The sequence below is a fragment of the Flavobacterium sp. UBA4197 genome (assembly GCF_002379575.1).
Taxonomy (GTDB): Bacteria; Bacteroidota; Bacteroidia; order Flavobacteriales; family Flavobacteriaceae; genus Flavobacterium; species Flavobacterium inviolabile.
This window is the reverse complement of sequence record NZ_DFUB01000023.1, coordinates 1-57,671: the sequence shown is the minus strand read 5'-3', so window position 1 is coordinate 57,671 and position 57,671 is coordinate 1. Positions and strand designations below refer to the sequence as shown.

Sequence of the window (57,671 nt, the reverse complement as noted above, 5' to 3'; positions counted from 1 at the left end):
GTTGTTCAAAATGGTAATGGTTTCCTCTACGGTAGTAGGCTCCACAATTACTTTTTGAAAACGTCTTTCCAAAGCACCGTCTTTCTCGATATACTGACGGTATTCGTCAAGCGTTGTAGCACCAATACATTGGATTTCGCCACGTGCCAGAGCAGGTTTGAACATGTTTGAAGCGTCCAGCGAACCGGTAGCGCCACCGGCACCTACGATTGTGTGAATCTCGTCGATAAAAAGGATGATATCATCATTTTTTTCCAGTTCGTTCATCACGGCTTTCATACGCTCTTCAAACTGTCCTCTGTATTTTGTTCCGGCAACCAGACTGGCCAGATCAAGCGTTACAACACGTTTGTTAAACAGGATTCTGGAAACTTTTTTCTGGATGATACGCAACGCCAGTCCTTCGGCTATAGCCGATTTACCAACGCCCGGTTCTCCGATTAAAAGCGGGTTATTTTTTTTACGGCGACTCAGGATTTGCGAAACGCGTTCAATTTCTTTTTCACGTCCCACAACCGGGTCTAATTTTCCTTCTTCTGCCAATTCGGTCAGATCACGACCAAAGTTATCTAAAACAGGCGTTTTTGATTTTTTATTTGCTTTGCCGGTGCCAGGATTATTAAAACCTGTGTCACGCATACTGTCATCTTGTCCGGAATCGTCATTAAATGACTCCGCTTTAGGCAGGTTATCTAGGTAATCTTCTTCGTTTGATGTCATAGCAATAAATTGTTCTTTAACTATTTCGTAGTCAATTTTTAATTTGTTTAAAAGCTTCGTTGTCGGGTCATTCTCGTTTCGGAGAATACACAACAGTAAATGAGCGGTACTGATTGAAGTACTCTGGAAAACTTTAGCTTCTAAAAAAGTGGTACGTAAAGCACGTTCCGCCTGACGCGTTAAATGCAGGTTTTTTTTCTCATTACTACGATCGGTACTGGGATTTGCAGGGCTTAATACTTCTACTTTTCTGCGTAAATGCTCTAAATCTACGGAGAGATTATTCAGTATATTGATTGCGGTTCCGTTACCGTCTCTTAAAATTCCTAACATTAAGTGTTCAGTGCCGATAAAGTCATGCCCTAATCGTAAAGCTTCTTCTTTACTATAGCTTATTACATCCTTAACTCTTGGTGAAAAATTATCGTCCATTACTTAAAATCTTTATCATGTAAATTTACTAATTCTGGTGAGTAAAAGCAAAAACCATACCTTACATTTCAGAGAATAGCTGTAAGGCTAATTGACAAAAAAAAAACGACATATAAAAGTTAAAAAGTGTGAATTTTTAAGCATTCTACGGGTTTTTAGTGTTGATAAATTGCTGAAATTTATGTGCGAAAAAGTAAAACATTACTGTAAAAATACGTATATTGGCACGTTTTGAATTAAATATAATTTTTTAATATAACTACTTATGTCTGAAGGAGAAAAGTTAATTCCTATTAACATTGAGGACGAAATGAAATCAGCTTACATCGATTATTCGATGTCAGTAATTGTATCAAGAGCGCTTCCTGATGTTAGAGATGGCTTGAAACCGGTTCACCGAAGAGTATTATTCGGAATGTATGAATTAGGAGTATTATCGAATAGAGCGCATAAAAAATCTGCAAGAATTGTCGGTGAGGTATTGGGTAAATATCACCCGCATGGCGATAGCTCCGTTTATGATGCGATGGTTCGTATGGCTCAAGAGTGGAGTTTACGTTATCTTTTAGTTGACGGTCAGGGTAACTTCGGTTCGATTGACGGTGACAGCCCGGCGGCAATGCGTTATACGGAAGCCAGAATGAAAAAACTTTCGGAAGAGATTCTTGCCGATATAGATAAAGAAACAGTTGATTTTCAATTAAACTTTGATGATACTTTAGAAGAACCTAAAGTAATGCCGACAAAAATACCGAATCTGTTAATTAACGGTGCTTCGGGTATTGCGGTAGGTATGGCAACCAATATGGCGCCGCACAACCTTACTGAGGTAATTGACGGTACGCTGGCTTACATTGAAAATAATGATATCGAGATTGATGAGTTAATGCATCATATCAAAGCACCGGATTTCCCTACAGGCGGTGTTATTTATGGTTATGAAGGTGTTCGTGAAGCCTTTAAAACGGGTAGAGGACGTGTTGTAATGCGTGCCAAAGCTAATTTTGAAGAAGTGGACGGGCGGGAATCGATCATTGTTACCGAAATTCCGTATCAGGTTAATAAAGCAGAAATGATCAAAAAAACTGCTGATCTGGTAAATGAGAAAAAAATTGAAGGTATTTCGACTATCCGTGACGAATCGGATAGAAACGGTATGCGAATCGTATATGTGTTAAAGCGTGAAGCGGTTCCGAATATTGTACTGAATACCTTATATAAGTACACGCAATTGCAGTCTTCTTTCAGTGTTAATAATATTGCATTGGTTAAAGGACGTCCGCAATTGTTGAATCTAAAAGAGCTGATCCACTATTTTGTGGAACACCGACATGAAGTGGTAACGCGTAGAGCGGAGTTCGATTTGCGCAAAGCAGAGGAGCGCGCCCATATCCTGGAAGGTTTAATTATTGCATCGGATAATATTGATGAAGTAATTGCGCTGATCCGTGCCTCTAAAAATGCGGACGAAGCAAAAGAAAAATTAGTAGAGCGCTTTAATTTATCAGACATTCAGTCCCGTGCCATTGTTGAAATGCGTTTGCGTCAGCTAACCGGACTGGAGCAGGATAAACTAAGAGCGGAGTATGATGAAATCATGAAATTGATTGCTTATTTGAGAGAATTATTAGCAAGCAAAGAAATGAGAATGGGTGTTATTAAGGATGAGTTAACAGAAATCAGAGATAAATACGGCGATGCCCGTCGTTCTGTAATTGAATATGCCGGAGGTGATGTGAGTATCGAAGATCTAATTGCCGATGAGAATGTGGTTATTACCATTTCTCATGCCGGTTATATTAAACGTACACCGCTTTCCGAATATAAAACGCAAAACAGAGGTGGAGTAGGACAAAAAGGAGTGGCAACCAGAGATCAGGACTTCCTGGAGCATTTGTTTGTAGCTACGAATCACCAGTATATGTTGTTCTTTACCCAAAAAGGAAAATGTTTCTGGATGCGTGTTTATGAAATTCCGGAAGGAAGCAAAACCAGTAAAGGTAGAGCGATTCAGAATCTGGTGAATATTGAGAACGACGATAAAGTAAAAGCTTTTATCTGTACTCAGGATTTAAAAGACGAAGAATACATCAACAGTCATTATGTAATTATGGCGACCAAACAAGGACAGGTGAAGAAAACGCCTTTAGAGCAATATTCCCGTCCGCGTCAAAACGGTATCAACGCGATTACAATTAAAGAAGACGATGAATTACTGGAAGCAAAATTAACAAATGGTGAAAGCCAGATCTTAATTGCCGTTAAATCCGGTAAATTAGTTCGTTTTGAAGAAGGAAAAACACGTCCGATGGGAAGAAGTGCTTCCGGGGTTAGAGGAATTACTTTGGCAGATGAAAAAGATGAAGTAATCGGAATGGTTTCGGTTAACGATATGGAAAGCGAGATCCTGGTTGTTTCAGAAAACGGATACGGTAAACGTTCTTCTTTAGAAGATTACCGAATCACGAATCGTGGTGGTAAAGGTGTGAAAACGCTGAACATTACCGATAAAACCGGAAAACTGGTATCGATTAACAGTGTTACGGATGCCGATGACCTGATGATCATCAACAAATCCGGATTAACGATCCGTATGGAAGTTTCCGATTTAAGAGTTATGGGACGTGCCACACAAGGGGTGCGTTTGATTAACATTAAAGGAAACGACTCTATTGCGGCGGTAACCAAAGTAATGCGTGAGGAAAACGAAGGAATTGATATCGAAGGAGCAGAAGGTTTGGAAGACAACAATGATGCTGCTATTGAAACCAACGATACCCAGGAATAACTACTAAAAACTATTATATGAAAATTAAATATGTATTATTGGCATCGTCCATGATGCTTTCGGCAGCTTCCTTTGCACAGAAGGATGAACTGAAGACGCTTAAAAAATTATATGCTAAAGAAAAACTGTCTGTTGCTGATATTTCAGAATATAAATCTGCTGTAAACAAAGTAAGCGGCATGTCTGGTCTGGCAGAACCGGATCAGGTATATACGAACTTCTATAAAGGAATGACTCCTTTATTGGAGCTTGACGGCATTAGCGGAAACAGCCCTGCTGATTTACAGTTAATGGCAAAAAGTTTAACTCCGGCTAAGATTAATGAATTGGCAAAAGGATTAAACGGTGTTTTGGAATACGAGAAAAAAACCGGTAAAAAGGTATATACGGACGATGTGAATGAAACAATTATGTCGTTCAAGCCAATGATGGTTAATTATGGAATCGTTTTAAACCAGGCTTCAAAATTTAAAGAAGCGGCTCAGATCTTTGAAGCGATCTACAATCTGGATCCAAGCGATGCGTCAAATTTATATAACGCTTCTATTTTAGCAATGCAGGCACAGGATTTTGACGGAGCGTTGAAGTATTTATACGAATTAAAAAAGATCAACTATTCCGGAGAAGGAACAAATTATTACGCTGTTAATAAAGCAAGCGGGGCAGAAGAAACATTTGCTACGGATGCCGACAGAAAACAATCAATAAAATTAGGGCTTCACGAAAAACCACGTGATGAAAAAGTTCCTTCTAAAAGAGGCGAAATCTATAAAAACATTGCTTCAATTTTAGTACACCAGGGGAAAGTAGAAGAAGCGAAAGCAGCAATTAACGATGCGAAACAGGCTAATCCGGGTGATACAAGCTTGCTTTTGGCAGAAGCGAATATCTACTTGGATGCTAAAGATTATGTAGGTTACAAAAGAGTAATCACAGAAGTATTGGCAAAAGATCCTAACGATGCAGATTTATTGTTCAACTTAGGAGTGATCAGTACAACATCCGGTGATCTTGAAGAAGCTAAAAAATATTACAAAAAAGCTATTGAAGTGAATCCGAATTATTTCAATGCCTATAATAATTTAGGAGCTTTGATGTTACAGGGTGAGGATAAAATGGTAAAAGAAATGAATTCGTTGGGAACTACTCCAAAAGACAATAAAAGATTTGAAGAGTTAAAAACGAAAAGAAATAAAATGTACAGTGATGCTTTGCCATATTTTGAAAAAGCATTGCAAATTGATCCGAAAGAACCGAATATTAAAGCAATTTTGCTAAATGCATACCAGGTTTTGGATATGGATGTAAAATACAAAGCTTTAAAAGCTCAGAAATAATTGAGAGCTTTATATAAAAAAACCGAAACGTGAGTTTCGGTTTTTTTATACTATCTTTTTAATGACACGGAGTTTGTGTGTGTGCCGTCCGGTGTCGATATTGTAAATTCCAAGATGATCCAGGCGGTCAATGCGTACTTTGCCATGGGCATGGATAATATAATTATCTTCCATGATCATACCCACGTGAACGATTTTCCCTTCTTCATTATCAAAAAAGGCCAGATCTCCGGGTTCACTTTCTTCTATAAAGCTAAGTGCTTCTCCTTGTCCTGCCTGTTGTGAAGCGTCTCTCAAAATGGAATAGCCGTTTAATTTGTAGACCATCTGGGTAAAACCGGAACAATCAATACCAAAAGGCGTTTTCCCGCCCCATAAATAAGGCGCATTCAAATACATAAATGCCGTTTTGATCAATTCGGTTTTGGGTTTGATACCACAGACTTTTACGCCTTCAAAAGCAAATTGAGGCGTGTTGATTTCCGGAATGTCCAAAAAAGTTAAGGAACATCCTAAAGGAATCGGAATTAAAAAATTATTCGGAGTGGTAATGTATTCAATCAGATCGGCATTTAAAATCGCTGCCGAACTGGAAATAGCATTGTAATTGTCTTCAGAAATTGACTGAAATTGTTTATTGTCAATCCAACCTTCATAACCGTCAAAAGCCAGTTTAATTTTAGACCAGTTTGGCGTTTGTTCTAAAATTTTAAAATGCTCACCAAATAACACCTGCGAAACTAATTCGCTTCTGTCATTTGATTCGGCACGTAATGGGACGATAGCAAGATTACAAATTGCAAACATTCAGAATTATTTTAAAGTTAAATGATGAATTCTAAATCGGTACATGTTTTACCACGGATTTAAAATTCATCATTTTAGTTGTATTGATTAAGCTCTTTCGATAACGATAGCAGAAGCACCACCACCACCATTACAGATAGCAGCCGCTCCGGTTTTTGCATTGTTTTGCTCCAGAACATTGATTAAAGTTACGATAATTCGGGCTCCGGAACATCCCAGAGGGTGTCCTAAAGAAACGGCACCACCATTTACGTTAACTTTATCATTATCTAATCCTAATATTTTAGCGTTTGCCAGTCCTACCACAGAGAAAGCTTCGTTGAATTCGAAGAAATCTACATCGGAAATAGCAATACCGGCTTTATCTAAAGCTTTTGGAAGTGCTTTTGCCGGTGTTGTAGTGAACCATTTTGGCTCCTGTGCAGCATCAGCATATCCTTTAATGTAAGCAAGCGGTTTTAAACCTAAAGCATTTGCTTTGTCTTCGCTCATTAACACTACTGCAGCAGCACCATCATTGATAGTAGAAGCATTAGCAGCGGTAACGGTTCCGTCTTTTGTAAATACCGGGTTTAAAGAAGGAATTTTATCTAACTTAACATTAGTGTATTCCTCATCTTTTGAAACGATAATCGGGTCACCTTTTCTTTGCGGAACAGCAACCGGTACAATTTCGTTGTCAAATTTATTTTCGTTCCATGCTTTCGCAGAACGCTCGTAAGACTGGATAGCGAAAGCATCCTGCTCTTCTCTTGTAATTTTATATTCTGTAGCACACAAGTCTGCACAAACACCCATAGCATTATTGTCATAAGCATCTGTTAAACCGTCTTTCTGCATTCCGTCTAACATAGAAGCCGGACCAAATTTGTATCCGTTTCTTAAATGTACATAATGAGGGATTAAACTCATGTTTTCCATACCACCTGCTACCACAATTTCAGCATCACCTGCCATGATTGCCTGAGCACCCTGCATGATCGCTTTCATACCGGAAGCACACACCTTGTTAATAGTGGTACACGCTACCGTATTGGGTAATCCTGCAAATATAGCCGCCTGGCGGGCCGGAGCCTGTCCAACACCTGCCTGTACTACATTACCCATTAAAACTTCGTCTACTAAGTTTGGATCTAAATTTATTTTATTTAATGCGCCTTTAATCGCAGTAGCTCCTAATTGCGGAGCCGTTACAGTAGATAGTGCACCCATAAAGCTTCCTATAGGGGTTCTAACTGCCGAAACGATTACTACTTTTTTACTCATGATTATTCGTTGTTGGTTTGTTATTATACTTGAAGTTGCGAATTTAACCATTTTTATGAAGATATTTTTATTGAGCAGGTATTTTCTTAGGGTAAGGGAATAATAAATTGATAATTATTATAATGGGAACTCCGGTAAACAGGCTTTTCAATGCAAATAACAGGGAAGTGGGGATTTTTATGATGAAATAATAAAGTTTTTGTAAATTCTATGTTATTGAGCGTGAAATACTTTAAGGAAAAAGCGAAAAAAAAATGAAAAAAGAATGTGAAATAGTTGCAGGAAATAGAATGTTATCCTACATTTGCAACCGCAAAAAAGGATTAACTTCCTTAGTAAGCAGGAGAGGTGCCGGAGTGGTAACGGAGCAGATTGCTAATCTGTCGACGGGCAACCGTCGCCAGGGTTCGAGTCCCTGTCTCTCCGCTTTTTTTCGGGGTGTAGCGTAGCCCGGTCATCGCGCCTGGTTTGGGACCAGGAGGTCGCAGGTTCGAATCCTGCCACCCCGACAAGATTTTCAGTTCCCAATTTGCTGAAAATACCGGAAAATGGTCGCGTAGCTCAGCTGGATAGAGCACCTGCCTTCTAAGCAGGCGGTCACAGGTTCGAATCCTGTCGCGATCACTTGAGGAGACAACTACAAAGTAGTTGTCTCTTTTTTTATGCTTATAAATATTTGTTTATCAGTCTTTTATCGCCTAGTGATTTACGGTTCGATTTTTTTCATGGGGATCCTTAGTCTGTTTAAAATAAACAGTCTAAAAGCAGCTTATTCGTGATTTAATAGGGATTAAACGATGGTTCGAAGTCCCATTAAGGATATAGTGTTTTTTTCTCTCTTGGTTTATCGTAATTTTTTGATACTAAATATAGTAATTCCAAAATAATTTTAGCTTCCTTATCATCTACCTGAATGCCGTTCTTGGAAAGAACAATAACGGCTTTTTCTACTGAAACATTCTTCTCAATGAAATTCATTTTTTTTAGTTTTTCGGTTATCTTTTTTTGATAAAATTTTTAAAAATGCTTGATCTAAATCTAAAGAAAAAGCTCCTGTTTTAAAATCAATATCAGTCGGTGGAATAAGATTTACAAGATGTCTTTTATCTGAGGTTTCAAATTCAGAAAATCTTTGAAAGATTTTCACTATAGCATTATCTCCTATTTGATTTTTTTATCAATAGCTTTTAATTTAGCTGTAATATCATTTGCTTCCTTTTTAAGATTTTGGGTGCTGATTTGCTTCTCTTTTTTTAATTCATTATAGTCATCAATTTTTAGTATTCCGGTTATAAATAATTTTCTGCCATGAGAAAGGATTAACTTCTTCTCATTTATTTTTTTCTCTAATCCTTTTTGAGCATATAGATAACTTGCTTCTGTGTCTTTATATTCTGGTCTTCCAAAATATTCTTAAATAATTCAATTGTATTATTTGAGAGTATAAACTGTTGAAGTTTTTTTTGATAACAATTATTAAGGAAAATTGCATCTACTCTTGTTTTGCAGCCATCACGGCAATGATAATATGGGTATTTTTTTGATCTTCCTTTTGAAATACTTCCGACAAGTTTTCTATTACAAATAGGACATGTTAGAAGACCTCTAAGGAAAAATAATGATTGTAAATCATCTCTTTTAGCAGTAGTTTTTCTTTTTGTATTAATAACAGATTGAACCTGATAAAATAAAGACTCAGATATCGTAATCCTTTTATCATTTGTTTTTCATTAGAATTTAGTTTGACTGGTATAAGCCCGCAATAAACTGGATTATGCAAAATCCTGAAAAAGTGTGATCTTGAACATAGTAACCCCTTATTATTAGCTATCTTCTTGATTTCGGATATTTTATGATCGTTTTGTGCAACATGATAAAAAGCCCATTTTATAATTTCGGCTTCGGGCTCTTTAGGAGCGATAGCTTTTTTGCCATTTATTAATGTTAAATTGATAAATCCTAATGGCGCTTTACCTAGATATCTCCCCGTCAACTTAGCTCGTTGCATGCCATTTGCCGTGTTTTGAGCTCTCCGGGTATTTTCTGCTTCCGGGACTGCTAAATATACAGCCAGCATAACTGTGCTTTCCGGAACAGAGAAATCAATTGGCTGGTCAATAGCCTTTGCTGTTGTTTTATATTTCCGAAGCTTTCCGATCATTTCGTAAGCATATTCAACATTACGGCTGAATCGATCCCATTTGATAAATAAGATGTTTTTATAATCTCCTGATGATTTCTTTTTAATTTCTGAAAATAATCTGTTCCATTCTGTTCTATTGAAATTCTTCGCGATAAATTCCTTTGACTTCTATATTGTAATATTTACAATACTTCAATAATCTATCTTCCTGCTCAGGCAGGGAGTAACCTTTTCTTTTTTGTTCGTCAGTACTTACCCTGACATATGAATAAGCATTTTTCATAACAAAAAATATAGTGACTACTTGAATTTAAGTCTAGTATATACTCTGTCCCGTAACTCAATTGATGATATAAATTCACTAAAATAGTAATTTTTTAAGAAGGATTATGATATGGATGTTGAACAGTTAAACAGGTATAAATACGTATTTGTTGATTTTAGTTAATTTTTATATTTGAGAGGGTACATATGGTTTTCCGTAAAATAGATTCGTCAAAAAGAATAATATTTGTTTTTAATATTTAATTGTTATTTCAACTTCATTCATAGTTGATTATTAACGAATGTTTAATGAGAAAGTTGTTCAAAAGATTGTATTTGATTAAATAAATTAAAAAAAATGTACTATGAGTAATATAGATCAAGAGTTACTGAAAATTTACACTTCAAAATCTCAAGCAGATAAAGTAATTAGCTCTTTAAAAGGTTTGTTACTTGGTATTCAGTCAGATGAAGAAGTGAACGAAAAAGAAATTAATGAACTTAGAAAATGGGTTACAGAGCATAAATTGTTGATAAACAGAAATCCCTTTAATGAGTTTATGACCATCATTGAAGAAACTACTTCAAATAAAATACCCCCTAAAGAAACAATAGAAGATTTATTTTGGCTTTGTCAAAAATATGAAAGTGATAATTATTATTACAATGCAGTAACTTCTGATCTTCAAACTTTGCAGGGTATTTGTCATGGAATATTGTCTGACGGAAAGATAAGTGACAAAGAGATATTTGAATTGAATACTTGGCTTTCTGAAAATGAACATCTAAACACATATTATCCTTATGATGAGATTAGAAGCCTAATACTATCTGTATTATCTGATAATAAAATTGATGAAGAAGAAAGAATAGTACTTAAAGCCTACTTTAAACAATTTGTTAAGTTGCAAGATTCAGAAGTACAAAAGCAAATTGAAAAGGAAACGTCTGATATTACTATATCAGGACTTTGTACAAGCGAACCAAATGTAGATTTTCAGGGAAAAACATTCTGTATTACAGGAGTATTAAAAAGAGGTAATAGAGAAACTTTGCAAAATCAGATTAAAAAACTTGGAGGAATACCTACTGATAGTGTTACTAAAAAAACGGATTATCTAGTTGTGGGAGATAATGGAAACCCAGCTTGGGCATTTTCTTGTTATGGACGAAAAGTAGAAAAAGCTTTGAGTCTAAGAAAAGATGGTCATACAATCACAATGATTCATGAATTTGATTTTTCAGATATTATAGATGACCTAATTTAGTTATAAATGACAATAATAATTATAATCTTTATAATAATTGTTCTTGTTTCGGCAGGAAAAAAGAAATCAGAGCCTAAAAAATTAAATTACAAAGTGAATTATTATGATACGGCTAAAAATGAGCAAAAAAAACAGATTTCTTCGACTGATAGAACAAGTACTATTAATATTTCTGTAACTAAATCTAGTTCGAAAAATGACGATTCAATTATAGATGTAGGATCACAATCTTACAAGATTGACTCCGATTATGGATTAAAATCGAAAGTTCCATTCTGGTCTCATAGTTATGTTTATTCTTATTCAGAAATTAATTATGCTACAGCCAATCAAAAAAAGTTTTATCAATATTATAAAACTCAATTTCTGAATGGTCAATTTCTAGATTTAGAAGGGAATAGTAATTATGCATTTATTTTACTTTTCGATTTACTAAATGAGTTTGAACAGCATAAAAATATTACCAAGCTAGAATCACAGATAGAAATTTTAGGCGATAATTATCCTAAAACTAAATCTTATGGAATAAATTTTCTGATCAAAAAAATGGAACAGGTTGGTGATAATGATGGTATTGCGAGATTGAGAGAAGATTATTATGATTATCAATATACCCAAGTTAATTATTCAACTTTTGAATGGAGGAATAAATACAAGAAAAAATTAAATCTTACTAAAGAGGAGACAAATGTTTTAGACAAAATATGGTATTCAAGTAATAACTTTATAAGTATTGAATATTGTTCTGTTGAAGTTATCAAACTTTATTTGTCGACAATTAATAATTTGAAACAGATATACATAGATAATAGTTCTTCAATTGAAAAAGAGTTTGAACAAATTGCAGATGTTGTAGTTAGGAAGCATTTTAGATTTAGAAAAGGAAGTAATAATTACAAGTATGCTATGCAGTCTTCTGAGAATGAATTTTATACGAGCATCTTTAAATTCTGTGAGAATACTGTAAGAGAACATTTTGGGCATAAAAGAAAAGTAACAATTGATCCATATGCTTCATCTTTAGATGCAAAGGAAGAATTTGAAACAAAACTTATAAGTAAAATTGCTCAGATTCATATATCATTAATTCCAAGTATAAATTTACCTGATGAAGAGACGGAAATAAAACTTAATATTCAGAACACAACTCGCTGGAAAACTAGATTTGAAGAAATTACTTCTAATTTTAATAAAAATTCAAAAGAGTTTATTAACCAAATTGTCGAATTAGGAAAATTAAACAAAGAAAATCCTTCGGTTGAAAATATCTTTTTTGAAGCTTCTAAATTCATTACAAAGTATGATCAAGAAACTGCTTTATTACTTTATATACATTATTTGGATTATGATTTAAAGTCAGTAACTTTTGATAACAAGCAATTAACAAAAACTATTCAAAAAAGTCTTTTTAAGGAAAATATTCAGCTTGAGAATTTTGAAAGAATAGTTAGTGAATTTATAAATGACAGAGATTTAGAAAAAGCCTTTAAATCAATACCAGAGGTATACGCTGTTAAACGTAAAAAAATACAACTTGATAAATCTCTAATTGAGGAAGTTCAGCAACAGCATTCAGGAACTGTAGAGCTATTAAATGAATATTTAAAAGATGAAAATTCGGAAGATTTAGAGGCTAAATCAGATGAGCAAATCGAAATCAGTATCAATAAAAGCAGAACAGAAGATGCAGTATCAATATATTCTAAAGTGTTTGCTTTTAAACCAATTCATGTTTTAACATTAGAGTATTTTTCAAAAAATAATTTTTCAATACTCCAAAGTGAGTTTGAAATTTTTGCAAAATCTAAAGGGGCTTTTAGAAACCAATTAATAGAAAGTATTAATGAAATATGTTTTGATGATCTTGATGATGTTTTAATTGAAGAAGACGAAGATTATTACACTATAAACAATGATTACTACCAAAAACTTTTAGCAAAATGATAGATAATATAAAACCCAAAGAAGCGACTTCAATTATAAATTCATTATTAGGGGGGGTAGTTCCTAAAATAGGCGTGCAACACATTACGGTAGGAAGATCAGAAGAAGTAGCTTCTTTTGTAACAGCTTTAGAGGATGTGAAGAACGGTCATAGCATGGCAAAATTTTGGATTGGAGATTTTGGTTCAGGAAAATCTTTTATGCTTCATCTTCTTAATACGGTTGCTTTGAAACAAAAATTTGTAGTTGCAAATGCTGATTTTACACCGGATAATCGATTATATTCTAATGATGGAAAGGGAGTAATGTTATATTCTGCAATAATGGACAATGTTGCAATTCAAACAAAACCAGAAGGAGGAGCATTACCAACGTTATTGGAAAAATGGATAGAACAGATAATTAGCAAAACGGCAGAAGAAAACAATATTTTATTGACATCGATTAGAGAGGAACAATATTTTAGCTTAATTCAAAAGAATTTAATGAAAACTATCAGTGAAATTACTGAAGTTGGAAGTTTCGATTTTGGAACAGTAATAATGAAATATTATGAAGGTTATATAAAAGATGATGAACAGCTGAGAAGAAATGCTTTGAAATGGCTTAAGGGAGAATATAGAACTAAAACAGAGGCGAAACAAGAGTTAGGCGTAAGAGATATAATTAATGATCTTAATTATTACGATATGCTTAAGAATTTCTGTAAGCTGTTTGTTAATATGGGCTATAGCGGATTTATGATCAATTTAGATGAAGCAATAAATTTATATAAAATTTCAACTTCTGTAATGAGAGAGAAAAATTATGAAAAAATTTTGTCTATTTATAATGATTGTTTTCAAGGAAAAGTAGCTAATCTATTTTTTAATTTTGCAGGGACAAGAGAATTTTTAGAAAATGAAAGAAGAGGATTATTTAGTTATCAGGCATTAAAATCTCGTTTGGAAACCAATAAATATGAAACTTTAGAAGTCAGAGATTTTGCTCAGCCAGTAATTCGTCTAATGCCTTTAAATCATAATGAAATTTTTGTTTTACTAAAAAAACTTAAATTAATTTTTGATTATAATTATAAAACAGAAATTGATATTTCAGATAATGATATCCAACAATTCATGGAAGAAATTTTTAATAAACCTGGTGCTTCTGAGTTTCTAACACCTAGAGAAGTTATCCGGGATTTTTTAAACATCCTAAACATTATCAGGCAGAATCCTAAGGTTGATAAAAATATATTATTTGGAGAAATCGAAATTTCTGATGAACGACCAGATGAGTTATCTCTAATTGATAGTATAGAAGAATTATAATGTCATCTTACAATTTACTTTCAGATCCTATAAAAAAATATATAAGAGATAAGAGATGGGAAGAATTGAGACCTATCCAGGATGCAGCAATTCAAAAAATCATCTCAACTGATAACAACTATATTTTGGCTTCAAGAACAGCTTCAGGTAAAACTGAAGCTGCTTTTCTTCCTATACTTTCAAAAGTTAATTTTAGTGAAATTGGCATTCAGGTATTATATATATCACCATTAATAGCACTTATTAATGATCAGTTTTATAGAATAGAAGAACTTTGTAAATACCTTGAACTTCCAGTTACAAAGTGGCATGGAGAAGCCAATAGAACTCTTAAAGAAAAAATAATAAAAGAACCTAGCGGCATAATGCTGATCACTCCAGAGTCGTTGGAAGCTATGTTTGTTAATAGACCACATCATATAAGTCATCTTTTTTCCAATCTGAAGTACGTTGTGATTGATGAAATACATTCGTTTATAGGATCAGGAAGAGGAGCTCAATTAAAATCTATTTTGTCAAGATTGCAGGATTTGAATTCAAAGAAATTTAATATAGTAGGATTATCAGCAACCATAGGAGATTATGAAGAGGCAAAGAAATTTACTGGAGATGTATTGCAGACAAAAGTACTACTAGATAAAACATCCAAAGAAATAGATACAGAGTTTAGATATTTTGAAAGTTTAGGTGTTGAACTGCCTTTTGAACTTTTGAAGGATTTGTACTTAGAAACCAGAAATAATAAAGTTCTGATTTTTCCCAATAGTAGGGGGCGTGCAGAAGAAGTAGCAGTTAAGCTTAAAAAGATTTCGGAAAAGGTAAAAGGACATACGAACTATTTTTCACATCATTCGTCGGTTGATAAAGAAGTAAGAGAATATGTAGAATACTTTGCAAAAAGTAATAATAGGCAAAATTTCTGTATTTCTTGTACTTCAACTTTAGAGCTGGGAATTGACATTGGTTCGGTTGATGAAGTTGTTCAAATAGATGCAACTAATAGCATTGCTTCATTGATACAGCGTGTTGGGAGAAGTGGCAGACAAAATGGTGCAAAAAGCAATCTTTTTTTATATGCTACCGATAAATGGAGTTTATTGCAATCGTTGGCTTGTTGGCAATTGTATAAAGAGAAATTTATAGAACCTTCAGAGCCTATGAATCTTGTTTATGATATTTTATTACATCAGGCGCTATCCATAACAAAAGGATATTCAGGTATTAAACTTGTGGATTTGATTAAGCATTTAAATCACAATTTTGCATTCAATGATATTGAAATTTCAGATATTGAAGAAATTTTAAATCATTTGATAGCAATAGACTTTTTGGAGAAATTAGCAGATGAGGTTATTATAGGAGTCGAAGGTGAGAAAGTTGTTAATAATAGAGATTTCTATAGTGCCTTTACTGTTGAAGACAATTTTAAAGTTGTTAGTGCAGGTAATAAAATAGGTGAAATACCATTTACCCCACAAGTTAAAGAAGATGAGAATATTTTATTAGCTGCTAAAATATGGAAAATTAAGTTTGTAGATTTTAAAGCAAAAAAAATAGAGGTAATACCAGCTAACGATGGTAGAAAACCTAAATTTTCAGGAGGAGGAGGTATTGTACATCCAGAAATCAGAAAAAAAATGCTCGAAATAATCTTTCAAGAAGAAACTTTTAATGAACTAGATCAAAGCTCATCCAACGAACTAGAAAAAATGAGAAGAGAATTTTCTGTTTTTGATCTGCAAAATATTGAATCAGAAAGATTGCTGATGGTTTCTGAGAAAAAAATCTTGTTCCATACTTTTACAGGCACTAAAATAAATAGGACACTAAAACTGCTTTTTGATGTAATAGAAATTAAAAATATGCTAGATGATAAAGCTAGTATGTTTTATATCATGATCTCAAAAGAAGAGTTTTTGTCTAAATTAAATCTTATAGTTTCAAACGTTAAAATTATTGATGAAATTATCACTAATGAATTAGAAAAAAATCCAGACTCATTAACGGTATCTAAATGGGGTGTTTATCTGCCAATAAAATTTCAAATTAGATTGATGAAACAAAAATTTTATGATATAAAAGAAACTCAAGAATTCTTACTTAGTATTAATAGAATTGTAGAAAACGCTTAAGAAATTATGGAATATAAAAAGTGGTTAACATATTGGAAAAAAAGTTTATCGGATTCCTTAAAAGCAGATATCAATATTGACAAACTTCAACATTTTGAAATTGAGAGTTTTGAAATTGACATGCAACAAATAGAAGATTTGAGCAACGTAAACAACCTCATAAATTTTGAAGAAGAACGTATAAACAAAAAGAAAGGTGTTTCAAGTAAGGATAGTGAGAATTGGGTTAATCTAGATGAAATCGAAGTCTTGATATCTCCGATAAAAATAAAACCCACAACAGAAAATTTTGTTTTCTTAAAAGACAAACAGCCTAAATTTCCTTTTTGGTATTTTGCGAAACTAGATAGAAAAGGAAGTTTACGGGTTCCAGAAGAATATTTTCCAGTTTTCCAAAGAAAGTATTTAGAACCCTTAGCAGATGAAAGAACTGAATTTATATTTGGCACTGTTGAAAATATTGATAATGCAACTGCTGTAGGCAGAGAACAATATGTGAATTATCAGGAATATATAGATTATGTAAAAAATGTTTTTACTTTAGCTATAAATCAAAATATTGAGAATTATGTATCAGAGGGTTATGAAACTCTAAAGAATGGTATAGTTCTATTGCCAGACGAAGATGTGAACGCTGCAATCGGTATAATTCATTTGTATGAAAAGATATTAAAGGAAGACAGTATTCCTGAATTATTAAAGACATTTATAACACTTCACAATCCTAAAGAAAATAATCCATTAAATGTATCTGAATTCATTGATTCAAATTTTTTGCATACTGGACAAATGGGATTTGATTTCCCAATCTCAATATCACAACGTAAAAGTTTAAATACCTTTTTAAAGACAAATGACAAAGTTTTTGCAGTTAATGGACCTCCTGGAACAGGAAAAACAACTTTGTTACAAAGTATTGTTGCTAATAAATTTGTAGAAAGTGCTATAATAGGAGATGAACCCTCTATAATCCTTGCGTGTTCAACCAATAATCAAGCGGTAACAAATATCATAGATAGTTTTTCACAATCAAATACAAAACCTGGAAATTTAGAAGGAAGATGGTTACCCGAAATTGATGGCTATGCTACTTATTTACCAGCTAATGGAAAAACAGAGGCAGAGTTGAAAGGCATAAACTATAAAAAGCAAAATGGTGAAGGCTTGTTTAGTAGAGTTGAAAACCAAGAATATTTAAAAATTGCTAAACCTTATTTTATTGAAAAGTGTTCAAAATATTTTAAAGATAAGATTTTAAATATTAATGATGCTATAAAAAAAATCCAGAAGGAAATTTTAAATATACAGGCAATATTGCATGAAGCATCTAATAAATGGAAAGCTTACTTGCAAAATGAACAACTATTTTCAAATGGATATCTAAATGATATTAGTATTCGTGATAAATATTACTCTGAAAATATCTTAAACGAAATAAAGTTTCAATCTGATATTGAGATTTTAAATAAATTAGAAGAAAAAATTATTTCATATTTTAATAATGAATCGTTTTTTAGAAAGCTATTTTGCTTTTTTGGATTGAAATCAGCTTTAGCGAATAGAGCATCGGAAGTTAGAATCTTATTGAGAGATTCATTAATAAGTGAAGCTAAAGAATTTGTATTCACAAAAAGTGCAATACTTGAAAAGATCGACAATAAAATAACAACTGCAAAAACAATTATTGAGTCGATTAAAAAATGGAAAGAATGGAAAATTTCTAATTCCATTAATGGAAATCCACCTAAGACAGAAGACGAATACTGGGAGTTTGAATATTTTAAAATTAAAAATGGTGTCAAACCAAATTGTTTTTATGACGAGTTGGATGTTACACTTCGTCATGAAGCATTTCAGCTTGCTTTGCATTATTGGGAAGGAAGATGGTTATTAAAATTAGAATCGGATTTGAAAGATGAAAATTTCGATAGAAAAGGATTTGATGCAATGATAAATAGATGGCAGAGACAAGCAATGTTAACGCCTTGTTTTGTTAGTACATTTTATATGGCTCCTAAATTTTTTAGTTTCTTCAGGTTTTTCAAAAAAGGAGAAGATGGTAAAAATATTTTTGACACACGTCCAATTTATAGTTTTATAGATTTATTGATTGTTGATGAAGCCGGCCAGGTTGCACCGGAGGTGGGGACTGCAACATTCTCACTTGCTAAGAAAGCAGTTATAGTAGGTGATGTCAAACAAATTGAACCTGTTTGGAATATCACTAATAAAATTGATGTTGGGAATTTAAAAAAATGCGGTATCATTAAAAATTATGATGATCTTATTTATGAGAAAGAGTTTGATCCTAAAGGTTTTCTTGCTTCAACTGGAAGTATAATGAAAATGGCTCAAAATGCGAGTAATATTCGAGAGCTTGGCGCAAAGGAAAAAGGTGTTACTTTGGTTGAGCATCGACGCTGTTTTGATGAGATTATTAATTATTGCAATGTATTAGCATACGATGGAAAGCTAGTACCACTTAAAGGACCAGCAAAAAGTGATTTATTATTTCCTCCAATGTATTGCGTTCATGTTGACGGAAATTCGACAGTAAAAAATTCAAGTCGTTACAATGACAATGAAGTAAAGGCAATAGTTAATTGGTTAGTTCAGAATAAAACGAGAATAGAGGAGAGATATGGAAAAGTCGAAGATTCTCTTGGTATTATTACTCCTTTTGTTGGTCAAAAAAACAGTTTGAGATACGCATTAAAAAATGCAGGATTTAATGTTGATAAATTAAAAATAGGAACCGTTCATGCACTTCAAGGAGCTGAAAGATCAATGATTTTGTTTTCAATGGTTTATGGAAAAGGCGATTCAGGTACAATGTTTTTTGATAGAGACAATAAGCCGAATATGTTAAATGTAGCCGTTTCAAGAGCTAAAGATAATTTTATTGTTTTTGCAAATACAGAAATACTAGACAAAAGAAGTAAAACGCCATCCGGTATACTATCAAATTATTTATCTTATGAAATAAAATAATAATTTCTTGTTCAAAATATAAAAGGTACATTGCAAATGCTGATTTAGAAGAAAAATAAAATATCAAAATTTAATGATAAAAATAGATGTAGAAAGTCAAAAACAAGTAAATGTTGATGAAGAACTTTTTCTTGAAGTAGGAACATTATCTACAAGTGATTTTTTTGAAACTGATGTATCCGTAAAATTGCCCGATTATCAGCGTCCTTATGTTTGGAATGAAGAGAAATTAAAGCAGCTCCTTAAAGATGTTAAAGATCACTTTTTTTATGATGGAGATTATAATGAAAATGCACAGCATTATTATTTAGGATGCGTTTTATTATATAAAAAAAATGAAATAGAATTTGAAATAATAGATGGACAACAACGCATTACAAGTTTGCTTATATTAGATTATGTTTGTAATGAAACCCAAAGTTATCTTGCGCAAGACAAATGGAATTTAGAATATAGCTCGATGCTTTCGACTACCGTCATTAAACATAATTTAAAATATTTAACGGAAAATGTAAGTTCTGGAATTAAGAATCATTTAAAGAATATTTTTTCGAAATTGGTTTTTACTGTAATTAAAACCAATTCAGAAGATGAGGCTTTTACTTTTTTCGATAGCCAAAATAGCCGAGGAGTTAGTTTAAGTGCAGTAGATTTTTTGAAATCGTACCACCTGCGGGAGCTTAAAGGGAATGAAGATTTACAACGTAGATTTGCTAAACAATGGGACAGTAACAACAAAGGGCAATTTTTGAGCGAATTGTTTGATTTTATTCTTTGGCGAAGCCGAAGCTGGAAAGGGCAGAATTTATCATTTGAGAATAAAGATGCCATTTTAAAAGATTTCCAAAAGAAGACGATTAAAGAACTGAATAATGACTTAATTCGTTTGTATCCTAATGTTTGTAATACTTTAGCAAATCAATTAATGTATGACTCTAAATTAGGAGTATGTTTGCAACCAAGTGTTTTGAATCTTCAGACTACAGCATCTCAATATCCATTTTCAATACGCCAACCTATTCAAAAAGGAATTGGATTTTTTCTTTATACAGAGAAATATTTTGCTGTATATAATCAATTATTTAACGATAAAAAATTTAAATCTTTTATTGAAGTATATAATAAACTGATTACTCAAAACAGTTACTATTTAAAAATATTTTTCAAACTTGCCAGTGTTGTTTACTATGATAAATTCAAAGATCAAAAATTGCAAGAATTTGCATTATGGATGGATTATTTGTTAGGAAGTTATCGTATTTATCAAAGAACAATTGTTACACAAACCGTAATTAAAATTTTAAGGGATAAATCACAAAATCTGCTAGATGTTATTGAAATGTCTTATCGTCCTGACGATGTGTTTGACTTTATAAGATTAATTACAGACAAAAGTCATTACAATGTTGATTTAGCATCAGATCCTGATTATGGCGTAAGAAATAATTATAAAAATGCTAATCTTTCATTTTATCAAAAGGAAGAAAATAGCGAACTAATTACTAAAGAGAAATGGGTATATGAATATATTGAAAAAAAATAACCTGCCTATAATTTCTATAGAAATAACTTTGGATAAAGTTGTCGCTAATAAAGATTTGTATAACATCCCTATTTATCAGCGACTTTACGTTTGGGGAGATGATCAGATAAAAACATTGCTCGAAGATTTGTATAAAGCTTTTAGTGAGAATCAGTCAAAATATTATTTGGGAGGAATAATGGTTACTAAAAATAACGATAAACTTGATTTAATAGATGGACAACAAAGATTTACCACACTTTGGCTAATTAGTAAAAAACTTGGATATGATTTAATAAATTTTAGTCATATTACAATTGATAAAGAGGAAAAATCAAGAATGAGTTTTGCTGTTCGTTATTTTGCGAACCAATACTTTAATTCAGCTAATTCAGAGTTGGGTTTAACGAAAAATGAAATAGAAGAATTAAAACCTATTTTTTCTGCAGAAAAAATAATTGAGCATTTTATTGAAAAACTTGAAGGAGAAATAGAAAAAAAAGAATTTGCTTCATTCATTTATACAAAAGTATTTTTAGTTTCTACTCAGATGCCAAAGGAAACAGATGAGAATAAAGTTTTTGAGGCAATGAATAATCGTGGCGTACAATTGCAACAACATGAAATTCTAAAAGCCCAGTTGTTAAGTACTTTAAAAGATAACAGAGAAGAAATGTCTCAATATAGTTTATTGTGGGATGCCTGCTCTGTAATGGATGAATATCTAGAGAAAAATATAAAAGTTGTAGCCAATTTAGGTTGGAAAGATTTATTTCCAGAAAAATTAGATGATGGAGAGACAGTTGTTCAACTTCCTAATAAAATCCATGCAAGATTAAAAAAAGAGAAATCAGAAGCAGAATCTAAAAAGTTACTTTTTATTTTAAAGGAAGAAATTAATGAGAAGGATATAGAGCAATTTAAAAATAAAGATAGCATTTTGGAGGATTATGATTCAGGAAAAGTCAGAAGTATTATCAATTTTCCAATGTTATTACTACATACACTACGTATATTTCAATTCAGATATAAAAATATTTTAGATGTTGATAAAAGCGCTGAAGTAAAAGGAAAAGATTTAATAGAAATATTCAAAACACATGCTCATTATTTTACTAAACAAGAAGATGTTAAGGATTTTATAGATTTGCTGTGGAATGTTAGAAAGAATTTTGATAGACATGTAATTAAATGGGTTGGAAATATAGAAAATAACGAAGAAGTTCATTTAATTAAAAAATTATATCAAAGTAAGGCGACCTTTCAGAGATGTTCACCAATTAGTAACGAAGGTTTTGCTTTACTGCAAAGTATGTTGTATCATTCACAACAAATAATTACACATTATTGGCTGACTCCATTTTTAAATAAAATGCTTGATGAACAGGATACTGAAAAACTTTATGATTATTTGAGGAAACTTGACAATGCGATGTTTTGTAAAGAAAAACGTGATTTAAGAACAATGAGCTATGAGATGATGAGTAGAACTGATCTTCAACTTAGTGGTAACGCTGAATTTGTTGAAGGAATATTGAATTCATCAATTGGTACAAGTTATCCGGGTTATTGGTTTTATAAAACAGAATATATTCTCTGGGAAAATCGAATGCAACTTGGGTTTGAAAACTGGAAAGATTATAGAATGACCGCTAAGAATTCTGTAGAGCATATTTCTCCGCAAAATCCTAAGCCAGAAGAATTAAATATTGTTTATGATCATACTGATGAAGCGGAAATAATCCGTAAAAAAAAGGATGATTTTGGAAATTTAGCTTTATTATCTCCCGGAATGAATTCTGAATATAGTAATAAAATTTACAGTGTAAAGCGTGCAGAATTTAAAGCTAAAAAATCTATAGATTCGTTGAAGTCTGATATGATTTTTCAGAATGAAAATTGGAATTGGAAATTATGTCAACAACATAAAGAGGTAATAATAAAATTATTTATTAAGCATATTAAAGAAACTTAAGTTACAAAACATCCTCAAAAGAGTCGGCTAAAATTTTTAGATCTTCAAGTAAAAGGTTCGTATTCGCTCCTTCCAAGGTCACAAAAAAGGACAAATCATTTCTGGTTTGTCCTTTTTTTATTCTGATAAATAAGCGCTATCGCAGCATTTGTTTTTGAGGTTTGATGTTGAGTTCCGTCAAAAAGCAAAAAATCCGGAAACATCAAACGTAGTATTGTCCTTTTTCTTCCATGACTCCGTTTTTATAACGCCTGATCAATCTTTGCTGCTTTTTTGACGCAGGTGCAACTAAATTTCTGATTTCAGCACCTGGAATGACTGTTTTATGATTGAAAATTCTTATATTTATACTCAAAAATAGAACGATTCCTGCTACAATGCAGGAACCGGCTTATGTTTAAAATATAATAAAATATTTATTAATTAGTAATGAAAACATATAAAGAGAATTATCAGTTGATTAGTTTTATTGTTGGCTTTTTAGTATGGCTATCCGCCACTGTATTGTTCAGGGTTGCAGGGCATTATTTTTTTATTGTCGACAATGTATTCGTAATGGCCGTTTTGTATATCATGCTGATACCGGCGTTAGGCTTTATGGCAACCACGGTCTTTAATAAATTTAAGTTAGGTAACCCTGAAAGTGTAAAAGCGGCAGCCATTATGGTTTTACCCGGTATGATACTGGATACACTATGCATACAGTTTTTTGAAAAATTATTCCCCAATATGCCTGAAATCTATAGTAAAACATTTGCTTCCTGGTTAATGTTTGCCTACTCTGTTGTTTTAATTTTCGGGCTTTTAAGAAAAAAGCAAGAGAATAAAAATGGATTGTGACAGTTATCAATTGAATAGTAACGGTCTTTGACTCAATAGTGAGGTGGTTTCCGATGGGGTATGTAATAAGATGATCTTTCGGATACAGATGATAATCAGGCACATTTTCAGGATTTTATTTTGGTGATGCCGGTGAAGACTATGATGTAATACTTTTTACAAAAAATGAGTTACTATCCGACGTCCTGCAACATTACGAACGCTTTATAAAGATTATTTCCAGGGAAAGAAATAAAATGTTTATTAGCAGTAATGCAAACCGTAGAATGAAATAGAAAATAAACTATAAAATAAAAACAGCAGGCTATTCAAAGAGCCTGCTGTTTTAGTTTTAGATAAAAATTAGTGTATAATTACTTAAGGTGCATCGAAAAATATTGAATAAAAAGATTCTTAGTAGCAATGTTTCTCTTTCTGTTTTTCTTCTTCAATTTAACTTTCGATATTCAAAATAGGATATGTTTTTTTTAAAATAAAATAATCGTTGCATATTATATGTACACTTATTATATTTGTACTTCTAAAATATATATTATTATGTGGCAAAAAACGTATTCAGTAATTACAAAAGAGGTGACAAAAGAGCAAATCTGGAAACTAACAACCGATATTGACAATTGGAAAAACTGGGATAGCACAGTGGAAGATTCGAAACTTTTAGGCGATTTCAAAGTGGGCAGCTTCTTTATGCTAAAACCTAAAGGCGGACCGAAAGTAAAAATCAAACTCATTGAAATTGAGCCCTACAAAAAATTCACAGATCTAACGAAATTTCCGTTAGCAAAGATGTATGGTGAACATTTTTATGAAGAAACAAAAGACGGACTAAAAATTACTGTAACAATGACTGTAAAAGGATTGCTAAGTTTTATATGGGTGAAATTTGTTGCAAAAGACATTGTCGATAATTTGGCTGAAGACGTTGCTAACCAAATAAAAAATGCTAAGAAATTATGACACGATTTTGGGTAGCTTCCATATCAAAAGAGCATGCTATGCGTGGTGTAAACGGGAATTTTATTCAGGTGTGTCACGGTAAAAAAGCACCATTGAAACGAATGAGTAAAGGCGATCTGATTCTGGTTTATTCTTCTAAAATCGCATTAGACGGAAACGAGAAATATCAAAAGTTTACGGCAATAGGAGAAGTGATTGACGATGAAATTTATCCGTTTCAAATGTCCGAAAATTTTATTCCGTTCAGAAGAAATATAAGATTCTATGCTTGTGAAGAATGTTCAATTATTCCGTTAATTGCCGAACTTGACTTTATTGAGAATAAAAAGATGTGGGGCTATCCTTTTCGTTACGGTTTTTTTGAAATCAATAAAAAAGATTATAATTTAATCGCCTCGAAAATGATTACAAATGAAAAATAAAGATAATACATTTAGCGTCGAGCGATCCGAAGACAGCACAGGCTTTTTACTATGGCAGGTCACCAACTTGTGGCAGCGGGAAATAAAGAAGGCATTGGAAAAATACGAGCTTACACATGCGCAGTTTGTATTACTGGCAAGTACGCATTGGCTTGCATTGCAAAAACAGGATGTTACACAGATTTTACTTTCCAATCATACCAAAATAGATCCTATGACCACTTCTACAGTTTTAAGGACTTTGCAGACCAAAGGATTTATCAGGCGAAAAGAACACCAGACAGATACCAGAGCCAAAACGGTTGAATTAACAGCAGCGGGACTAAAGAATATAAAACAGGCGATAGTTGCAGTTGAAGAATTTGATAAACAATTTTTTGGCTTGCTTGGCGGAGAAGCCAATGATTTTAACAGCGAATTGATAGCACTACTGGGAAATAAAAAAGAGATATAGTTCTTCCTTAAAGAATGTATTATTTATTTGCCGGTCAATATATTAATATCAATATACTTTTTTTACTTGCATATTTTTGTATTTTGATGGTCTAAAATCTAGCAAATATTCCGGGAAAAAATCCTAAAAAGCAACCTGAATCATTCCGTTCGGTGTTATCCGATTTTATTGATAATAAACACCATAAGTAAGTGCTGGGTAATAGAAAGAACTTTTGCTTGGTTTGATAATGGTAGAAGGCTTTAATTTTCTACGAGACTAACCTCCTTCGCATTTTAAATAAAGTGAATTCAATTGAAATACTATTTGTAAGTACTTACAAATAATTATAAGCACATTAAATATTGATTTTTATCATTTTTTAGAAGCTAAAAGCTTTCGTATATTTAAATGTTAGCGGTAAGTATAAAACAAAAAATAATTTAAAATGGATACAGAGAAAATATTAATACTATTCATATCATTTTTTTTCAGTGGATTTATTATTGTTAAGGCTCAAGGCACAACGCAAAGAAACACAATAACAATATCTGGGAAAGTAACTGATTTTAATGGAAATCCTATAGATAGTAGTGTCGTAAGATTAAATAATGCACGTTTTGAACCTATATATGAAACATATACAGACAAAGAAGGGAACTATAAATTAGAGAATGTAAGAAAAGGAAATTATAAGTCAATGTTTGTAATGCGACCAAAAGAATACCCAAGAGCAAATGAAGTTTCTAAAGATAAAATGAGATTAGAGTTTTGGGCTTGGAATGTCGTTGCTAAAGAAGATTTAATTATTAATCCTCATTATGACAAATTAGAAGTTTACGGAACCACAGTCTATGAAACTTTTGGTGGAACCTCAGGTTTTTTTATCTATTTTAGACCAATGAGTTTAAAAAAGGTATTAGCATTCTCTGAGTTCACAGATAAAAGTAAATCTGAAAAGCATGTAGATGTTTCAATCAAACCAGAAAATCTTAGAATAAAAGTATATGCAGGTAATGAACTGTTAAAAACCAATTCCATACAATCAATTAAAGAATACACGGGAGAAAATAATTATCCAATAACAGCATATATTGTTCAGGTTGATAAGCCAAAACAAATAAAAGACAATAGTTCGTTCACTATTTTTAGAGTGGAAGCTGAAAATACAGCGTTTAACGAGAAAGGAGAAAGTCTTTTTTTTTATGAACCCAAAATATTTGAATAATATGAGTCTTTCAAAAATAGGGTCAAACCATCTGCTATAAAATTATTATTGAACAAAATTTAAACAGCCTCTAAAAAGAAATCTGTAGTTACATGTTTTTGAAAGGAAAATGCAAAAACTATCTTGTAATTAGCCTGACTACACGATTATAAAAACTTAAATTTTCTTACATTTATAGTATATTTTACTACCCGATGATTACAAAGAAAAAAACAAACTGGTTTCGAATGCTCTTCGAATGGAAAGGATCGGTATTACCGCAACTGTTACCCCGTTTGATATTATTATTTGCTTTTGCAATACTGGTTGTTTATTTCAGGGAATTTTTATTGCGGTACCAGCTTCATTTTAATCCGGCTATTTTTACGTTATTCGGGATAGCACTGGCTATTTTCCTCGGATTTCGGAATAGCGTCAGTTATGACCGTTTCTGGGAAGGAAGAAAACTTTGGGGAGCCTTATTGAACGATACCAGATCTTTAGCCAGACAGGCACACACTTTGGTTGAAGGGGATGACTATAACAAAGAACGTACGGAATTTATACAATTACTGACCGCTTTTGTATATGCATTAAAACACCAGTTACGACAGAGCAATCCTGATGCCGATATGCGCCGCCTGCTGCCGGAATCGGTTGCAAAACCGCTTGAAAATGTAACTTTCAAACCGGTTATGATCATGAAAGAACTGGGATTGTGGATTAAAAAGGCAAAAACAGCCGGAAGAGTTGACAGTATCACCCAAACGGCTATGGAAGAAAACCTGAACAAACTTTCGGATATCGTTGGCGGCTGCGAACGGATTGCGAGTACGCCGATACCCTATACGTATAGTGTGCTGCTTCACAGAACCGTTTATATTTATTGCTTTTTGCTTCCGTTCGGATTTGTAGAAAGCCTCGGGTGGGGAACGCCTTTTATCATTGTTTTTATAGCCTATACCTTTGTGGCACTGGAAGCCATTGCAGATGAACTGGAAGACCCTTTTGGCATACAGCCGAATGACCTGGCGCTGGATGCGATGGCGCAAATGATAGAAAATACCTTACTGGAACTGGATAACAGAAAAATACAACCGGTTCCGAAAACGTCCGGTTATTATATTACATAGTGATTACATCTCAATTTTAAAAGTATATTATGGAAGCAATTAAACCATTGGTTATTATTACTGGGGCAAGCTCCGGAATTGGCGCCGCTACGGCACGACTATTTTCGTCCAAAGGGCATGCGCTGCTTTTATTGGCAAGAAGACTGGAAAACCTGACGGCTTTAAACTTGCCCAATACGTTGTGTAAAAAAGTCGACATAACCGATTTTAAAGCATTACAGGAAGCCGTTGCGGAAGCCGAGGCAACATTCGGACCGGCGGATGCCATTGTAAACAATGCCGGAATGATGCTGCTCGGCGATATTGCGGTTCAGAATCCGGAAGAATGGAAAGCCATGTTTGATGTAAACATACTGGGACTGCTAAACGGGATGCAGGCCGTATTGCCTCAGATGAAAGAAAGGCAGCACGGCACCATTATTAACATCAGTTCTATTGCCGGCAGAAAAACATTTCCGAATCATGCGGCCTACTGCGGTACCAAATTTGGCGTTCATGCCATTACCGAAAACGTCAGGGAAGAAGTTGCCGGTTTTAATGTCCGCCTGGTAACCATAGCACCCGGAGCGGTAGAAACGGAACTACTGTCGCATACCACTTCCGAAACGATAAAAGACGGTTACAACGAATGGAAAGCCACTATGGGAAGTGTTCTGGATCCTCAAACAATCGCAGATGCGATCTGGTATGCCTATAACCAGCCGCAGGGAGTGAACATCAGGGAAATCGTATTGGCTGCTACAAAACAGCAAACGTAAAATGAAGTTGTGATTTACAGCTATGCGTATAAAAAAAGAGGGACGAACCCTCTTTTTTTATATTATTCCACACACTTCAGATATCTTATAAAGTATTCCTCGGGATTGTAAACGGCTTCCTTAAAATTTTCCGATTTGATCTCTTTCGGTAAAACATAATCGATGGTTTCCGTTGTAAATTTTATCCGCATCAGCGTAACCGGGTATTTTTTTAAATCTTCATAGCCGTCTTTACTGAATAAAAAATAGCTGTTCAGGATCGAGATGTTATCTTTTTCAGCAGAATTATAACTCAAATTACTGCATATTTCTTCCGAGCTGTTAATAAGCGTTACAATCTTGCCGTTAGCAAGCTGTAAAAAAATTCTGGAAGCCTGATTCAGGCAGCTCGCTTTAATAAAGTCTTTGCTTTTTCGTAATAATTGCAGACTCAGATAGGGTGTTTCATCGGAATTTACCAATGAAAAGAACACAAAAGTAGATGTGGTCCCGAATACACTTTCATGAATTAAATAATCCGGTGTTTTTTTGATTAAAGTCGAGTCTGTTTTTTCGTTGTAATCATATTCGCAGGTAAAGGTTTGCGAATAGGATACAAAGGATATTACCAATAAAAGGCTTAAAAAAACTTTTTTCATTGTTGCATTTAAATTTTGCTGCAAAATACTATAATTTTTTCATTGTTACTATTGGTGGTAAAGAAACAATAGGTATCACCACCCTCTTTAATTTTCCATTTTTTGCGCAGCTCTTCAACCGAAAGCGGGAAGTTGCGGGTTGTTACATGCAGTTTTTTTCCTTCCAGATACTGTTTGCTTTCTTTTTTCTGATACGGAACAACCTGTTCAATACTAAAACGGCGTCCGTTAAAATCAATCAAACGGTCTGCAGTGTACAAATGGGAATGCTGATGCAATTTATCAATCCGGTAAATATGGCTAACCGCATCAAAAGCTCCGGTTTTAAGTATGGCACTGTTAGGTTCGTACAAATACTTTTTGGGTAAAGCATACGTAGCCGGCCGGGTATCTTCAAACTCTGTGGTAAAAACAGCTGTAGCTTCTTTGGTGATGGCCACAGCATGCAGCTGTATCGTGCCGGTATAATCTTTTTCAATCTCCCAAAGCAATTCCTTTACTTCGTTATCCAGCGCTATGATATAAATGTTTTTTACATATTGCAATTCCGATAATCCGGCTTTAATGTCCAGTATGGGAGCGGTCTTTATCAGGATGTTCGATGTGTAATTAAAATAAAAATCCAGCGAATCCGGTACGTTGGGCAGGCAGTCTTTTAGCATAAAGACTTTGCCTTTCGCATCATTTCTCCGCGACGGATCGATATAGATCCAATCCCATTTCTGGTCTTTCCGGCGCAGGATTTCGTGACTGTCACCGGGAATACATTCAACTGCACATTGCAATTCTTTAAAATTATGGGCTACAACAGCCGATAATGTGTCATTAATTTCACAATGGGTGACCTGTTTAAAATGCCGGGCAAAATAATAATTGTCTATACCAAATCCGCCGGTCAGATCAATCAGCGAATCACCGGAAATAAGCGTGGCTTTATAGGCTGCCGTTCGTTCCGAGGAAGTCTGCTCAATTGAAATTTTAGCCGGATAAATAATATTGGACGTGTTAAACCAGGTTGGCAGTTTTTCTTTCGCTTTGATTTTTGCCTGGATCTGGTTCAGTATTTCATTCCATGGAATTTCCGGAAACGGATTTTTGGATAAAGCCAGTTTGTTAAGATCGGCATTGTAATTTTTAGCAATAAAGTCCTGTACTTCTGGACGTATTAAGGAAGCAATCAATCTTAAATATTTTTAGTTAGAATCTTAATGATCTGGTTTTCCGGGAAGAACTCTTTTCCGATTACTTTCAGTACCGTATAGAAAGGAACAGCCAGTATCATACCGAAAACACCAAACAACAATCCGAAAATAAGGATCACCAGGAAGATTTCCAACGGATGGGATTTAATACTGTTGGAGAAAATAATGGGCTGACTGATGTTGTTGTCAATCAATTGCACCACCATAAAACCGATCATTACATAGATGGCTGTTGGCAGCATTTCTGTTCGGAAATCACCGCCTAAATTGCTGATCAGCGTCAAAGCCAGTGCCAGTACGGTTCCGATTAGCGGACCGATATACGGGATAATGTTGAGTACCGCACAAAGGAAAGCGATTACAAAAGCATTTTCGATACCAAAAATGAGCAATACGATCAGGTAAAGGATAAAAACAATAAAAAGCTGCAGCAATAAGCCAATAAAATAACGGGACAGCAAAACGTTTATTTTTTCAACAGAGGACAATATCTTGTCTTCATGCTGGTCCGGAAGTATTCTTTTAGACATTTTGATAAACAGGCTCTGATCTTTTAAAAAGAAAAAAGTAATAAAAAATACCGAAGCAAGGCCAACGCCAAAGCTGCTCACCGTTCCGATAAGGGTATTTAAAAACTCCGGAATAAAGTCAAAATTGATTTTTGACGACCAGTTTGATTTTTCCAGTAACTTCCCGGCATCGATATTGTGATCGTTAAAATAGGAATTGATCTGGAAAACCAGATCGTTAAAGTCTTTTTCCAGAGAAGCCGTATTCAGTAACGAAAGATTCTGTCCCTGGGATAACAGCAGCGGAATAAACATCATCAGCAAACCGCCCACAATCAGTACAAAAATAATCATCGTCGTTACCACAGCCAGGGTGTGTTTGAACTTTAAACGTTTTTTTAAAAAGTTTGTTATCGGGTTGCCGATCAGACTGATAACCAGGGCTACCAAAAGATAAATCAATACCGATTGAATTTGATAAATAAAAAACAATAAAAGTGTTATTAAAGCAAGTTTGATAACGGCACTAACGATTCCTTTGGAGATTTCGGTTGACTTCATAGGGTATTTTATTAATAAACTAAGATAAAAAAAAAACTCGCTATTAAAGCGAGTTTTCTGTCTTTTTACCGTTCGGTTTATGGCTGGGCAAATGAATTTCTTGGTCCGCCTGTTGCAAAAGCTGCTAACATTCTCGTTTTTTGACCGTTAGAAAACATATACATCGCTGCATCGTCCACATAATCCATATAGTTCATTGTCATTTCAACCGGAGTTCCGGAGCAAGTGCTATAGTGAGGATATCCCGGAACACCATAATTCGGAGCATTGTGCGTTGGTGTATCGGAAACCAGGTCGTTTCCACAGGTCGCATCACCCCAGATATGTCTAAGATTCATCCAGTGACCAACTTCGTGCGTTGCCGTTCTTCCTTTGTTAAACGGAGCCGTAGCTGTTCCTGTAGTTCCCAAATATTTGGAATCGATAACAACACCGTCAGTTGCAGAAGCACCACCCGGGAATTGTGCATATCCTAAGATTCCGCCGCCAATGGTACAAACCCAAAGGTTTAATTTTGTTGTTGGAGTAGTCGGATTTAAACCGCCTGATGCTGTTTTTTTCATCGCATCATTAGTGCCCCATGATGTTTTTGTAGTCGATTTACGGTTTACCACATCCAGAACGAAAGAGATTCCTACATTCGCTTTTACACCGGCAAATAAAGCAGGAACAGATCCGAAATCACTGTTGGTAGCGTTAAAATCTTTGTTTAAAACATCAATCTGCGACTGGATCTGCGCTAAAGAAATGTTTTCTGCCGTAGTTCTGTACAATACATTTACGACTACCGGAATCTGAATTTTTCCGTTAACTAATTTGTTTTGTAAAACTGCCTGCTCTGTAAAAGCTTCAATTTCATTCATTTTAATCGCTAATTGCGGATTTTCTCTCAATTGCTCCTGAAGCACATCGTGTGAAGCACATCCTCTTTCAGAAATCTTTGAACTTAGTGACGAATCGTCTGCAACGGAAGATTCTTCTTTGTTACAAGAAACTAAGAACAGCAACATTGCTGCTGATAAAAGTAATTTTTTCATAAAATGATTGTTAAATAGTTATGTGATTTGGTTAAATATCACACAATAATATAACAAAAAAATAAATTATGAAAAAATTATCATAAAAAAATGATAAAATGTAATAAATTATATAAAAATGTGATTTATCTACAATTTATTAATTAATTCGTAAAGTGCGATTCCTGTTGCCTGCGCCACGTTCATACTGCTGTTTTTGCCAAACATTTCAATATGAGTGGTTTGATCGGCATTTTCAAGAAAAAGAGGGGATACACCGGAAATTTCATTCCCGATAACCAGCGCAATTTTGGTATCGCGGCTAACGGTCAGTTTTTGTAAAGGAATACTTTTATTGGTTATTTCGAGTGCAATGATCTGGTAATTATGGGATTGCAGGTAATCCAGTGCCTCAGCTGCTTTTGGGATAACGTTATACGGAACAAGTGTATGGGTGTTCCGTGAAGTTTTGTTTATTTTTCGGGGTGTCAAAGCAAGATCTTCGCCAATAAGGATAATTTTTTCAACGCCTAAAGCTTCACTGATCCGGAATATGGAACCGATATTCGGCTGGAAATAAATACAATCACAAACAACGGTAATAGGGAAAGTCTGCTGTGAAAAGTTAGTGTTTTCGTGTGTTAATTGTTCCTGCATTTTAATTTTTAAAAGCGTAATTGATAATGTTAGCGCCCATTTTTAAAGCTTTTTGGCGCACTTCGAAAGGATCGTTGTGTACTTCGGGATCTTCCCAGCCATCACCAAGATCGGTTTCGTAAGTGTACAGGCAAACCAGACGGTTTTCTATAAAAATACCGAAAGCCTGCGGTTTTTTATTGTCGTGTTCGTGAATTTTGGGCAGGCCGTTAGGGAAAAGAAACGGTTTTTGATAAATGATGTGATTGGAGGGTATTTCGGTCAGCTCATTATTCGGGAACACTTTTTTCAGCTCTTTGCGAATGTACTGATCCATACCATAATTGTCGTCGATATGCAGGAAACCTCCGGAAGTCAGGTAATTTCTAAGGTTGATAACGTCATTATCACTAAAAACAACATTTCCGTGTCCGGTCATGTGTACAAAAGCATAGGAAAACAAATCCGGACTGCCGGCTTCAACAACAGCCGTTTTAGTGTTGATCCGGGTATTGATATTCTGGTTGCAAAATTTAGCCAGGTTGGGTAAGGAGGTCGGGTTGCCGTACCAATCACCGCCGCCGCTGTATTTTAATACCGCAATTTCCTGTGAAAAAGTGATCGCGGTAGTCAGTATGCTAAAGAATAAGAATAGTTTTCTCATGAATTTGTTCCAGTATTATTCGTTTGAAAAGACCACACTATGACAGGCAACAACAGCGGCAGTTTCGGTGCGGAGTCTTGTATTTCCCAGCGAAACAGGAGTGTAGTTGTTTGCTAATGCGGTTTCGATCTCTTTTTCGGAAAAATCGCCTTCCGGACCGATTAGAATGGTATATTTTTCGCCGGCTTTGACGGTGTTTTTCAACAGTACTTTACGCGATTCCTCACAATGGGCAATACACAGGTTGCCCTCGTGTTTTTGCGCTAAAAACTGTTTGAATGTTACCGTTTCATTCAGTTTTGGCAAATGGAATTGAAGCGATTGTTTCATGGCCGACTGAATAATTTTGTCAAAACGCTCGGTCTTGATAGTTTTTCTTTCGGAATGGTCGCAAATTATCGGGGTGATTTCGTTCACGCCAATTTCGGTTGCCTTTTCCAGAAACCATTCGTAACGGTCGTTCATTTTGGTTGGCGCCACGACTATGTGTATGTAAAAATCATTCGGTTTGTGAAAAACAGATTCGGTGATTTTTACCGTACATTTTTTGTCGGAAGCCAGGATAATTTCTGTCGTAAAAAGAAATCCTAAACCATTTGTTACCTTTAAGATATCGCCTTCTGTTTTACGTAATACTTTAACAATATGTTTGCTCTCTTCCTTGTCAAAGGAAAAGCTTGTAAGTGTCTCGTTAATGTCCGGGGTATAGAATAACTGCATACTAAAATTCGATTCGGGCTTTGGATACTACAGTGGCATCGTTAAACTGCTGTTCTAAATATTTCTGGTAACCCACTATCCCGATCATCGCAGCATTATCGGTCGTGTATTCAAACTTCGGAATAAATGTTTTCCAGCCGTATTTCTTTTCGCCTTCTTTCAGGGTAGTACGAATACCGGAATTTGCCGAAACACCGCCGCCAATGGCAATTTGCCGGATTCCGGTTTCACGCGATGCCAGTTTGATCTTATCCATTAAAATCTGAATAATCGTGTACTGGATTGAAGCGCAGATATCGTTTAGATTTTCAGCAATAAAATTCGGATTTTCGGCCGTTTTTTTCTGAATGAAATATAAAATCTGGGTTTTTAAACCGCTGAAACTAAAATTTAAACCATCCACTTTGGGCTTGGTAAACGGAAATGCTTTCGGATTCCCCAATTGGGCATATTTGTCAATTAAAGGTCCGCCCGGATAGGGAAGCCCCAGTATTTTTGCACTCTTGTCAAAAGCTTCTCCCACAGCGTCATCCGTGGTTTCACCGATGATCGTCATGTCAAAAAAACTGTCCACTCTCACGATCTGGGTGTGTCCGCCGGAAATCGTCATCGCCAGGAAAGGAAATTCCGGTTTGTCAAAATCTTCCTCATCAATAAAATGTGCCAGAATATGGGCATGCATGTGGTTAACGGCGATTAACGGAATGTTTAAGGCCATAGCCATCGATTTGGCAAAGGAACTGCCCACTAAAAGCGAACCCATTAAGCCCGGACCCTGGGTAAAAGCAATTGCTGCAAGCTGTGATTTTTCAACATTGGCTTTCTTTAGCGCCACGTCAATTACCGGTACGATATTTTGTTGGTGGGCACGTGATGCCAGCTCCGGAACCACACCGCCGTATTCCTCGTGAATTGCCTGCCGGGCAACCACATTGGAAAGGACTTTATTGTCTTTTAATATCGCTGCTGCGGTATCATCGCAGGAGCTTTCGATAGCAAGTATATATACGGGTGATTTTGTCATAAAAAAGGCACGAAATTTGAATGTATTTTCCAACGACTGTATTATCTTTGAATTGTAAATCCCCGCACCGTAAGAAATGATAGTTTTATTCTTACTAATTGCTTAAATTTACGAGTCAATCCGACAAATTTAAAACAATTAAGAGTATCAAAAAATTAAAAAAAATAGTATTTCGCTTAATTATAGGATTAATCCTGTTTTTACTGCTATTAGGCATTGCTTTATCGTTGCCTGTTGTGCAAACGGAAATTGCGAAATATGCTACCGGCGAACTGAATAAAGAATTCGGTACCGATATGCATATTGACAAAATTGCCATTACCGTTTTTGGCGGTGTCAAAATCAAAGGGATTTTCGCGGGCGACAAACACAAAGATACTGTTTTTTATATTAACCGGCTGCAAACCAATATTCTGGATATTAAAAAACTGACCAAAGGGAAACTGATCTTTGGCAAAACCAATATTGACGGACTGGATTTAAAGATAACCAAATACAAAGGGGAGGATAAAACCAATCTGGATGAATTTATCGCAGCTTTTGACGACGGCAAGGAAGGAACCGGAAAATTCCTGATGAAAGTGGAGCACATGAATGTAACTTCAAGCCGTTTCAGAATGATCGATGAAAATTTGCAGACACCAAAGATTTTAGACTTTACAAAGCTTAAAGGACAGGTGGATTTCTTTAAAATCAAGGGACCGGTGGTTACCGCCGATATTAAAGAATTGTCCTTGCTGGATCACCGCGGTCTGCTTGTTGAAAACTTAACATCCAATTTTACCTATTCGAAGAAGAATATCCGACTGGAGAAACTGAACCTGAAAACCAAAGAATCCACTTTAATCGGGGATGTAATCTTAAAATACAAACCAAAAGACTTTTCGGATTTTAATAATAAAGTGGTTTTTGATGTCAACATGGAAAAAGCTTCCGTGTCTTCAAACGAGCTTAACTTTTTCTATAACGAATTCGGGAAGAACCAGCGCTTTTATGTGGCTACACACCTGGTGGGAACCCTGAATAACTTTACGACCCACGATTTGAGATTGCTGGATAAGAACGACTCCGAAATTATCGGAACGGTTAACTTTAGAAACCTGTTCAATAAAAAAGGAGAGTTTTATATGAAAGGTAATTTCGACAGGGTTACGTCCAATTATGACAACCTGAAAACGATTTTACCGCGGGTTTTAGGGAAAAGCCTTCCGGAAACCCTTAAAAAATTAGGTAAAGTGGACATTGTTGGCGATATTACACTGACCAAGACAAAAATTGATGCTGATATTTACATGATGTCCGGATTGGGAGAACTGAATTCGAACATGAGCATGAGCAATATCAACAATATTAATAATGCTTCCTACAAGGGATTGGTTACGCTTAATAATTTCGATATCGGCGCCCTTGTTAATGAAAAAGATCTGGGCAGGGTAACGCTGGATCTGGATGTAGACGGAAAAGGATTCAATAAAAAATACCTGAACACAAGTGTTAAAGGAAAAGTACAGCGCCTGACCTATAACAAGTATACCTACCAGAACATTACGATTGATGGAAAAATGAAGATGCCTTATTTTAAAGGCTATCTGAACAGTAATGATCCGAACTTAAAAATGGATTTCAACGGATTGGTTGATATGAGTTCCCGTATGAAAAATTATGATTTTCAGGCTCAGATTGATTATGCCGATCTTCACATGCTGAATTTCATGAAAAAAGACACCTTGTCTATTTTTAAAGGCGGTTTGAAATTTATAGCCAAAGGAAATTCGCTGGATGATCTGGCCGGTAAATTAACCGTTTCAAACGTGTCCTACCAAAACAGCAGGGACAATTACTTTTTTGATGATTTTCAGATTGAATCCACGTTCGATCCTGAAAATGTCAGAACGATCACGATAAACTCCCCGGATATTATTCAGGGTAAGGTGACCGGTAAATACGAAATAAAGCAGGTTCGGAAGATAGTTGAAAACGCATTGGGAAGTTTGTATGCGAACTATTCCCCGAACAAATTGAAACCCGGGCAGTTCCTGGATTTTGATTTTACCATTTACAGCAAGATCATCGAGATATTCCTGCCGCAGGTCACGGTAGGAGAGAACACCGTACTGAAAGGAAGGATTGATGCCGATAAAGGGGATTTTAAACTTGATTTCTCCTCTCCGAATGTAGTGGCCTACAACAACACTTTTGAAAACATACGGGTTGATGTCGACAATAAAAATCCGTTATATAATGCCTATATTGAACTGGATAGTATTAAGACAAAAGGCTATAAGATATCCGATTTCAGTTTGATTAACGTTACGATGAACGATACCCTTTTTGTTCGTTCCGAGTTTAAGGGAGGTCCTAAAAACCAGGATTTCTTTAACCTGAACCTGTACCACACAATAAACGAAAAGAACCAGTCTGTAGTCGGATTTAAAAAATCAGAGATTAACTTCAGGGACTATTTGTGGTACCTGAATGAAAACAATACAAAAGACAACAAGGTTGTATTCAATAAAAAGCTGACCGATTTTTCAATTGAAAAGATCATGATGTCGCACAACGACCAGAAAGTAGAACTGGAAGGTGTTTTAAAAGACTCAACGTATAAGCAGTTACGCCTTTCCTTCGATGATGTTGATTTAGGAAAAGTAACGCCGGCGCTGGATAATATGTCCTTTGGCGGTAAACTAAACGGAGAGGTAAACCTGGAACAGAACAAATCGGTATACCTGCCAACGGCAGCTTTAACGGTGGATTCGCTTGTGGTGAACAAAGTGATGATGGGCGATCTGAACCTGGAAGTTACCGGTGAAGATTCCTTTAGAAAATTCAACGTAAATTCTTCGATTATTAACGACCACGTAGAGAATTTCTTCCTGAACGGTAATATTGAGATCATTAACAAGGAAAGTATTCTTGCACTGAACGCCGGATTCACGCGATTCAATATCAGTCCGATCGGGCCTTTACTGGGCAGTATCTTTTCCGATATGAGAGGTTTTGCTTCCGGTAGGGCATCGATAGCCGGAAGCGTCAGGAACCCGGAAGTGGACGGCAGTATCTATCTGAATGAAGCCGGTATGAAAGTACCGTATCTGGGCGTGGATTATAATTTTGAAGAAAATGCGCTGATCAATGTCACGGAAGACCAGTTTATATTCCGAAGCATTGAGCTGACCGATACCAAAGAAAAAACAAAAGGAATCCTGAACGGAACCATCCGCCATAAGAAATTCGACGACTGGCAGCTGGATTTAAAGCTAAGATCGGATAACTTGCTGGCACTGGATACAAAGGACAATGAAGATGCGATTTATTACGGTACGGCCTTTATAAAAGGAGATGCGACCATCACCGGTCCGGTGAGCAGCCTGTATATCCAGATGGATGCCGAATCGAATAAAGGAACCAGTATCAAGATCCCGCTGAATGATGCACAGGGAATTGGAAATAATGCTTTTATACACTTTTTAAGCAAGAAAGAAAAAGAAGCGAAAGAAAAGGGAATCCAGGAAGTGGTGCTGAATAAATTCAAGGGAATTGAATTGAAATTTGAATTCCGTATCACCCGTGATGCCGATATTGAAATTATTCTGGACCGTAATACCGGGCACGGAATGAAAGGAAGAGGAGAAGGATTCATCACAATGGAAATCAATACGATGGGTAAATTCAACATGTGGGGAGATTTCCAGACCTATAAAGGAGAATACAACTTTAAATATTTGGGCTTAATCGATAAGAAATTTGAAGTAAAAGAATACGGTACCATCCGTTGGGACGGAAACCCGATGAATGCTGCTTTAAACCTTCAGGCGGTTTATAAAACCGATGCGAATCCGGCGGTAATATTGGATAATGCTTCTTTTAGCAGAAAAGTGCCGACAGAGGTGTATATCATGCTGAATGGTAATTTAAGCAATCCGGAACCGGATTTTAAAATTGAATTCCCAACGGTGAGTTCGGTATTAAAATCGGAGATCGATTATAAACTAAGCGATAAAGACGTGCGTCAAACACAGGCTTTGGCCCTGTTGGGAACCGGCGGATTCATGTCGGCAGAAAGTGCTTCCAACTCCGTTTACGGAAGTTTGTTTGAACGGGCCAGCTCTATCTTCGATGATATTTTTGCCGGCAGTGACGATAAATTTAAGGTTGGTTTTAACTACGTTCAGGGCGACAGAACACCATTTGCCCAGACACAGGGTAAAGTAGGGGTAACGGTATCTTCCCAGATTGATGAGCGCATTACGATTAACGGTAAATTTGGGGTACCGGTGGGCGGAAACCAGGAATCCGTTATTGTGGGTGACGTGGAAGTACAATTGCGTTTAAACAAGGACGGATCGCTTAAAGCCCGTGCCTTTAACCGTGAAAACGATATTAACTATATTGGTGAAGGTATCGGATATACACAGGGAATAGGACTTTCGTATGAGGTGGATTTCGATACCATGCGGGAATTGTGGCGTAAAATTTTCACCAAGGTAAAAGAGAACAACAATACCAATCCGACAGACCGTTTACCGGATTCGGATCTGGCTCCCGACTTTATCAAGTTTATAGAGAATCGAAAAAACAAAAACGCCGAAGAACCTAAAAAGGATCAGAAAAGAGCTCCGGAAGTAGATTAAAAAGAGCTTACAACTAAACAACAACACTTCTTATTTTAACGACATGATTACCTTGTTAAGAATGTTAGGTTTATGCTAAATATGCCTGTATTCTGTAAGGTATCTCGTGTTTATTTATTAAATTTACAAATAAAGAGTTTATGGTATTAGAAACGATTAAGAAGATCGGAGTGCTAACTTCGGGTGGTGATGCGCCGGGAATGAACGCTGCTATTCGTTCTGTGGTCAGGACCTGCGCGTATCATAATATTGAATGTGCGGGAATATACCGCGGATTCCAGGGAATGATCGAAGGAGATTTTAAAGAAATGGGACCACGAACGGTAAACAATATTGTCAATAAAGGCGGAACGATATTAAAATCGGCACGGTCAAAAGATTTTATGACAGCCGAAGGCCGTAAGAAAGCCTACGAACACCTTAAAAATGCCGGTATCGATGCCCTGGTTATCATTGGCGGTGACGGTAGTTTTACCGGTGGTCTGGTTTTTAACAAGGAATTCAACTTTCCGATCATGGGGATTCCCGGAACGATTGACAATGATATTTTCGGAACCAGTCATACCCTTGGATTTGATACCTCGTTAAACACTGTTGTCGAAGCTATCGATAAAATCAGGGATACGGCCAGTTCCCACAACCGTTTGTTTTTTGTGGAAGTAATGGGCAGGGATGCCGGACATATCGCGCTGAATGCGGGAATTGGTGCCGGTGCCGAAGAAATACTCATTCCGGAAGAAAACTTAGGTTTGGAAAGACTGCTGCAATCGCTTCGAAAAAGTAAAGAATCCGGAAAATCATCCAGTATTGTTGTCGTAGCAGAAGGGGATAAAATTGGTAAAAACGTTTTTGAACTGGGCAACTATGTCGAAGAAAACCTGCCGGAATATGACGTGCGTGTTTCCGTTTTAGGACACATGCAGCGCGGTGGCTCTCCCTCTTGTTTTGACAGGGTTTTAGCCAGCCGTTTAGGCGTTAAAGCCGTAGAGTCCTTACTGGAAGGAAAATCGAATTATATGGTCGGATTACTGAATGATAAAGTAGCTTTGACCCCATTAGAACAAGCAGTAAAGGGACATTCGGAAATAGACAGGGAACTGTTGCGCGTTTCTGAGATTGTTTCAATTTAGTAATTATTAAGAAAAGAAAATGATGAAAGTAAAATTAGGAATTAACGGATTCGGAAGAATCGGAAGAATTGTTTTTAGAGAAACTATAAAAAGAGATAATGTAGAAGTGGTAGCGATCAACGATTTATTAGCGGTTGATCACCTGGCTTATTTATTAAAATATGATTCGGTTCACGGTCGTTTTGACGGGAAAGTGGAAGTAAAGGACGGTCAGTTGTATGTAAACGACAAATACATCCGTGTGACTGCCGAAAAAGATCCTTCCCTTTTAAAATGGGATGAAGTGGCGGTAGATGTTGTGGCCGATTGTACCGGAATTTTCACCACTCTGGAAAAAGCGGATGCCCATATTAAAGGCGGTGCTAAAAAAGTAGTGATCTCGGCTCCGTCTGCCGATGCGCCAATGTTTATCATGGGTGTAAATCACGATAAAATGACAGCTGCCGATACTATTGTTTCCAATGCATCCTGTACCACAAACTGTCTGGCGCCTTTAGCGAAAGTGCTGCATGACAATTTTGAAATCGTGGAAGGATTAATGACCACGATACATGCTACAACAGCAACACAGTTAACAGTTGACGGACCTTCCAAAAAAGATTTCAGAGGCGGAAGATCGGCTTTGGTTAACATTATTCCGGCTTCTACCGGAGCCGCAAAAGCGGTTACCAAAGTAATTCCGGAACTAAAAGGAAAACTAACCGGAATGGCAATGCGTGTACCGGTGGCCGATGTTTCTGTAGTGGATTTAACGGTAAAGCTGAAAAAAGAAACATCCTATGATGAAATCATGGCAGTACTGAAAAAGGCCTCCGAAAATGAAATGAAAGGAATTATCGGATTTACCGAAGACGATGTGGTTTCCCAGGACTTTGTTTCCGATACCAGAGCCAGCATCATTGATGCCAAAGCCGGGATTGAACTGAATTCCACCTTCTATAAAATCGTATCCTGGTATGATAACGAATACGGGTATTCCTGTAAATTAATAGACCTGGCGGTTCACGCAGGAAAATTGGTGTAACAGTATCCATAAAAAAAGCCTTCTCNNGAGAAGGCTTTTTTTATGGATAAACATTTAGTTCTTTAAGTGTAAATCAAAATAGCGTGCTATTTTTTCATTTAAATGAATTCGGTCTCTTCCGGAAACATTGTGTTCGTGTGTAGGGTAAAGGAAGTAATCTACCTGTTTTCCTGCTTTAATACACGCTTCAATGAATTCCATACTTTGCTGTTGTACTACAACCGGATCCTGAGCACCGTGAATCACTAATAAATCACCTTTTAACTGGTTCGCTTTATTGATAACGCTTGTTTTTTCGTATCCTTCAGGATTTTCCTGTGGTGTGTCCATATAACGCTCTCCGTACATTACTTCATAATATTTCCAGTCGGTTACCGGTCCGCCGGCAACACCCACTTTAAACGTATCGTTTTGGTTTAACATCAGGGAAATGGTCATAAAACCACCGAAGCTCCATCCGGATACCCCGATTTTATCGGCATTAACAAACGATTTTGATTTTAGGAATTCAACTCCTTTCATTTGGTCAGCCATTTCGTTTTGACCTAATTTACGGTGGTTTACATCACAGAAGTTTTTTCCGCGGGAATCACTTCCTCTGTTGTCCAAAGTGAACACTACATATCCCTGTTGTGCCATATAATAGTCAAACAGGTTCGCGCCGCCTAACCAACGGTTGTTAACCAATTGGGCATGCGAACCGCCATATACATAAACCATTACCGGGTATTTTTTAGCAGCATCAAAATTTGCCGGATAAATTAAACGTCCGTTAAGCGGAGTTTTTCCATCGGCAGAAGTAATTGTTACCAACTCCATTTTTGGCATGTTGATTTTTCCGGTATACGGATTTTCAGCGCTCAATAATGAAGTTGCCTTTTTTGATTTAACGTTGATGATTGCCACTTCATTTGGCGTAGTGGTATTGCTGTACTGATCGTATACAAAAGTTCCGTCGGAACTTAAGCTGGCAGTGTGCGTACCGGAAACGGTTGTTAACTGTGTTGTCGCTCCGGATTTCAGATCCACTTCATACAATTGTCTGTCCAATCCGTTGTTAGCGGTTCCGATATAGCTGATTTTTGTTCCTTTAGCATCAAAATCCAAAAGATCTTTTACCACGATATCTTTATAACCTAATTTTTTGATCAGTTTTCCATCGGTATTGTACAAATACAGGTGGTTGTATCCTTCATTCTCCGTTTGGTATAAAAACTGGCTGTTGTTATTCGGAAGGAATGTTAAATCGTGTTGCGGCTCCACATAGGTTGCCGACTTTTCTTCAAACAATGTTTTTACAAAAGCTCCGGAAACAGCGTCATATTTGTTTAGTTTCAAATGATTCTGCTCGCGGTTTAAAAGACCTACGTAAACAAATTTACCGGTTGGATCCCAGGTAACACAGGTTAAGAACTGTTCTTTCGGTTCGCCGGTTTTCAGCGTAACTTTATTATTTGAAGCAACATCGAAAATCACCAAAGTAACTTCTTCGCTTTTCATACCCGCCATAGGGTATCTGATATCTTTTACTGCTGCAACTCTGGCACCAAAATCAACTAAAGGATAGTTGGTTACCATTGTTTCGTCTTTTCGGTAATATAAAAGCTTGTCGCCGGCTTTATTCCACCACATTCCCTGGTGAATTCCAAATTCCTGACGGTGTGTATAATCACTTCCGTTAACAATTCCGGCATTTTCATCGTTCGTTACAGCAATGGTTTTTCCGCTGGCATCCGTAATTTTAATATTGTTTTTTTCTAACCATGCCACACGGTTTTTGGTTTCGGTTGGCAATTGATTCGCTGCATCAAGCGGAATGGATAGAATATTTTTGATTGTTTTTTGTGCAGCATCAAATTCTACTATATAATTCGCTTTTTTACCGCCCACTTCAAAAGCAAGCGTGTTCTGATCTTTCCAGCTATAAGCAAAAGGGAACATTCTCAAAGCAAAATCGTCCTGAGGGAATTTTGCTTTTAAAGCATTCTGAATATCATCTTTGGTTAAAAGCGTGGTTTCTTTCCATTGGTTCGCATCACTACGGGTTACTAAATTCTGGTAAGAATTGTCCAAGTACGTAATGGCTTTTACATCTTTTCTCCATTGTGTAGCAAGCATCGACTTGGGAGCGTAGGTACGAAGACCTGTTGTCGCTTCTTCAATAGTCAGATTTCTTTGTGCAAAGGTCATCGACCCGGCAAGAAGAAACAAAAAAGTGATTTTTTTCATTTAATAATAGAATTTTAAAACGGCTAATTTATTTAAAGTTATACCAAGATAGTGTTAATGAACCTACAAAATACCGGTATAAGCAGATTAGTTGCAATAGTTTGGAATTTGTTACAAACAAAAATCCGTTTAAGAATTCTTAAACGGATTTAAACTAAAAAAACTAAAAACTTAATTTAAAATCGAAAGTTCTATCATACAATCTTTCATCATCTGATAGGTTCTCTCAATATCGTTATCCAATCCGATTGAGAAACGGATCAAACCGTCGGTTAATCCCATTTCGGCCTGTTCATCCAAAGGAATTTCAGAAGAAGTGGAAGTACCCGGTGCGCTGAACAATGTTTTGTAGAAACCTAAACTTACCGCAAGGTATCCTAAGTTTCTGTTTTGCATTAATTCCATTAATTCGTTGGCTTTGTCCAGGCTTCCCACGTCAATAGTCATCATACCGCCAAAACCGTATTCCGGATTGATCATGCCTTTGTATAACTCGTGGCTTGGATGGCTTTTTAATCCCGGATAAACCGTTTTAATGCCGTCCTGTTCAAATTTCTCAGCCAGGTATTGTGCATTGTGACTGTGTTGTTTCATACGGATGTGTAAGGTTCTCAGGTTTTTAAGAACACTGGCCGAACGCAAACTGTCCATCGTTGGACCCAAAAGCATACTGGCTCCGTCGTTTACACTTTTTAAAGAGTTGATAAAGTCAGCAGAGGCACAAACCACCCCGCCAACAGTATCACTGCTTCCGTTAATGTATTTGGTTAAACTGTGAATCACGATATCCGCACCCATTTTTGAAGGAGCAACGGATAATGGTGAAAAGGTATTGTCTACCACTAACGTCAGGTTGTGTTTTTTGGCCAGTTTTGCCAGGCTGGCAATATCAGCTACTTCCAGTAAAGGATTGCTTACCGTTTCGCAGTACAATACTTTTGTATTCGGCTGGATAGCTGCTTCCACTACGTCTAACTTGGTAATGTCCACAAAAGCCGTTTCAATAGCAACACGCGGTAAAAAGTTTTTCATGAAAGCATACGTACCACCATAGATGGTTCTGCTGGAAACAATATGGTCACCCGCTTTACACAACTGTAGCAAAGTAGGAGTAATGGCACCCATTCCGGAAGCGGCCACGTTTGCGGTTTCTGTTCCTTCCATTGCTGCCAGCGCTTCTCCTAAGTATAAATTACTTGGAGAAGAGTGGCGTGAATACAAATAGCATCCTTCTGCATTTCCTTCAAAGGTGTCAAACATTGTCTTCGCAGAAAGGAATGTATAGGTAGAGGAGTCAGAAATGGAAGGGTTTACGCCTCCAAACTCTCCAAAATACTGTAAATCCTGTATTTTATCAGCGGGATTGAAATTTTTCATACTTTATAGTTTGTTGTTTGGGTATCTGTAATAAAAAGGTCAAATTAAATATATTAGCGAAAAAAAGTCAATAATGTGTTTGAAACTTGGAAAATAAAACTATTAAATTGTATATTGGTAGTTTATATTTCTGTTTAAATGTTAATTATAGCATTTTTGCCAAAATATTTTAATTTCAAAAAATAATACTATGAATTTTGATGATATTGATAAAAAACTGTTGAAATTATTACAAACCGACTGTAAACAGACCAATAAAGAGCTTTCTTTAAAACTGAACCTGTCGGTAACCGCCGTTTATGAGCGCATTAAAAAGATAGAGAAAGAAGGGATCATCTCGAATTATGTGGCATTGCTGAACCGGAATAAGATCCAGAAAGGGTTTGTGGTATTCTGCCACCTGAAGCTCACACAGCACACCAAAGAGTTTATCAACCAGTTTGAAAAAGAAGTGGTACAGTTACATGAAGTACTGGAATGTTTCCACGTGAGCGGTGATTACGATTATATCCTGAAAATCTGTGTCAAGGACATGGAAGAGTACCGGGAATTTATGGTTACAAAATTGACTACTTTGCAGCATATCGGGAGTACGCATAGTACATTTATGATAGGTCAGGTTAAGAATACGACTATTTTTTCGGTATAAAATGAAATTATTTATTTTTTTTTAGTTGTTTAGTTGTGAATAATGTACTACTTTGGCGTTAAATTAATCAAACAAAAAACAACTTATGAAAACAAATTTATTAAACATCGAAGGTGTACAGGTTTTGTCTAAAGAAAATCAGCGCATGATTAAAGGACAAATCAGTGGTAAGCCAAATTATTCATTATGCGGCTGTTCCTGTACAGGTGCTGTAACCGGACCAGACTATTGCTACGGTTATTTTGCCTGCCCGGATGTTTATACCTGTCCTCAGCCAGCCGACTAAATTGTACTAATTTTTAAATATAAAACCTTTTAACCAAACAACTTATGAAAACAAACCTTTTAAACATCGCAGGTGTACAAGTATTAACAAAAGAGAATCAAAGAATGATCAAAGGGCAGATAAGCGGTGAGCCGGATTTATCAAAATGCGGATGTTCATGCAGTGGTGCTGTAACCGGACCAAGCTATTGCGATCGTTATATTGGATGTCCTCAGGTATATACTTGCGGAGAGGTATAGGATATAAGTAATCATTTTAACGTAAATAAATCCTACTACTATGAAATCAAACCTACTAAACATTGCCGGAGTACAGGTATTGTCAAAAGAAAATCAAAGAACAATTACCGGTGCAGTCGGAGTTATTAACCCGGACTTGTCATTATGCGGTTGTTCGTGCAGCGGTTCGGTAACCGGACCGGCTTATTGCAGAAGATATATTGCATGCCCGCAGGTATATACCTGTCTGGATGTAATGTAATATCGTTTTAAAAAGATATTTGAAAACCCCGGATTTCCGGGGTTTTTTTAGGCCCTGTTTTTACGAATACCGCAATTAATCCGGACAGTATATAAAGGAACGTTAAAAGCGCTTTTATTTTGCCGACAAACCAATTTCGTGTAAACAAAATTCCTTAATTTTGTAATGAAATTTTTAAAAACACAACATAAAATAAATACTATGAGTTCATTTGACGTAGTTGTTATTGGTTCAGGTCCTGGGGGCTATGTTGCAGCAATCCGTTGCGCACAATTAGGAATGAAAACTGCCATTATTGAAAAATATTCTGTTTTAGGAGGTACTTGTTTAAATGTGGGATGTATTCCATCCAAAGCATTACTGGCCTCTTCACATCATTATGAAGAGCTTTCTCATTTTGCCGATCACGGAATTGAAGTTGCCGGTGAAGTAAAAGTAAATTTAGAGAAAATGATTGCCCGTAAACAGGCAGTTGTTGACCAGACTTCCGGTGGTGTTAAATATTTAATGGATAAAAATAAAATTACTGTTTTTGAAGGAGTAGGATCGTTTGAAAATGCAACGACTGTTGTGATTACTAAAAAAGACGGTACTGTAGAAAAAATAGAAGCTAAAAATACAATTATTGCTACCGGTTCCAAACCGTCTTCTTTGCCTTTTATCAAAATTGACAAAGAAAGAATCATTACTTCTACGGAAGCTTTGGAATTAAAAGAAGTACCAAAACACCTGGTAATTATTGGTGGTGGTGTAATCGGACTGGAATTAGGTCAGGTTTACCTTCGTTTGGGAGCTCAGGTTTCGGTAGTGGAATTTATGGACAGAATCATTCCGGGTATGGACGGTGCTTTGTCAAAAGAACTGACGAAAGTGTTGAAAAAACAGGGGATGAAATTCTATACCTCACACAAAGTACAATCGGTAGAGCGCAATGGTGATGCTGTTGTGGTTAAAGCTGAAAATGCTAAAGGAGAGATCATTACTTTAGAAGGAGATTATTCTTTGGTTTCTGTAGGCCGTCGTCCGTATACAGACGGATTGAACGCAGATAAAGCCGGCGTGAAAATTACCGAAAGAGGACAGGTTGAAGTAAACGACCATTTACAAACGACTGCTTCAAATATTTATGCAATCGGAGATGTGGTTCGTGGTGCAATGTTAGCACACAAAGCGGAAGAAGAAGGTGTGATCGTAGCAGAATATCTTGCCGGACAAAAACCGCATATCGATTATAACTTAATTCCGGGTGTTGTTTATACCTGGCCGGAAGTTGCTGCTGTTGGAAAAACGGAAGAGCAATTAAAAGAAGCTGGTGTTGCCTACAAATCGGGAAGTTTCCCATTCAAAGCTTTAGGACGTGCCCGTGCAAGTGCTGATACTGACGGATTCGTGAAAATCCTGGCCGATGCAAAAACAGATGAAGTTTTAGGAGTTCACATGATTGGTGCCCGTTGTGCCGATTTAATCGCAGAAGCGGTAACGGCAATGGAATTTAAAGCTTCGGCTGAAGATATTTCAAGAATGTCCCATGCGCATCCGACATTTGCGGAAGCTGTTAAAGAAGCTGCTTTGGCCGCTACAGATAACAGATCGTTACACGTATAATTTTAATTATAGTATATAAAAAAAGACCCTGAGCAATCAGGGTCTTTTTTTTGTGGAAATAACTTATTGTAATTAATTGAATTCTTTTTTTATTTCGGCTAAACCATTCAACAATCCGTTAAAAAAGTCGTTATTTTTAAATTTGGGAATCATGAAATTATCGATGATTGCTTTCGTTTCCTCATCGGTTATTTGTGCTACTACGTCGTCACAATTCTGTATATGGATGTTTCTAAGCGATTTTGAGACTACAATTAAAATACATGCTGATTTTGTTTCTTTGGCTAAGGCTAAGGAAAAATCAGAAAATGTGCTGTAAGGCTGAACGGAATTTACGGTGGCAATAGTGATTGGAATCTGTGTTCTTTCGTAAAAATACCGGATCGATGCATTTAAAAGGAACTCCTGGTTATCGGATAGGATATCTTCAAAATCATTTATCGTTGTTTTTAATTCAGGAAGCCCCTGAACTTTATTGTTTTGACTGAAGCAAATATTGATGGAAAGAAAAAGAATGATCAGGATTGTATTTTTCATGATGTATTTTTTATTGGTACTTACGGATAAATATAAAAAGTTTTTATTTAAAATTGTAGCGAAATTTTTGCAAATAAAAAACCGCAATCCGGTTAAGGTCTTGCGGTTTTTTGGTATAAAAGGGTTGGTTATAGCGTAGGGAATACGACTAGTTGTTAAGCATTACCGGCATAACAAGCATCGTAACGGTTTCGCCTTCGTCAAGTCCGTCAACCGGAGTTAAAATACCGGCACGGTTTGGAAGGGACATTTCAAGCATGATTTCATCAGATTGCAGGTTGGTCAGCATTTCTGTTAAGAAACGGGAGTTAAACCCGATTTGCATATCGTCACCCTGGTAATCACAAGTCAATCTTTCTTCTGCTTTGTTTGAGTAATCGATATCTTCGGCAGAAATGTTTAATTCTGCTCCGGCGATTTTCAAACGGATCTGGTGAGTTGTTTTGTTGGCAAAAATAGCCACACGACGTACAGAGCTTAAAAACTGCGATCTGTCCATCAATAATTTATTAGGGTTCTCTTTTGGAATTACCGCTTCATAGTTCGGATATTTTCCGTCAATCAAACGACATGTTAAAATATAATTGTCAAAAGAGAAGGTTGCATTCGAATCGTTGTATTCAATTTTTACTTCTGCATCAGAAGCCGATAAAATACCTTTTAAAATATTTAAAGGTTTTTTAGGCATGATAAAATCGGCAACCTGAGATGCTTTTACATCTGTACGGGCATATTTTACCAATTTGTGTGCATCGGTAGCCACGAAGATCAATCCTTCCGGTGAAAACTGGAAGAATACTCCGGACATTACCGGACGTAAATCGTCGTTACCGGCAGCGAAAATAGTTTTGCTTACGGCTGTTGCCAATACTTCGGCAGGAACCAAAGTGGAAGAAGGCTCTTCTAAAACAACTGCTTTAGGGAACTCATCACCCGGTGCATACGCCAGCGCATATTTTCCGGAATTGGAGCTGATTTCAACCGTATTATTATCTTCAACCGTAAACGTTAGCGGCTGCTCCGGGAACGTTTTTAAGATCTCTAATAATAATTTTGCAGGAACAGCTACACTTCCTTGACTGGTAGAATCAATTTCCAAAGTAGCAGACATGGTGGTCTCTAAATCGGAAGCCGATACTTTAAGCTGATTATTATCTAATTCAAATAAGAAATTATCTAAAATAGGTAAGGTGTTACTACTGTTAATAACACTACCTAGAACTTGCAATTGCTTTAATAAATATGAACTGGATACAATAAACTTCATCATCTTTCTTTTTTAGGTTTGTAAAATTCGGCTTAAATTTTACATTTCACAAATATATCGTAATCTAATTAATGTAAAAACATTTTTTATTAACAACTAACGTGAATATTTTCTTTTTCTCAGGAAAGTGAATAATATTCCGAATACTAATAACACAACTATTGGTAATCCGACAGTTATGATTTGTGTCGTGGTGTAATTGTCGTAAACTTTTTGTTTGTCTAATAATGGCAGATCGACATCTTTACTTCTAATGTTAATAAGTCCGTTGTCGTCCAGCAGATAATTAACGCAGTTTAAAAGAAATTCTTTATTGCCGTAAAGGTTGTTGGTCCATTTGTCATAACCCAATTCCAACGGCTGGAAAGCCTGGTCTAACTGGTTTTTGATAAGGTCACCGTCAGAAATAACAATCATTTTACTGTTCTTGCCCGATGTCTTGTATGTAGTGTCTTTAAAAGGCAGTACGCGATTTTCATACATCGAATTGAATTTTCCTTCCAGTAAAACCGATACCGGAATATAGCCTTTACCGGTATAATCTTTCGGATTGGTTTCTTCTGTAACCATATTCAGGCTCACTTCAACCGGAGTTCCCACTGTTTTGGAATATTGGGACGATCGCATTAAAACGGTCTTTTTGATGCCGTTTTTAAGAGTATCTATCGGGTTGGCAAATTCAAAACGAACCCCTTCAATATTTTTGACAATAGGGTTTTGGGACTGCGGATAAATAAACGGTGAATATTTCCAGAAATACTGGTCATATTGCGTGGCACTTCCTTTATCGCCGGAGGCCAGCTTGATCGGGATAGCCTGTTCGTCTTTTACCAGAGCCGGATTGATCCGGACACCGTATTTAAAGAACATATCGTTCAGGTTCAGATCTCTCGGATAGGCTAAAATAGCACCGTTTTCGTTGTACAAACTGTCCATTTCCGCCTGTACGGCATCAACCAGCCATAAGGTTTTACCACCGTTTACAATGAACTGATCCAATACCTGTTTTTCTTCTTCTGTAAAACGTTTAGTCGGTTTTGCTATAATGGCAAGATCATATTTTTTAAGCGCTAAAGCCGTTTTAACCGGGTTTTTAGCCACAGAATCCATATAGAAAGGTCCGATATAATAATTTTCACGAACGGTTTTAAGGAAATCGGCGATCTGTAATTCGTGTAGCTCGCCATTGTCTTTAATAATGGCTATTTTTTTCTCCTTGCCTTTAATAACCTTATTAAAAGCATCGGCAAAAGCATATTCTAAATGCTGTACAGAGCTCACTACTTTTTCTTCGGTAGTGGCACCCATCATGTTTTTCAGTAACTGTACTTTGGTAACCTTGTCGTTATAAGTGGCAATTGCCCACGGAAATACGACTTCCTGCGATTGTTTCCCTTTATCATCAACGGTAATGCTTATCGGGTTCATACCGCGCTGGTACATCATTTTCATGGTCGCTTCACGCTCTTCTTCTTTTTCAAGCGGGTTGACAAACTGGAAGATAATGTTGGAATTATACGCTTTGAATTCTTCCAACAGCTGACGCGTTTCTCCCTGAAGACGTTTGAATTCTCCCGGAAACTGTCCGTCTAAAAAGACATCAATATATAAAGGACTGTCAATTTTTTTAATAATCTCCAATGACGTTTCAGACAGGGTATAACGCTTATCCTGCGTTAAATCGAAACGTTTGAAAAAATAACTCCCGGCAATGTTAACGGCTAATAAAACCAGTATGACGATACCAAACTGTTTCAGGCTTTTCTTTTTATGCTCTTTCATTACCATTTCAAAGATTTAAGTTGATATACCGTTGCGGCTAAAAATAGTACGGTAATACTCAGGAAATAAATAATATCCCGGGTATCAATAACACCGCGGCTCATACTTTTAAAGTGGTAATCCATACCGAAACCGGCGATCAAATTGCTGAAACTTCCCATATAGGAAGACATGCCTTCAAATCCGAAATAGAACAGGAAGCATAAAAATACGGCAATGATAAAAGCAACGATCTGGTTGTCGGAAAGGGTAGACGTAAAGATACCGATAGCCGAATAAGCGGCAATCAGGAATAATAAACCGAAATAAGAACCCAAAGTACTTCCCATATCGATATTGCCTTCCGGACTTCCGAATTTGGAAATCACGAAAACATAAATGATCGTCGGTATGATCGCGATAACGATCAGTAAAAATGCGCCCAGGAATTTACCGTTTACAATTTCCCAGATGCTCAGGGGTTTGGTAAGCATCAATTCAATCGTTCCTTGCTTCTTTTCATCGGAAAAACTCCGCATGGTTACCGCCGGAATCAGGAAAATCAGGATCCAGGGCGATAAGGTGAAAAAAGGACTTAAATCGGCAAAACCGCTTTTCAGGATATTAAAATCTCCGTCAAATACCCAAAGAAAGAGACCGTTCAGTAACAGGAAAATTGCGATAACCAAATACCCTATGGGCGAACCGAAAAAGGATTTGATTTCTCTTAATAGTAAGGCTTTCATTTATTTTTAGTACGTTTTTATTCGTTTTTGTAATCGTGTTATGTTAAACTAACCAACTTGTCAACACTCCAGGCTTCCGGTCTGGCATTGAAAAACTGCTTGGTGTATGCCCAGACTTCCGTAAAGAGTTCCGACCTGCGGTAGTTTTCCAGATCCGCTTCCGTTTCCCAGTAACTATAGGTAAAGAAGATGGATTTATCCTGCTTGTCCTGGTATAACTCTAAAAAGTTATTGCCGGGAAAATTGCGGATTTGTTGTTTAACTTCCTGAAAATTCGTTAAAAAAGCTTCGATTTTATCTTCGTGGAAACTCATTTTTACGATGCGTACAAACATAAGGAATTATGGATTAATTTTTTGAATTAGGATTTGAAATTTATAGTAACCATATCGCGGAACTTTAAACCCAATAATGAGGTGGCAGAACCAACGGTGGACGGATTACTTTTATAGATGGCGATTTCGAGAAAATCGGCTTCATTAAAGAGTGCCAGTTTCTCGCCTTCGAAGTCTTTTAGGGTGAATCGTTCCGGAATTTTAAAATCGGAATAATTGCGGTGGATATTTTTAATGGTCTTGGTACCGAATTTAACTTCAAACAGGCGACCTCTGCCGGTTTCCTGTATCAGTTTCCGGGAAATATTGGTCACACAGTTGCCAAAATGATCAATATAAACCACATAGCCTTTAATAGAAGCGGCATCGGAAGCAACGGTAGCCTGCAGCTCACTCATTTCCTTAATGGCCGGTATTTCCCGCCCGATAACCGTCATTACACCGCCTTTGGCCAAATGACAGGCTGCCTTAACAAAAACATCCATATCGGTAGCGCCTTCCGGCAAGCGGTCGTGTATGTTGATCTCAACAATTTTCTGCGGAATGATTTTTTGGGTCAGGATACTTAAAATACCGTTATCGGCACAAATAAAGTAATGGTCGTTCCATTGCATGGCAATGTGTTTGTTCTCAAAAGTACGCTCACTGTCCACGCCAATGAGGTGTACAGTGCCTTTTGGAAAACTGCTGTATGCCGCAGTAATGATATAACTGGCTTCGGAAATATTGAACAGATCTATATTGTGGGAAATGTCGATAATCTGCACATCAGGATGTTCTGTAACAATCTTACCTTTCAATGCACCGACGAAGTGGTCTTTCAGTCCGAAATCAGTTGTTAGGGTAATTATTGACATCATTTTGTTTATAACTATTAGAGGAACTTTCCTTAAAAATTGCTAGATTTGAGATATGCAAAGCTAACTTATTTTTTTAATTAAATCTCGCTGCTTTTGAACGAAAGAACCATCGAATTGACAGACATTACCCCAAAAGAATTTTGGGGAGCTCAAGATGCTCATCTTGAAATAATTAAAAAATTATATCCGAAATTAAAAATTGTAGCCCGTGGTACATTGCTGAAAGCTTACGGAGAAAAGGAAATTTTGGACGAATTTGAAGTACGTTTCAATCGCTTGATGACCCATTTTTCACGTTATAATTCTATCGATGATAATGTGATTGAAAGAATCGTACAAACCAACAGTCAGGATGAACAGAAAATGGCCGACCATGATAAAATCCTGGTACACGGCATTGGCGGGAAACTGATTAAGGCATTAACACCGAACCAGCAGAAATTAGTCGATTTTACGATGAAAAACGACATGGTATTTGCCGTTGGTCCGGCGGGAACAGGAAAAACCTATACCGGAGTTGCTCTTGCTGTTAAAGCTTTGAAAGAGAAACAGGTAAAACGTATCATTTTAACCCGTCCTGCAGTTGAAGCAGGCGAGAATTTAGGATTTTTACCCGGTGATATGAAGGAAAAGCTGGATCCGTACATGCAGCCGTTATATGACGCGCTACGGGACATGCTGCCGCCACAAACACTGGAAGATTACATACTGAAAGGGATCATTCAGATCGCTCCGCTGGCTTTTATGAGAGGAAGGACACTGGACAATGCCTTTGTTATTCTGGATGAAGCGCAGAATACGACCCATTCGCAAATGAAAATGTTTCTGACCCGTATGGGGAAAAACGCAAAATTTATCATCACCGGCGATCCCGGCCAGGTCGATCTGCCCCGCAGAACCATTTCCGGTTTAAAAGAAGCCCTGCTGATTTTAAAGGATGTGGATGGAGTAGGGATACTGTATCTTGATGATAAAGACATCGTGCGACACCGACTGGTTAAGAAAATTATCGATGCCTATAAGAGTATTGAAAATAACGATTAAAAAAATACAAATCCGCCGCTAATTAAAGGGCGGATTTTTTATTATAAGAATTTGTTTTTTACGTACTTTTGCACCTTTAAAACAATAACAACTAACTACACACTTGTTCCATGAACACAATAACAACAACTAACTTTAATTTCCCCGGACAAAAATCCGTATATCGCGGAAAAGTAAGAGAAGTTTACAATATCAATGATGAACTTTTAGTAATGATCGCAACCGACCGTCTTTCGGCTTTTGATGTGGTGATGCCAAAAGGAATTCCTTACAAAGGACAAATTTTAAATCAGATTGCGACCAAATTCATGCAGCTGACAGCCGATATCGTTCCGAACTGGTTGATTGCCACTCCGGATCCGAATGTTGCGGTAGGGCATTTGTGTCAGCCGTTTAAAGTAGAAATGGTTATCAGAGGCTATTTAGCCGGTCATGCTGCCCGCGAATATGCTTTAGGAAAAAGAATGCTTTGCGGTGTGGAACTGGCCGAAGGGTTAAAAGAGAATGATAAATTCCCGGCCCCGATTATTACGCCTTCCACAAAAGCAGATAACGGTGAGCATGATGAAGATATTTCGCGTGAAGACATTTTAGCAAAAGGTATTGTTTCGGAAGAAGACTATATCGTTTTGGAAAACTATACCAGAGCTTTGTACCAAAGAGGAACAGAGATCGCAGCAAGCCGCGGATTAATATTGGTAGATACCAAATATGAATTCGGGAAAACCAAAGACGGAAAGATTGTTTTAATCGACGAGATCCACACGCCGGATTCTTCCCGTTATTTTTATGCCGACGGTTACCAGGAAAGACAGGATAAAGGAGAAGCACAAAAACAATTGTCTAAAGAGTTTGTACGCCAATGGCTTATTGCCAACGGTTTTCAGGGTAAAGAAGGACAGCAGATCCCTGAAATGACAACAGCATATATTGCCAGTGTTTCCGAACGTTACATTGAATTGTATGAAAATATTTTAGGAGAGTCGTTTGTAAAAGCAGATATCTCCGATATCAATGACCGAATCACCAAAAACGTATTGGAATTTCTGCAAAAGCAGTAGTCTAAATAATAATTTTAAAAGCCGGATGTAACAATCCGGCTTTTTTTATATACAACGGGCAATAAAAAAGTTTGTTTTAAAAATGGTCCGGTTGATTTATAATTTAATATTTTTTGTACATTGGCAAGACCAAGTAAACCAATAAATTATGAAAAAAAGCATGATACTGGCTTTGTCGCTGTTGTTCACGATGGGGATGTACAGCCAGAAGAAAAAAACTGTAAAAAAAGCTCCGGCTGCAAAAACACAGTCGACCGTTTTAGCGAAAGCCGATGATATTACTGCCGAGCTGGTAAAGAATAAAACACAACAATTTTTCTATGTTTTCAAAAATGAGAAAGGGGCTAAAAAGGATACCATTTTAACCAAAGCAATTGATAAAGCAGTTCCTGCCGAATGTAAGATCACCGCTTTTAAAGCAAAAGAAACACCGTTGTACTGCATTACATGGACCGAAAAAAATATAACGGAAACCAAAACAAAAAATGAAGAAGCCTTAAGTACTTTTTCTGAGATCTGGGAACCGGCAACCAAAACACAAATTTTAGCCAACGTACAGACTACCACTAAAATAAAAGAAATCGTGTTTTTAGACAAACTGCAAAACGCTTCCGAAACACAGGAGAGAATGCGCCGTGAGGGTTTTGAATTTACGTTGACCAATGAAGGCGATGTGGTTCTTAAAAACAAATCACAGGAAAGCAGGCTGACTTATAATCCTACCGATAAAAAATATGTGAATGCCGGTTCCGGAACCGGAAATTCCTCTGCACCGGCAAAGAAAAAGAGATAAAAAAAAGAACATAAAAATGCCCCCGCTTTTGGGGGTATTTTTATGGAAATAAATCTCTGATCTCGTTTTGAGTTTAAACTTCCCTGCTCCATCCGGTAATCCCAATCAATTTAATCCGAAGCATATATTGACCCTATTGTCTTAAACTTTATCGTTCAGAAAGTGAACGGTATAGGGTATTTATGGGTTCAAAAAAAGTATACTGAAAATTATACCAAATAGGTATTATTT

The 57,671-nt window shown here is 36.1% G+C and carries 46 protein-coding genes, 3 tRNA genes and 1 pseudogene (1 of these 50 running past the window's edge); 29 read left to right on the top strand and 21 right to left on the bottom strand.

All coding sequences use genetic code 11. The annotated features are described in order from the left end of the window. A protein-coding gene (locus B3394_RS13670) for an ATP-dependent Clp protease ATP-binding subunit (RefSeq protein ID WP_286925608.1) crosses the window boundary here: on the bottom strand, positions 1–1,152 show its 5' end (the start). 1,395 nt of this gene lie to the left of the window's left edge; only the first 1,152 of its 2,547 coding nucleotides appear in the window; the start codon lies at positions 1,150–1,152; its stop codon lies beyond the left edge, outside the window. Positions 1,153–1,417: 265 nt separating this feature from the next. On the opposite strand from B3394_RS13670, the gene gyrA reads away from it, so the two are divergent. Next, the gene (gyrA, locus tag B3394_RS13665; protein ID WP_286925607.1) at positions 1,418–3,940 is read left to right on the top strand and encodes a DNA gyrase subunit A; all 2,523 of its coding nucleotides are present in this window, start codon (positions 1,418–1,420) and stop codon (positions 3,938–3,940) included. A 17-nt stretch (positions 3,941–3,957) separates the two neighbouring features. Beyond that, positions 3,958–5,277, top strand: coding sequence for a tetratricopeptide repeat protein (locus B3394_RS13660; protein ID WP_286925606.1), 1,320 nt, complete (start codon positions 3,958–3,960; stop codon positions 5,275–5,277). 45 nt (positions 5,278–5,322) lie between these two features. On the opposite strand, the gene B3394_RS13655 is transcribed toward B3394_RS13660, so the two are convergent. Next, a complete protein-coding gene (locus B3394_RS13655) occupies positions 5,323–6,084 on the bottom strand; it encodes a C40 family peptidase (RefSeq protein ID WP_177734320.1) in 762 nt (253 codons plus the stop codon). 87 nt (positions 6,085–6,171) lie between these two features. After that, the gene (locus B3394_RS13650) at positions 6,172–7,350 is read right to left on the bottom strand and encodes an acetyl-CoA C-acyltransferase (RefSeq protein WP_177734321.1); all 1,179 of its coding nucleotides are present in this window, start codon (positions 7,348–7,350) and stop codon (positions 6,172–6,174) included. A 342-nt stretch (positions 7,351–7,692) separates the two neighbouring features. Here B3394_RS13650 and B3394_RS13645 point away from each other — a divergent pair. The 3 genes from B3394_RS13645 (at position 7,693) to B3394_RS13635 (ending at position 7,974) form a co-directional block, all read left to right on the top strand. Continuing rightward, positions 7,693–7,776 (top strand) — tRNA-Ser (locus B3394_RS13645). An 8-nt stretch (positions 7,777–7,784) separates the two neighbouring features. Then, positions 7,785–7,859, top strand: a tRNA-Pro gene (locus B3394_RS13640). A 41-nt stretch (positions 7,860–7,900) separates the two neighbouring features. After that, positions 7,901–7,974, top strand: a tRNA-Arg gene (locus B3394_RS13635). Positions 7,975–8,163: 189 nt separating this feature from the next. Here the strand turns inward: B3394_RS13635 and B3394_RS13630 are convergent. Both B3394_RS13630 and B3394_RS13620 read right to left on the bottom strand, forming a co-directional pair. Further along, positions 8,164–8,328, bottom strand: coding sequence for a PTS sugar transporter subunit IIBC (locus B3394_RS13630; RefSeq protein ID WP_286925605.1), 165 nt, complete (start codon positions 8,326–8,328; stop codon positions 8,164–8,166). 616 nt (positions 8,329–8,944) lie between these two features. Beyond that, positions 8,945–9,776: pseudogene (locus B3394_RS13620) on the bottom strand (recombinase family protein). Positions 9,777–10,122: 346 nt separating this feature from the next. Between B3394_RS13620 and B3394_RS13615 the strand changes: the two are divergent. From B3394_RS13615 to B3394_RS13550, 14 genes are all read left to right on the top strand, one after another. Continuing rightward, positions 10,123–11,025, top strand: a complete 903-nt coding sequence (locus B3394_RS13615; protein ID WP_286925604.1) for a BRCT domain-containing protein — start codon at positions 10,123–10,125, stop codon at positions 11,023–11,025. Positions 11,026–11,031: 6 nt separating this feature from the next. Next, positions 11,032–12,969: a tellurite resistance TerB C-terminal domain-containing protein gene (locus B3394_RS13610; RefSeq protein WP_286925603.1), complete on the top strand. Its 1,938-nt coding sequence runs from the start codon at positions 11,032–11,034 to the stop codon at positions 12,967–12,969. Next, positions 12,966–14,282: an ATP-binding protein gene (locus B3394_RS13605; protein WP_286925602.1), complete on the top strand. Its 1,317-nt coding sequence runs from the start codon at positions 12,966–12,968 to the stop codon at positions 14,280–14,282. The genes B3394_RS13610 and B3394_RS13605 overlap by 4 nt, the downstream gene beginning before the upstream one ends. Beyond that, positions 14,282–16,414 (top strand): DEAD/DEAH box helicase, encoded by a 2,133-nt coding sequence (locus B3394_RS13600; RefSeq protein WP_286925601.1) that lies wholly within the window; start codon positions 14,282–14,284, stop codon positions 16,412–16,414. Before B3394_RS13605 ends, B3394_RS13600 begins: the two co-directional genes overlap by 1 nt. A 6-nt stretch (positions 16,415–16,420) precedes the next feature. Continuing rightward, entirely contained in the window at positions 16,421–19,405 is a 2,985-nt protein-coding gene (locus tag B3394_RS13595) for a DEAD/DEAH box helicase (protein ID WP_286925600.1), read from the top strand. Positions 19,406–19,478: 73 nt separating this feature from the next. Beyond that, the gene (locus tag B3394_RS13590; RefSeq protein WP_286925599.1) at positions 19,479–20,948 is read left to right on the top strand and encodes a DUF262 domain-containing protein; all 1,470 of its coding nucleotides are present in this window, start codon (positions 19,479–19,481) and stop codon (positions 20,946–20,948) included. Then, a complete protein-coding gene (locus tag B3394_RS13585; protein ID WP_286925598.1) occupies positions 20,926–22,902 on the top strand; it encodes a DUF262 domain-containing protein in 1,977 nt (658 codons plus the stop codon). Before B3394_RS13590 ends, B3394_RS13585 begins: the two co-directional genes overlap by 23 nt. 429 nt (positions 22,903–23,331) lie before the next feature. Then, positions 23,332–23,742, top strand: coding sequence for a DUF5367 family protein (locus B3394_RS13580; RefSeq protein ID WP_177734322.1), 411 nt, complete (start codon positions 23,332–23,334; stop codon positions 23,740–23,742). A 537-nt stretch (positions 23,743–24,279) separates the two neighbouring features. Continuing rightward, positions 24,280–24,699 carry an SRPBCC family protein gene (locus tag B3394_RS13575; RefSeq protein WP_286925597.1) on the top strand — a complete coding sequence of 140 codons (420 nt, stop codon included), beginning with the start codon at positions 24,280–24,282 and terminating at the stop codon, positions 24,697–24,699. Beyond that, on the top strand, positions 24,696–25,121 hold the full coding sequence (locus B3394_RS13570; protein ID WP_286925596.1) for an EVE domain-containing protein: 426 nt from the start codon (positions 24,696–24,698) through the stop codon (positions 25,119–25,121). The genes B3394_RS13575 and B3394_RS13570 overlap by 4 nt, the downstream gene beginning before the upstream one ends. After that, positions 25,111–25,575 (top strand): MarR family winged helix-turn-helix transcriptional regulator, encoded by a 465-nt coding sequence (locus B3394_RS13565; protein WP_177734325.1) that lies wholly within the window; start codon positions 25,111–25,113, stop codon positions 25,573–25,575. The genes B3394_RS13570 and B3394_RS13565 overlap by 11 nt, the downstream gene beginning before the upstream one ends. Before the next feature lie 427 nt (positions 25,576–26,002). Further along, the gene (locus tag B3394_RS13560) at positions 26,003–26,782 is read left to right on the top strand and encodes a carboxypeptidase-like regulatory domain-containing protein (RefSeq protein ID WP_286925595.1); all 780 of its coding nucleotides are present in this window, start codon (positions 26,003–26,005) and stop codon (positions 26,780–26,782) included. A 194-nt stretch (positions 26,783–26,976) separates the two neighbouring features. After that, positions 26,977–27,894, top strand: a complete 918-nt coding sequence (locus B3394_RS13555; RefSeq protein WP_286925594.1) for a bestrophin family protein — start codon at positions 26,977–26,979, stop codon at positions 27,892–27,894. A 29-nt stretch (positions 27,895–27,923) separates the two neighbouring features. Further along, a complete protein-coding gene (locus tag B3394_RS13550; protein ID WP_286925593.1) occupies positions 27,924–28,652 on the top strand; it encodes an SDR family oxidoreductase in 729 nt (242 codons plus the stop codon). A gap of 62 nt (positions 28,653–28,714) precedes the next feature. Here B3394_RS13550 and B3394_RS13545 read toward each other — a convergent pair whose 3' ends face one another. From B3394_RS13545 to tsaD, 8 genes are all read right to left on the bottom strand, one after another. After that, positions 28,715–29,290, bottom strand: coding sequence for a hypothetical protein (locus B3394_RS13545; protein ID WP_286925592.1), 576 nt, complete (start codon positions 29,288–29,290; stop codon positions 28,715–28,717). Positions 29,291–29,298: 8 nt separating this feature from the next. Then, positions 29,299–30,471, bottom strand: a complete 1,173-nt coding sequence (locus B3394_RS13540; protein ID WP_286925591.1) for a THUMP-like domain-containing protein — start codon at positions 30,469–30,471, stop codon at positions 29,299–29,301. 2 nt (positions 30,472–30,473) lie between these two features. Continuing rightward, positions 30,474–31,562: an AI-2E family transporter gene (locus B3394_RS13535; protein ID WP_177734330.1), complete on the bottom strand. Its 1,089-nt coding sequence runs from the start codon at positions 31,560–31,562 to the stop codon at positions 30,474–30,476. A gap of 77 nt (positions 31,563–31,639) precedes the next feature. After that, entirely contained in the window at positions 31,640–32,599 is a 960-nt protein-coding gene (locus B3394_RS13530) for a zinc metalloprotease (protein WP_177734331.1), read from the bottom strand. Positions 32,600–32,728: 129 nt separating this feature from the next. Next, complete coding sequence (locus tag B3394_RS13525; protein WP_286925590.1) at positions 32,729–33,235, bottom strand: TrmH family RNA methyltransferase; 507 nt, start codon at positions 33,233–33,235, stop codon at positions 32,729–32,731. Position 33,236: 1 nt separating this feature from the next. Beyond that, positions 33,237–33,878: a DUF4159 domain-containing protein gene (locus B3394_RS13520; protein ID WP_177734333.1), complete on the bottom strand. Its 642-nt coding sequence runs from the start codon at positions 33,876–33,878 to the stop codon at positions 33,237–33,239. 15 nt (positions 33,879–33,893) lie between these two features. Then, the gene (locus B3394_RS13515; protein WP_273247076.1) at positions 33,894–34,598 is read right to left on the bottom strand and encodes a 16S rRNA (uracil(1498)-N(3))-methyltransferase; all 705 of its coding nucleotides are present in this window, start codon (positions 34,596–34,598) and stop codon (positions 33,894–33,896) included. Between the two features lies 1 nt (position 34,599). Further along, on the bottom strand, positions 34,600–35,622 hold the full coding sequence (gene tsaD / locus B3394_RS13510) for a tRNA (adenosine(37)-N6)-threonylcarbamoyltransferase complex transferase subunit TsaD (protein ID WP_177734335.1): 1,023 nt from the start codon (positions 35,620–35,622) through the stop codon (positions 34,600–34,602). Between the two features lie 236 nt (positions 35,623–35,858). Here tsaD and B3394_RS13505 point away from each other — a divergent pair, with 236 nt between their 5' ends. From B3394_RS13505 to gap, 3 genes are all read left to right on the top strand, one after another. Continuing rightward, entirely contained in the window at positions 35,859–40,256 is a 4,398-nt protein-coding gene (locus B3394_RS13505) for a translocation/assembly module TamB domain-containing protein (protein WP_273247077.1), read from the top strand. Positions 40,257–40,396: 140 nt separating this feature from the next. Then, positions 40,397–41,386: a 6-phosphofructokinase gene (gene pfkA / locus B3394_RS13500; protein WP_177734337.1), complete on the top strand. Its 990-nt coding sequence runs from the start codon at positions 40,397–40,399 to the stop codon at positions 41,384–41,386. Positions 41,387–41,405: 19 nt separating this feature from the next. Next, complete coding sequence (gene gap, locus B3394_RS13495; protein ID WP_177734338.1) at positions 41,406–42,410, top strand: type I glyceraldehyde-3-phosphate dehydrogenase; 1,005 nt, start codon at positions 41,406–41,408, stop codon at positions 42,408–42,410. A gap of 54 nt (positions 42,411–42,464) precedes the next feature. On the opposite strand, the gene B3394_RS13490 is transcribed toward gap, so the two are convergent. Beyond that, positions 42,465–44,639: a S9 family peptidase gene (locus tag B3394_RS13490; RefSeq protein ID WP_273247078.1), complete on the bottom strand. Its 2,175-nt coding sequence runs from the start codon at positions 44,637–44,639 to the stop codon at positions 42,465–42,467. 171 nt (positions 44,640–44,810) lie between these two features. Further along, a complete protein-coding gene (locus B3394_RS13485) occupies positions 44,811–46,016 on the bottom strand; it encodes an aminotransferase class I/II-fold pyridoxal phosphate-dependent enzyme (RefSeq protein WP_286925589.1) in 1,206 nt (401 codons plus the stop codon). 190 nt (positions 46,017–46,206) lie between these two features. Between B3394_RS13485 and B3394_RS13480 the strand changes: the two genes are divergently transcribed. The 4 genes from B3394_RS13480 to lpdA all read left to right on the top strand — a co-directional run bounded on the left by B3394_RS13480 (position 46,207) and on the right by lpdA (position 49,036). After that, positions 46,207–46,665 carry an Lrp/AsnC family transcriptional regulator gene (locus tag B3394_RS13480; RefSeq protein ID WP_177734341.1) on the top strand — a complete coding sequence of 153 codons (459 nt, stop codon included), beginning with the start codon at positions 46,207–46,209 and terminating at the stop codon, positions 46,663–46,665. A gap of 85 nt (positions 46,666–46,750) precedes the next feature. After that, positions 46,751–46,951, top strand: a complete 201-nt coding sequence (locus B3394_RS13475; RefSeq protein WP_177734342.1) for a hypothetical protein — start codon at positions 46,751–46,753, stop codon at positions 46,949–46,951. A gap of 279 nt (positions 46,952–47,230) precedes the next feature. Continuing rightward, a complete protein-coding gene (locus B3394_RS13470; RefSeq protein ID WP_286925588.1) occupies positions 47,231–47,431 on the top strand; it encodes a hypothetical protein in 201 nt (66 codons plus the stop codon). Between the two features lie 201 nt (positions 47,432–47,632). Then, positions 47,633–49,036 carry a dihydrolipoyl dehydrogenase gene (gene lpdA, locus B3394_RS13465; protein WP_273247079.1) on the top strand — a complete coding sequence of 468 codons (1,404 nt, stop codon included), beginning with the start codon at positions 47,633–47,635 and terminating at the stop codon, positions 49,034–49,036. A 72-nt stretch (positions 49,037–49,108) separates the two neighbouring features. Here lpdA and B3394_RS13460 read toward each other — a convergent pair whose 3' ends face one another. From B3394_RS13460 to B3394_RS13435, 6 genes are all read right to left on the bottom strand, one after another. Beyond that, a complete protein-coding gene (locus tag B3394_RS13460; RefSeq protein ID WP_286925587.1) occupies positions 49,109–49,573 on the bottom strand; it encodes a TPM domain-containing protein in 465 nt (154 codons plus the stop codon). 148 nt (positions 49,574–49,721) lie between these two features. Continuing rightward, a complete protein-coding gene (gene dnaN, locus B3394_RS13455; protein WP_177736328.1) occupies positions 49,722–50,840 on the bottom strand; it encodes a DNA polymerase III subunit beta in 1,119 nt (372 codons plus the stop codon). Positions 50,841–50,936: 96 nt separating this feature from the next. After that, on the bottom strand, positions 50,937–52,622 hold the full coding sequence (gldG, locus tag B3394_RS13450; RefSeq protein ID WP_177734347.1) for a gliding motility-associated ABC transporter substrate-binding protein GldG: 1,686 nt from the start codon (positions 52,620–52,622) through the stop codon (positions 50,937–50,939). Continuing rightward, on the bottom strand, positions 52,622–53,347 hold the full coding sequence (gene gldF / locus B3394_RS13445) for a gliding motility-associated ABC transporter permease subunit GldF (protein WP_177734348.1): 726 nt from the start codon (positions 53,345–53,347) through the stop codon (positions 52,622–52,624). The genes gldG and gldF overlap by 1 nt, the downstream gene beginning before the upstream one ends. A gap of 38 nt (positions 53,348–53,385) precedes the next feature. Further along, complete coding sequence (locus tag B3394_RS13440; protein ID WP_177734349.1) at positions 53,386–53,682, bottom strand: putative quinol monooxygenase; 297 nt, start codon at positions 53,680–53,682, stop codon at positions 53,386–53,388. 26 nt (positions 53,683–53,708) lie between these two features. After that, a complete protein-coding gene (locus tag B3394_RS13435; protein WP_177736332.1) occupies positions 53,709–54,539 on the bottom strand; it encodes an SAM hydrolase/SAM-dependent halogenase family protein in 831 nt (276 codons plus the stop codon). A gap of 96 nt (positions 54,540–54,635) precedes the next feature. On the opposite strand from B3394_RS13435, the gene B3394_RS13430 reads away from it, so the two are divergent. The 3 genes from B3394_RS13430 (at position 54,636) to B3394_RS13420 (ending at position 57,440) form a co-directional block, all read left to right on the top strand. Continuing rightward, the gene (locus B3394_RS13430; RefSeq protein WP_177734350.1) at positions 54,636–55,586 is read left to right on the top strand and encodes a PhoH family protein; all 951 of its coding nucleotides are present in this window, start codon (positions 54,636–54,638) and stop codon (positions 55,584–55,586) included. Between the two features lie 110 nt (positions 55,587–55,696). After that, positions 55,697–56,647 (top strand): phosphoribosylaminoimidazolesuccinocarboxamide synthase, encoded by a 951-nt coding sequence (locus B3394_RS13425; RefSeq protein WP_177734351.1) that lies wholly within the window; start codon positions 55,697–55,699, stop codon positions 56,645–56,647. 148 nt (positions 56,648–56,795) lie between these two features. Further along, the gene (locus tag B3394_RS13420) at positions 56,796–57,440 is read left to right on the top strand and encodes a hypothetical protein (protein ID WP_177734352.1); all 645 of its coding nucleotides are present in this window, start codon (positions 56,796–56,798) and stop codon (positions 57,438–57,440) included. Positions 57,441–57,671 lie beyond the last annotated feature (231 nt).

Excerpts from the sequence above, each read along its gene's own strand:
- gyrA (WP_286925607.1), top strand. The coding sequence starts at position 1,418 with ATGTCTGAAGGAGAAAAGTTAATTCCTATTAACATTGAGGACGAAATG.
- B3394_RS13660 (WP_286925606.1), top strand. The coding sequence starts at position 3,958 with ATGAAAATTAAATATGTATTATTGGCATCGTCCATGATGCTTTCGGCA.
- B3394_RS13655 (WP_177734320.1), bottom strand. The coding sequence starts at position 6,084 with ATGTTTGCAATTTGTAATCTTGCTATCGTCCCATTACGTGCCGAATCA.
- B3394_RS13650 (WP_177734321.1), bottom strand. The coding sequence starts at position 7,350 with ATGAGTAAAAAAGTAGTAATCGTTTCGGCAGTTAGAACCCCTATAGGA.
- B3394_RS13630 (WP_286925605.1), bottom strand. The coding sequence starts at position 8,328 with ATGAATTTCATTGAGAAGAATGTTTCAGTAGAAAAAGCCGTTATTGTT.
- B3394_RS13615 (WP_286925604.1), top strand. The coding sequence starts at position 10,123 with ATGAGTAATATAGATCAAGAGTTACTGAAAATTTACACTTCAAAATCT.
- B3394_RS13610 (WP_286925603.1), top strand. The coding sequence starts at position 11,032 with ATGACAATAATAATTATAATCTTTATAATAATTGTTCTTGTTTCGGCA.
- B3394_RS13605 (WP_286925602.1), top strand. The coding sequence starts at position 12,966 with ATGATAGATAATATAAAACCCAAAGAAGCGACTTCAATTATAAATTCA.
- B3394_RS13600 (WP_286925601.1), top strand. The coding sequence starts at position 14,282 with ATGTCATCTTACAATTTACTTTCAGATCCTATAAAAAAATATATAAGA.
- B3394_RS13595 (WP_286925600.1), top strand. The coding sequence starts at position 16,421 with ATGGAATATAAAAAGTGGTTAACATATTGGAAAAAAAGTTTATCGGAT.
- B3394_RS13590 (WP_286925599.1), top strand. The coding sequence starts at position 19,479 with ATGATAAAAATAGATGTAGAAAGTCAAAAACAAGTAAATGTTGATGAA.
- B3394_RS13585 (WP_286925598.1), top strand. The coding sequence starts at position 20,926 with ATGAATATATTGAAAAAAAATAACCTGCCTATAATTTCTATAGAAATA.
- B3394_RS13580 (WP_177734322.1), top strand. The coding sequence starts at position 23,332 with ATGAAAACATATAAAGAGAATTATCAGTTGATTAGTTTTATTGTTGGC.
- B3394_RS13575 (WP_286925597.1), top strand. The coding sequence starts at position 24,280 with ATGTGGCAAAAAACGTATTCAGTAATTACAAAAGAGGTGACAAAAGAG.
- B3394_RS13570 (WP_286925596.1), top strand. The coding sequence starts at position 24,696 with ATGACACGATTTTGGGTAGCTTCCATATCAAAAGAGCATGCTATGCGT.
- B3394_RS13565 (WP_177734325.1), top strand. The coding sequence starts at position 25,111 with ATGAAAAATAAAGATAATACATTTAGCGTCGAGCGATCCGAAGACAGC.
- B3394_RS13560 (WP_286925595.1), top strand. The coding sequence starts at position 26,003 with ATGGATACAGAGAAAATATTAATACTATTCATATCATTTTTTTTCAGT.
- B3394_RS13555 (WP_286925594.1), top strand. The coding sequence starts at position 26,977 with ATGATTACAAAGAAAAAAACAAACTGGTTTCGAATGCTCTTCGAATGG.
- B3394_RS13550 (WP_286925593.1), top strand. The coding sequence starts at position 27,924 with ATGGAAGCAATTAAACCATTGGTTATTATTACTGGGGCAAGCTCCGGA.
- B3394_RS13545 (WP_286925592.1), bottom strand. The coding sequence starts at position 29,290 with ATGAAAAAAGTTTTTTTAAGCCTTTTATTGGTAATATCCTTTGTATCC.
- B3394_RS13535 (WP_177734330.1), bottom strand. The coding sequence starts at position 31,562 with ATGAAGTCAACCGAAATCTCCAAAGGAATCGTTAGTGCCGTTATCAAA.
- B3394_RS13530 (WP_177734331.1), bottom strand. The coding sequence starts at position 32,599 with ATGAAAAAATTACTTTTATCAGCAGCAATGTTGCTGTTCTTAGTTTCT.
- B3394_RS13525 (WP_286925590.1), bottom strand. The coding sequence starts at position 33,235 with ATGCAGGAACAATTAACACACGAAAACACTAACTTTTCACAGCAGACT.
- B3394_RS13520 (WP_177734333.1), bottom strand. The coding sequence starts at position 33,878 with ATGAGAAAACTATTCTTATTCTTTAGCATACTGACTACCGCGATCACT.
- B3394_RS13515 (WP_273247076.1), bottom strand. The coding sequence starts at position 34,598 with ATGCAGTTATTCTATACCCCGGACATTAACGAGACACTTACAAGCTTT.
- tsaD (WP_177734335.1), bottom strand. The coding sequence starts at position 35,622 with ATGACAAAATCACCCGTATATATACTTGCTATCGAAAGCTCCTGCGAT.
- pfkA (WP_177734337.1), top strand. The coding sequence starts at position 40,397 with ATGGTATTAGAAACGATTAAGAAGATCGGAGTGCTAACTTCGGGTGGT.
- gap (WP_177734338.1), top strand. The coding sequence starts at position 41,406 with ATGATGAAAGTAAAATTAGGAATTAACGGATTCGGAAGAATCGGAAGA.
- B3394_RS13490 (WP_273247078.1), bottom strand. The coding sequence starts at position 44,639 with ATGAAAAAAATCACTTTTTTGTTTCTTCTTGCCGGGTCGATGACCTTT.
- B3394_RS13485 (WP_286925589.1), bottom strand. The coding sequence starts at position 46,016 with ATGAAAAATTTCAATCCCGCTGATAAAATACAGGATTTACAGTATTTT.
- B3394_RS13480 (WP_177734341.1), top strand. The coding sequence starts at position 46,207 with ATGAATTTTGATGATATTGATAAAAAACTGTTGAAATTATTACAAACC.
- B3394_RS13475 (WP_177734342.1), top strand. The coding sequence starts at position 46,751 with ATGAAAACAAATTTATTAAACATCGAAGGTGTACAGGTTTTGTCTAAA.
- B3394_RS13470 (WP_286925588.1), top strand. The coding sequence starts at position 47,231 with ATGAAATCAAACCTACTAAACATTGCCGGAGTACAGGTATTGTCAAAA.
- lpdA (WP_273247079.1), top strand. The coding sequence starts at position 47,633 with ATGAGTTCATTTGACGTAGTTGTTATTGGTTCAGGTCCTGGGGGCTAT.
- B3394_RS13460 (WP_286925587.1), bottom strand. The coding sequence starts at position 49,573 with ATGAAAAATACAATCCTGATCATTCTTTTTCTTTCCATCAATATTTGC.
- dnaN (WP_177736328.1), bottom strand. The coding sequence starts at position 50,840 with ATGAAGTTTATTGTATCCAGTTCATATTTATTAAAGCAATTGCAAGTT.
- gldG (WP_177734347.1), bottom strand. The coding sequence starts at position 52,622 with ATGAAAGAGCATAAAAAGAAAAGCCTGAAACAGTTTGGTATCGTCATA.
- gldF (WP_177734348.1), bottom strand. The coding sequence starts at position 53,347 with ATGAAAGCCTTACTATTAAGAGAAATCAAATCCTTTTTCGGTTCGCCC.
- B3394_RS13440 (WP_177734349.1), bottom strand. The coding sequence starts at position 53,682 with ATGTTTGTACGCATCGTAAAAATGAGTTTCCACGAAGATAAAATCGAA.
- B3394_RS13435 (WP_177736332.1), bottom strand. The coding sequence starts at position 54,539 with ATGTCAATAATTACCCTAACAACTGATTTCGGACTGAAAGACCACTTC.
- B3394_RS13425 (WP_177734351.1), top strand. The coding sequence starts at position 55,697 with ATGAACACAATAACAACAACTAACTTTAATTTCCCCGGACAAAAATCC.
- B3394_RS13420 (WP_177734352.1), top strand. The coding sequence starts at position 56,796 with ATGAAAAAAAGCATGATACTGGCTTTGTCGCTGTTGTTCACGATGGGG.